50 protein-coding genes (1 of these 50 running past the window's edge) are annotated in these 57,671 nt (G+C 49.4%); 36 read left to right on the top strand and 14 right to left on the bottom strand.

All coding sequences use genetic code 11. From position 1 onward, the window contains the following. From aroC to DX130_RS15310, 7 genes are all read left to right on the top strand, one after another. Positions 1–820, top strand: the 3' portion of a protein-coding gene (gene aroC, locus DX130_RS15340) for a chorismate synthase (protein ID WP_116046798.1). The gene continues 236 nt to the left of window position 1, outside the view; only the last 820 of its 1,056 coding nucleotides appear in the window; the start codon falls outside the window, past its left edge; its stop codon occupies positions 818–820. Between the two features lie 215 nt (positions 821–1,035). Next, entirely contained in the window at positions 1,036–1,692 is a 657-nt protein-coding gene (locus DX130_RS15335) for a response regulator transcription factor (RefSeq protein ID WP_116046796.1), read from the top strand. A 3-nt stretch (positions 1,693–1,695) separates the two neighbouring features. Further along, on the top strand, positions 1,696–3,135 hold the full coding sequence (locus DX130_RS15330) for a sensor histidine kinase (RefSeq protein ID WP_116046794.1): 1,440 nt from the start codon (positions 1,696–1,698) through the stop codon (positions 3,133–3,135). Continuing rightward, the gene (locus tag DX130_RS15325) at positions 3,132–3,914 is read left to right on the top strand and encodes a hypothetical protein (protein ID WP_116046793.1); all 783 of its coding nucleotides are present in this window, start codon (positions 3,132–3,134) and stop codon (positions 3,912–3,914) included. Before DX130_RS15330 ends, DX130_RS15325 begins: the two co-directional genes overlap by 4 nt. A gap of 97 nt (positions 3,915–4,011) precedes the next feature. Further along, positions 4,012–4,773 (top strand): M15 family metallopeptidase, encoded by a 762-nt coding sequence (locus tag DX130_RS15320; RefSeq protein ID WP_116046791.1) that lies wholly within the window; start codon positions 4,012–4,014, stop codon positions 4,771–4,773. Further along, the gene (locus DX130_RS15315) at positions 4,770–5,999 is read left to right on the top strand and encodes a CapA family protein (RefSeq protein WP_116046790.1); all 1,230 of its coding nucleotides are present in this window, start codon (positions 4,770–4,772) and stop codon (positions 5,997–5,999) included. The genes DX130_RS15320 and DX130_RS15315 overlap by 4 nt, the downstream gene beginning before the upstream one ends. Further along, the gene (locus DX130_RS15310; protein ID WP_116046788.1) at positions 5,992–6,732 is read left to right on the top strand and encodes an N-acetylmuramoyl-L-alanine amidase family protein; all 741 of its coding nucleotides are present in this window, start codon (positions 5,992–5,994) and stop codon (positions 6,730–6,732) included. Before DX130_RS15315 ends, DX130_RS15310 begins: the two co-directional genes overlap by 8 nt. Positions 6,733–6,902: 170 nt before the next feature. Here the strand turns inward: DX130_RS15310 and DX130_RS15305 are convergent, their stop codons facing one another. Further along, on the bottom strand, positions 6,903–7,688 hold the full coding sequence (locus tag DX130_RS15305; RefSeq protein WP_116046787.1) for a carbohydrate-binding protein: 786 nt from the start codon (positions 7,686–7,688) through the stop codon (positions 6,903–6,905). 299 nt (positions 7,689–7,987) lie between these two features. On the opposite strand from DX130_RS15305, the gene DX130_RS15300 reads away from it, so the two are divergent. From DX130_RS15300 to DX130_RS15280, 5 genes are all read left to right on the top strand, one after another. Beyond that, positions 7,988–9,379, top strand: a complete 1,392-nt coding sequence (locus tag DX130_RS15300; RefSeq protein ID WP_116046785.1) for an asparaginase — start codon at positions 7,988–7,990, stop codon at positions 9,377–9,379. A 21-nt stretch (positions 9,380–9,400) separates the two neighbouring features. Then, positions 9,401–11,506, top strand: a complete 2,106-nt coding sequence (locus DX130_RS15295) for an asparaginase domain-containing protein (protein WP_116046783.1) — start codon at positions 9,401–9,403, stop codon at positions 11,504–11,506. Positions 11,507–11,748: 242 nt separating this feature from the next. Then, a complete protein-coding gene (locus DX130_RS15290) occupies positions 11,749–12,087 on the top strand; it encodes a VOC family protein (protein WP_116046781.1) in 339 nt (112 codons plus the stop codon). A gap of 88 nt (positions 12,088–12,175) precedes the next feature. After that, positions 12,176–12,715, top strand: coding sequence for a DUF6199 family natural product biosynthesis protein (locus tag DX130_RS15285; RefSeq protein ID WP_116046780.1), 540 nt, complete (start codon positions 12,176–12,178; stop codon positions 12,713–12,715). A gap of 171 nt (positions 12,716–12,886) precedes the next feature. Further along, a complete protein-coding gene (locus DX130_RS15280) occupies positions 12,887–13,738 on the top strand; it encodes an AraC family transcriptional regulator (RefSeq protein WP_116046779.1) in 852 nt (283 codons plus the stop codon). Between the two features lie 65 nt (positions 13,739–13,803). On the opposite strand, the gene DX130_RS15275 is transcribed toward DX130_RS15280, so the two are convergent. Then, complete coding sequence (locus DX130_RS15275) at positions 13,804–14,583, bottom strand: CPBP family intramembrane glutamic endopeptidase (protein WP_116046778.1); 780 nt, start codon at positions 14,581–14,583, stop codon at positions 13,804–13,806. 371 nt (positions 14,584–14,954) lie between these two features. Between DX130_RS15275 and DX130_RS15270 the strand changes: the two genes are divergently transcribed. Then, positions 14,955–15,923, top strand: a complete 969-nt coding sequence (locus tag DX130_RS15270) for a sensor histidine kinase (protein ID WP_165861302.1) — start codon at positions 14,955–14,957, stop codon at positions 15,921–15,923. A gap of 18 nt (positions 15,924–15,941) precedes the next feature. Continuing rightward, entirely contained in the window at positions 15,942–16,595 is a 654-nt protein-coding gene (locus tag DX130_RS15265) for a response regulator (protein ID WP_116046774.1), read from the top strand. Between the two features lie 34 nt (positions 16,596–16,629). Here DX130_RS15265 and DX130_RS15260 read toward each other — a convergent pair whose 3' ends face one another. Continuing rightward, positions 16,630–17,130: a DUF2062 domain-containing protein gene (locus DX130_RS15260; protein ID WP_116046772.1), complete on the bottom strand. Its 501-nt coding sequence runs from the start codon at positions 17,128–17,130 to the stop codon at positions 16,630–16,632. Between the two features lie 197 nt (positions 17,131–17,327). Between DX130_RS15260 and DX130_RS15255 the strand changes: the two genes are divergently transcribed. From DX130_RS15255 to DX130_RS15245, 3 genes are all read left to right on the top strand, one after another. After that, positions 17,328–20,789 carry a choice-of-anchor I family protein gene (locus tag DX130_RS15255; protein ID WP_116046771.1) on the top strand — a complete coding sequence of 1,154 codons (3,462 nt, stop codon included), beginning with the start codon at positions 17,328–17,330 and terminating at the stop codon, positions 20,787–20,789. 122 nt (positions 20,790–20,911) lie between these two features. Continuing rightward, positions 20,912–21,499 (top strand): GNAT family N-acetyltransferase, encoded by a 588-nt coding sequence (locus tag DX130_RS15250; protein WP_116046769.1) that lies wholly within the window; start codon positions 20,912–20,914, stop codon positions 21,497–21,499. A gap of 37 nt (positions 21,500–21,536) precedes the next feature. Next, entirely contained in the window at positions 21,537–22,271 is a 735-nt protein-coding gene (locus DX130_RS15245) for a class I SAM-dependent methyltransferase (RefSeq protein ID WP_116046767.1), read from the top strand. A 40-nt stretch (positions 22,272–22,311) separates the two neighbouring features. Here the strand turns inward: DX130_RS15245 and DX130_RS26955 are convergent, their stop codons facing one another. Then, entirely contained in the window at positions 22,312–22,470 is a 159-nt protein-coding gene (locus tag DX130_RS26955) for a TetR family transcriptional regulator (RefSeq protein ID WP_276310897.1), read from the bottom strand. Between the two features lie 267 nt (positions 22,471–22,737). Between DX130_RS26955 and DX130_RS15235 the strand changes: the two genes are divergently transcribed. From DX130_RS15235 to DX130_RS15225, 3 genes are all read left to right on the top strand, one after another. Further along, a complete protein-coding gene (locus tag DX130_RS15235) occupies positions 22,738–23,712 on the top strand; it encodes a phosphotransferase enzyme family protein (RefSeq protein ID WP_116046765.1) in 975 nt (324 codons plus the stop codon). 39 nt (positions 23,713–23,751) lie between these two features. After that, positions 23,752–24,150, top strand: a complete 399-nt coding sequence (locus DX130_RS15230; protein ID WP_116046763.1) for a ribosomal maturation YjgA family protein — start codon at positions 23,752–23,754, stop codon at positions 24,148–24,150. Positions 24,151–24,220: 70 nt separating this feature from the next. Then, positions 24,221–25,330 carry a threonine aldolase family protein gene (locus tag DX130_RS15225; protein ID WP_116046761.1) on the top strand — a complete coding sequence of 370 codons (1,110 nt, stop codon included), beginning with the start codon at positions 24,221–24,223 and terminating at the stop codon, positions 25,328–25,330. A 118-nt stretch (positions 25,331–25,448) separates the two neighbouring features. On the opposite strand, the gene DX130_RS15220 is transcribed toward DX130_RS15225, so the two are convergent. Continuing rightward, a complete protein-coding gene (locus DX130_RS15220; RefSeq protein ID WP_165861301.1) occupies positions 25,449–27,032 on the bottom strand; it encodes a class I adenylate-forming enzyme family protein in 1,584 nt (527 codons plus the stop codon). A gap of 305 nt (positions 27,033–27,337) precedes the next feature. Between DX130_RS15220 and DX130_RS15215 the strand changes: the two genes are divergently transcribed. Then, the gene (locus DX130_RS15215; RefSeq protein ID WP_206098826.1) at positions 27,338–27,787 is read left to right on the top strand and encodes a hypothetical protein; all 450 of its coding nucleotides are present in this window, start codon (positions 27,338–27,340) and stop codon (positions 27,785–27,787) included. 35 nt (positions 27,788–27,822) lie between these two features. On the opposite strand, the gene DX130_RS15210 is transcribed toward DX130_RS15215, so the two are convergent. The 5 genes from DX130_RS15210 to DX130_RS15190 all read right to left on the bottom strand — a co-directional run bounded on the left by DX130_RS15210 (position 27,823) and on the right by DX130_RS15190 (position 34,104). Then, positions 27,823–28,377, bottom strand: a complete 555-nt coding sequence (locus DX130_RS15210) for a hypothetical protein (RefSeq protein ID WP_133297934.1) — start codon at positions 28,375–28,377, stop codon at positions 27,823–27,825. Between the two features lie 247 nt (positions 28,378–28,624). Then, on the bottom strand, positions 28,625–29,077 hold the full coding sequence (locus DX130_RS15205) for a hypothetical protein (protein ID WP_116046756.1): 453 nt from the start codon (positions 29,075–29,077) through the stop codon (positions 28,625–28,627). A gap of 100 nt (positions 29,078–29,177) precedes the next feature. Next, complete coding sequence (locus tag DX130_RS15200; RefSeq protein WP_116046754.1) at positions 29,178–31,007, bottom strand: ABC transporter substrate-binding protein; 1,830 nt, start codon at positions 31,005–31,007, stop codon at positions 29,178–29,180. Between the two features lie 131 nt (positions 31,008–31,138). Further along, the gene (locus DX130_RS15195; protein ID WP_116046752.1) at positions 31,139–32,647 is read right to left on the bottom strand and encodes an ABC transporter permease; all 1,509 of its coding nucleotides are present in this window, start codon (positions 32,645–32,647) and stop codon (positions 31,139–31,141) included. Positions 32,648–32,661: 14 nt separating this feature from the next. Beyond that, positions 32,662–34,104, bottom strand: coding sequence for an ABC transporter permease (locus DX130_RS15190; protein WP_420818523.1), 1,443 nt, complete (start codon positions 34,102–34,104; stop codon positions 32,662–32,664). A gap of 211 nt (positions 34,105–34,315) precedes the next feature. Between DX130_RS15190 and DX130_RS15185 the strand changes: the two genes are divergently transcribed. The 4 genes from DX130_RS15185 to DX130_RS15170 all read left to right on the top strand — a co-directional run bounded on the left by DX130_RS15185 (position 34,316) and on the right by DX130_RS15170 (position 42,668). After that, positions 34,316–36,052 (top strand): ABC transporter ATP-binding protein, encoded by a 1,737-nt coding sequence (locus tag DX130_RS15185; RefSeq protein WP_240644524.1) that lies wholly within the window; start codon positions 34,316–34,318, stop codon positions 36,050–36,052. Positions 36,053–37,910: 1,858 nt separating this feature from the next. Further along, entirely contained in the window at positions 37,911–40,565 is a 2,655-nt protein-coding gene (locus DX130_RS15180) for a putative bifunctional diguanylate cyclase/phosphodiesterase (RefSeq protein ID WP_116046749.1), read from the top strand. Continuing rightward, on the top strand, positions 40,562–41,896 hold the full coding sequence (locus DX130_RS15175) for an ABC transporter substrate-binding protein (RefSeq protein WP_116046747.1): 1,335 nt from the start codon (positions 40,562–40,564) through the stop codon (positions 41,894–41,896). The genes DX130_RS15180 and DX130_RS15175 overlap by 4 nt, the downstream gene beginning before the upstream one ends. 88 nt (positions 41,897–41,984) lie before the next feature. Further along, entirely contained in the window at positions 41,985–42,668 is a 684-nt protein-coding gene (locus tag DX130_RS15170; RefSeq protein WP_116047232.1) for a PspA/IM30 family protein, read from the top strand. 79 nt (positions 42,669–42,747) lie between these two features. Here DX130_RS15170 and DX130_RS15165 read toward each other — a convergent pair whose 3' ends face one another. Then, positions 42,748–43,593, bottom strand: coding sequence for an ROK family protein (locus DX130_RS15165; RefSeq protein ID WP_116046746.1), 846 nt, complete (start codon positions 43,591–43,593; stop codon positions 42,748–42,750). A 112-nt stretch (positions 43,594–43,705) separates the two neighbouring features. On the opposite strand from DX130_RS15165, the gene wsfD reads away from it, so the two are divergent. The 6 genes from wsfD to DX130_RS15135 all read left to right on the top strand — a co-directional run bounded on the left by wsfD (position 43,706) and on the right by DX130_RS15135 (position 50,890). Further along, entirely contained in the window at positions 43,706–45,124 is a 1,419-nt protein-coding gene (gene wsfD / locus DX130_RS15160) for a glycan biosynthesis hexose transferase WsfD (RefSeq protein WP_116046744.1), read from the top strand. Positions 45,125–45,224: 100 nt separating this feature from the next. Further along, entirely contained in the window at positions 45,225–46,184 is a 960-nt protein-coding gene (locus DX130_RS15155; protein WP_116046742.1) for an alpha/beta fold hydrolase, read from the top strand. Positions 46,185–46,325: 141 nt separating this feature from the next. After that, entirely contained in the window at positions 46,326–46,949 is a 624-nt protein-coding gene (locus tag DX130_RS15150) for a hypothetical protein (protein ID WP_116046741.1), read from the top strand. A 208-nt stretch (positions 46,950–47,157) separates the two neighbouring features. Beyond that, the gene (locus DX130_RS15145; RefSeq protein WP_240644523.1) at positions 47,158–48,279 is read left to right on the top strand and encodes a GerAB/ArcD/ProY family transporter; all 1,122 of its coding nucleotides are present in this window, start codon (positions 47,158–47,160) and stop codon (positions 48,277–48,279) included. After that, the gene (locus DX130_RS15140; protein WP_116046737.1) at positions 48,276–49,748 is read left to right on the top strand and encodes a spore germination protein; all 1,473 of its coding nucleotides are present in this window, start codon (positions 48,276–48,278) and stop codon (positions 49,746–49,748) included. Before DX130_RS15145 ends, DX130_RS15140 begins: the two co-directional genes overlap by 4 nt. After that, positions 49,745–50,890: a Ger(x)C family spore germination protein gene (locus DX130_RS15135; RefSeq protein WP_116046735.1), complete on the top strand. Its 1,146-nt coding sequence runs from the start codon at positions 49,745–49,747 to the stop codon at positions 50,888–50,890. Before DX130_RS15140 ends, DX130_RS15135 begins: the two co-directional genes overlap by 4 nt. A 184-nt stretch (positions 50,891–51,074) precedes the next feature. On the opposite strand, the gene DX130_RS15130 is transcribed toward DX130_RS15135, so the two are convergent. From DX130_RS15130 to DX130_RS15120, 3 genes are all read right to left on the bottom strand, one after another. Next, a complete protein-coding gene (locus DX130_RS15130) occupies positions 51,075–52,289 on the bottom strand; it encodes an Acg family FMN-binding oxidoreductase (RefSeq protein WP_165861300.1) in 1,215 nt (404 codons plus the stop codon). Then, a complete protein-coding gene (locus DX130_RS15125; RefSeq protein WP_116046732.1) occupies positions 52,279–52,887 on the bottom strand; it encodes a TetR/AcrR family transcriptional regulator in 609 nt (202 codons plus the stop codon). Before DX130_RS15125 ends, DX130_RS15130 begins: the two co-directional genes overlap by 11 nt. Before the next feature lie 159 nt (positions 52,888–53,046). Then, entirely contained in the window at positions 53,047–53,481 is a 435-nt protein-coding gene (locus tag DX130_RS15120) for a methylglyoxal synthase (protein ID WP_116046730.1), read from the bottom strand. Positions 53,482–53,824: 343 nt separating this feature from the next. Between DX130_RS15120 and DX130_RS15115 the strand changes: the two genes are divergently transcribed. From DX130_RS15115 to DX130_RS26490, 5 genes are all read left to right on the top strand, one after another. Further along, positions 53,825–54,454: a helix-turn-helix domain-containing protein gene (locus DX130_RS15115; protein ID WP_116046729.1), complete on the top strand. Its 630-nt coding sequence runs from the start codon at positions 53,825–53,827 to the stop codon at positions 54,452–54,454. Positions 54,455–54,651: 197 nt separating this feature from the next. After that, positions 54,652–55,947, top strand: coding sequence for an MFS transporter (locus DX130_RS15110; RefSeq protein WP_116046727.1), 1,296 nt, complete (start codon positions 54,652–54,654; stop codon positions 55,945–55,947). Then, positions 55,928–56,596, top strand: coding sequence for an HD domain-containing protein (locus tag DX130_RS15105; protein WP_116046725.1), 669 nt, complete (start codon positions 55,928–55,930; stop codon positions 56,594–56,596). Before DX130_RS15110 ends, DX130_RS15105 begins: the two co-directional genes overlap by 20 nt. A gap of 73 nt (positions 56,597–56,669) precedes the next feature. Further along, complete coding sequence (locus DX130_RS15100; protein ID WP_116046723.1) at positions 56,670–57,014, top strand: hypothetical protein; 345 nt, start codon at positions 56,670–56,672, stop codon at positions 57,012–57,014. A gap of 277 nt (positions 57,015–57,291) precedes the next feature. Further along, on the top strand, positions 57,292–57,450 hold the full coding sequence (locus DX130_RS26490) for a hypothetical protein (RefSeq protein WP_165861299.1): 159 nt from the start codon (positions 57,292–57,294) through the stop codon (positions 57,448–57,450). Positions 57,451–57,671 lie beyond the last annotated feature (221 nt).

Genomic DNA, 57,671 nt, shown 5'->3' with positions numbered 1-57,671 from the left:
TCCGCTCAGCATTCAATTGCAGAACACGGATATGAGACCCGAAGCTTATAGTGATATCAAGCTGCTGTATCGGCCGGGACATGCCGACTTTACGTACGATCAGAAGTACGGACACCGGGATTACCGGGGCAGCGGAAGAGCGTCGGGCAGAGAGACAGCTGGAAGGGTAGCCGGAGGAGCTGTAGCCCGCAAGTCGCTGGAGGGCAGAGGCGTATCGATCGTCGCCTACACGACACAGGTTGGAGACATCAAGTGCCAGACCTTTGACGAGAGTATTATTGAGCAAAATCCCGTTCGGGCATGCGACCCGGAAGTCGCTGTGAAAATGGTGCAGAAGATTGAATCACTGGCGGCGATCGGAGATAGCTGCGGCGGTATCGTAGAATGCCGAATCAGAGGCGTAGCGCCTGGTATTGGCGAGCCTACCTTCGATAAGCTGGATGCCGAGCTGGCGAAGGCGATGCTCTCCATCGGAGCGGTAAAGGGCATTGAATTTGGCGAAGGCTTTGCTGCGGCCTCCATGCAGGGCAGCGAGCATAACGACGCGATGGACAAGAACGGATTTTTGACCAACCACGCAGGGGGCATCGTCGGCGGCATCAGCACAGGCGAGGAGATCATCTTCCGGGTAGCGGTCAAACCGACTTCGTCGATTTCGTCTCCGCAACGGACGATTAACAAAGAGGGCGAGGAGCGGGAGATCCGCACCGAAGGAAGACATGATCCTTGTATTTGTCCGAGAATTGTCCCTGTTGTGGAAGCGATGGCCAGCCTCGTTCTGGAGGATCATTACAAGAGACAGGCTGCATTGCACGGGTAAGGCATCATAGCTGAACCAAAAGAGTCCGACAGCGCTTCTAGACGAAGCCGCTGCCGGGCTTTTTGCTGTGCATGCAATCACAGCGGGCTTTCCTCCTCTTGTCCATCTATGCTATGTTGAAGAAGAGTGGAAGAAATTGCAGCTCCAGCCGGCATGGCGGCTCGTATACAATAAGATGTAGCCAGCTCGGATGATTGGGGCAGGGAGGAACGAAGATGAAGAAACGCATTCTAATCGTCGAGGACGACATTCATATATCCAATATTATTAAGATGAACCTGACACTTGTAGGTTATGAGACGGAGCAAGTGTATGACGGCATGGAGGCGCTGGATCGAATCAAGGGCGGAAAGTTTGATCTGATTTTGCTGGATGTCATGATTCCGCGCATGGATGGTTTCGAGCTGATGGAGAAGATACGTCCCATGCAAATTCCGGTTATTTTCCTAACTGCCAAAAACGCCGTCTTCGACAAAGTAATCGGTTTGAAGCTGGGGGCGGATGATTATATGGTCAAGCCGTTCGAAGCGATTGAGCTGCTGGCTCGCATGGAGACTGTGCTTCGGCGATATGGAAAAGAAGAAACGATTATGTCGTTTCAAGATATCAACGTGTATATAGACAAGCGGGAGGTGACTGTCCGCGAGGAGGTCGTCGAGCTAACGCCCAAGGAATACGAGCTGCTTCTTGTTTTGCTCAAAAATAAAAATATCGCTCTATCTCGGGAACAATTCATCGAGAAGGTATGGGGCGGAGATTTCTACGGGGAGACCCGTACAGTGGACATGCATATCAAGTCTCTCAGGAAGAAGCTGAACCTGCAGGATCATATTAAGACGATTTATAAAATCGGATACAGGCTGGAGGATTAGCCGATGAAATTTTGGCAAAAAATATGCCTGTTCTCCATTCTGACCTTCATCATTATTTTTAATGCGGCTTCCATCATGGTCATTGAGCGCAATCACAGCAAGATGCTTCAGCAGGAGATTACGAATACGCTAAGCGCGAATATGAGCATCAATTCCAGTGTCAATGCGGTTGTACCGATCTTGCGCATTTATGATTCCATCGACTATGAGAAGACCGTACTGACGAATATTGCCAATCAGTTCGTAAGGCGTAACAGCGACCAGGGCAGCTATCTGGAGATTGCCGACGACAAGGACAAGACGGTATTCAGCAATCTGGACTTTGCCATGCCCTCCGAGCGCGAGGAGCGCAATAAACTGGCGCCGGGGGAAATCAAATATATATTGCGGGACATTGGCGAGCGAACCCTGCTGTTCACGGCGAACGTGACAGACATTAATCACAAGAGCTATGTGTTCAGTTATATCAAAGATGTAACCCCGCTCTATGCGGAGCGGATGGATCAGTATACGTTTTTTGTGCAGATGGATGTTGTCGCGTGTCTGATCTACATTATTGTCATGTTTTTCATCAGTAAAGGGTTGACCAAGCCGATTGAGACGATGGTTCGCAGCGCCAAGGAGATTGCGCAAGGCGACTTCTCGGAGCGGGTACATCTCAAATCCAGGGATGAGATTGGCGTGTTGGCAACGAATTTCAATGAGATGGCTGCGGTCGTCGAAGACAAAATCATTGAGTTGGAACGCAATAATGGCGAGAAGCAGCGATTTATTAACAATATTACGCATGAATTGAAAACCCCGTTAACCTCCATTATTGGATATGCCAATTATATGAGGTCGACCAAATATGATGAAGCAACCTTTCTGGAGGGCTTGAACGTCATTTATAGCGAAGGAAAGCGGCTGGAGTCGCTGGCCACTAAATTAATGGACTTGATCTTGCTGAAGGACCATCAATTCCAGATGAAGAAGGGTAATCTGAAGGATGTCGTAACGGAGCTGGAGCCTTCGCTCAAGCAAATTGTGGCGTCCAAGGGGATTCAGCTTGAGATGGATTGTCAGGATTGCCGGCTTCCACTGGAGAAGGATTTGATCAAAATCGTTATTTTTAATCTCATCGACAATGCCGTGAAGGCTTCCAGCGAGGAAGGCAAAGTGATGATTCGCACGTTGGATCAGAGGGGCAGTTGTATACTGGAGGTCGCGGATGAAGGCAGCGGGATATCGCAAGAGCATATTGACAAGATCTTCGAGCCATTCTATATGGCAGACAAGGCTAGAACGCGCAATAACAATGGAGCGGGGCTGGGGTTGTCCATATGCCGAAGCATAGCCGACATCCATCATGCCGAGATTGAAGTCGACAGCGAGGTTGGAGTTGGTACGACGATTAGGATCGTCTTTCCGCCGTGTCGTGAAGGAAGTGAGGATGCTCCATGAAAGGTGTAAAGTTTACGGCTATAGCCATTATTATTTCGTTGATGAGCATGACCTTGAGCGGCTGTGCCGACTTTTTTTCGGGTATACCGAAGGACACGGTTATGGTCAAAGAAATTCCACAGGAGAAGCCGGGCGATGTTGTGGAGTACAATGGCGTATTATCCGAAGAGACGGTTAAGACGCTTAGCATGAACGCGGTAAACAAATATTTTGAGAACAATCTGTCGCTTGACGATATTCAGTTCGAAATGTATTTCATGGACCAGCAAGGAATCAAGTCGCTTCTAGCCGATGCTACCCAGAATGTCGATAGGGAAAGGGGCTTTCTGGTTGAATACAAGGAGCCTTTGAAGAAAGTGGCTAGTGGCATTTATATGGCTACCGTCTTGAACATCTATGATCCTTCGGATGTATACGGCGTCGTTATTAACGCGAAGGATGGGGAAGTGCTTGGATTATCGAAGGTGAACGATCTAGGCAAGACGATGTCGAAGAATGAGCTTTCGCATAATCAGCTTGTAGGCTATGCCGATGAGTTCGTGAAGGATATCGGGGACTATAAGCTCAGTGATCTCCAACTTGGCGACAATTTTTATTATCGCGGGAGTGTTGAGTTTTATTATACGAAGAAGGGCACTGACGAGGTCGTTTTAAGTGTGATGCTGAACGCTCCGACAGGTCAGACCGTTGGTTTCTATAAGGATATGATGACCGTTTTGCAGTTTTTGTTGAATAAGGTGAAGATGACTTATATGTACGAGAAAAATAATAAGCAATAGATTTTACAACTCCATTACAACTTCATCTAACTTCTCATATTTGGCTCTGTTACATTTACAGCATGTCAACCACGATAGACGAAAAGGAGTACCTGATATGAGGAAAAAAAGATGGACCTATCTGACTGTATGCACGGCTGTTCTAGCTCTTTCCATTATGATGGCCGCATGCTCGGATGGGACGATGAAGGGTGGAGAGAGCGGGACGAAAGCGGGAGGCTCTTCCCAGATTGATCCGGTAACAAGTAACAACCCTTCCGGCTCGCAAGGCGAGGAGGAGCTAGCTGATCCTGCGCTTGCCGCGCTTGTAAATAAGACTCATCCCCTGCAAAATTCTTATGCGCCCGATGATCTGGTAGCGGTAGATGTACCGACAGTGTTCAAGAATCCAGAAGTGAACCAATTGAGGGAAGATGCTGCTAAGGCGCTTAAACAGTTGTTCGATGGGGCGGAGAAAAAGGGGTACAAGCTTTATGCACGCTCAGGTTATCGTTCCTATGAGACGCAGCAGGCCTTGTTCGCTGATTATGTGAGCAGGGAAGGAGAGGCGGCAGCTAACCGCTATAGCGCTAAGGCCGGACAGAGTGAGCACCAGACAGGGCTGGCGATGGATGTGACAAGCGACAGCGTGTCCAAGGGATTGCAGGAGGCATTCGGAGAGACGGACGAAGGCCGCTGGCTGGCGGATAACGCCCATCTGTATGGCTTCATTATCCGATATCCCAAAGGCCAAGAGGGCATAACGGGTTATATCTATGAGCCATGGCATATCCGTTACCTGGGCATCGAGCTGGCGACGAAAGTGTTCGAGAGCGGGCAGACGTATGAAGAATATACAAGCGGGAAGCAAGCGAAATGAGGAGCAGGAGCAGAAGGGGCAACGGGAAGCGAAAATGGCTCGTCGGAGGCATTGCAACTATTGCCGTAATTGGTCTTGCAATCGGAGCGGTTAGCTGGCTCCAGCATGTAAGAACGCAGGGAACGGACGGAACGGGCGCTTCCGAGTCGCCTGCACCGATTGCGAACGGGGAGGCTACGTACGAGACCATTCATATGGTGGCTGTAGGCGATGTGATGTTTCATAATGCCCAGCTGGAGAGCGCAAGATTGACATCGGGCGGGTATGATTTCAAGCCGGTCTTTGAACAAGTGAAGCCCATAATCGCCGGGGCAGATATCGCTATCGCCAACTTCGAGACGACGACGGCAGGCACCGATCCTTATAGGCATCAAGGATATCCAAGATTCAACTCGCCGGATGAAGCGGTGGATGCGCTGAAGGATGCAGGGTTCGATATTTTGACGACAGCCAATAACCACAGCCTGGATACAGGGAGACAGGGTGTCATACGGACATTGGATACGATTAAGAGCCGTGGATTGGACACAGTCGGCACTTATGCAAGCCGTCCTGGTACAAGAGTGCTGATGAAAGAAGTGAAGGGAATCAAGCTCGCCTTTATGTCCTACACAGAAAGCTTGAATGGCTTGGAGAGCCTGCTGACCCCGGAGGAGCTGGATGCGATGATGAACAAAGTGGATGAGGCGAAGATGAAGGAAGATATCGACTACGCCAAGGAACAAGGAGCTGATCTCATCGTTGCTTCGCTTCATTGGGGCAGTGAATATGAACGTGAGCCTTCAAGCGGACAGATCAATCTCGCGCAACGATTATCGAGTTTCGGCGTAGATATTATACTGGGCAGTCATCCTCATGTCATCCAGAAGTCCGATTGGCTGGAGAGTGGAGATCATAAGACGTTCGTCGTCTACTCCATGGGCAATTTCATCTCCAATCAGCGACAGGAGACGCTGGATAATGTCTTCACGGAGGACGGCGTTATTGTTCAATTCGAGATTCGCAAGGACAAGCAGTCAGGCGCAACAAGCATTCACAAGGTCGATTATGTACCGACATGGGTGTACCGGGATGTAGAGCAGGGGCAGACGGCCTTCACCTACCGGATTCTTCCCGCCGAAGATTATAGCAGCAACCTTGATCTGCCGCCTGCCTTCAAGGCAAGGATGGAACGATCCTATCAGGATACGATGTCACAGATGGGTGTGAGCGCACAAGATGATTGATCCGAATATAAGACAAAGGCCGGCCTATCGCAAAGGACTATGGTTTCGCAACATGGTCATTCTACTCGGAGTTGTCGCGTTGATTGCGATCTTCTTGAATCAATTTGATTTGAATTCCACAGGAAGGCTGGTTGTGGACCCTGTCTTATCGGCACCAATAGGCGAACGTGATGTGACCGTTGCCAGCCATAAGAGTGGACATACGATCGTCATCGATGCAGGACATGGCGGCAAGGACCCTGGTGCCAACGGAGCAAGCGGAGCAGAGGAGAAGGACTATACGTTGGCGCTGGCCAAGAAAGTGTATGCTCTGCTTCAGCAAGATCCCAAGTTTGATCCCTATATGACCCGGAATGATGATACGTTTCTGGATCTGGATGAGCGCTCTGCTTATTCGAATCAATTGGAGGCTGATGCGTTCCTCTCTATTCATGGCAATACGTATACGAATCCGAACATTTCCGGGACGGAGACCTACTACGATTCCTTAATCAGCATACCGCTTGCCGAGACGATTCACAGCAAGCTGATCGAGGCAACAGGCTTTCCGGATCGGGGAGTGAAACAAGAGCAGTGGCGCGTTCTGGTAGGTAGTGAACGGCCATCGATTCTACTGGAAGTCGGGTTTATGACGAATCCGCAGGAAGAGGCGAAGATGCTCGATAATGCGAGGCAAGACCGCGTTGCCCAGGCGATTGTAGATGGGTTAAAGCAATATTTTGAAGGCAAATAAGACTGGGACAAAAGCTATTATTCCATTTATCGTATAGTGTACGGCATGAATAGATGATCCTCATTACTAGTTGCAATTTTGCAGCCTTCCATAAAAGAGACAGGCCGTTTGAATTCGGTCCTGTCTCTTTTTTGCTATACAATTGGTTATTTCTCTGACCGCGGTCTTATTTAGAATACAAGTGAAGCTTTCTTCCATAAGCTTGCGGTTTGAGGGCCTGGATACCAGTTCGGGGCGTATGCGACATGAGATTGTACGCAGCTGTAGAACAGGCCTTCATGGAATATAATTTGCCCAGCAGTGTACGTGCCTCCGAGTGCCCATGTATCTATAATAGTCAGATCGACCTCAGCCGATGCCGTGTAAGAGTAGGATTCAATGCTCGTTGGTTGCCATAACGCCGGTGTCTGAGAGGGCGTCCAGTTCGTAGCGTAAGCAGTATGGGCTTGAATCGCTTTGTAATAGACGCCGTTATACTCCACAATGTCATTCGCCTTGTATGTGCCCAGCCACCGCCAAGGAGCCGCAATCACTTCCGGACGCAGTGTAAGGTTCTGGAATGAAGCTGACGCTGCTCCGTTCAGCTTGGTTGTGATTCGCAGGTCCAGCGTTTCCCCGTATGAAAGATCCGTGTCGGTATCCCCCTTCAACGTATAGCGATTTCCTTCCTTGGCCGTTATGATTGCGCCTGTGACCGATTCAATATCACCGCCAAAATCGAATTGAAGCACCCATGGGGAAATCGTATGGTTTCTGGCGGGGTCTACATAGAAATTCGTAATACGCAAATCTATGACAGCCGTTTCATAGCTGGTGCCAATTCCCCAAGCGATTCCTTGTGCAGACACTTGAAGCGGGGCGCTGGATTGTGCACCGGCAATTGGAGTGAAGAGCGACACCATAAGAAAAGCAAGTGTAAGCCATAAAGCGGTCACCTTTGTCATCCTTTTACGCATACATAATTCCCCCTGAAAATGGATTTTTTGGTATAGCGCTATAACTATATGCCCTCTGATCAGTGCTTAGTATAGGGAGTTCATTAACCTGATGAAGTAAAATTTTCATGACACGTTACATGACATTGATTCAGCTATACATAACATTGATATAACATATAAATATTTTATTTTACGATAAACCTCGCAAAACACTAGAAATAACCACATTATCCATGTAATTTCATTGTTAGATTACATAACACGTGCTATGATCATAATCAAATTTGATAGAAAAATAGGTTGAGGAGCTGATGATTATGACACAACGAGTTAGTAGTATGTTACAAAAGAAAGTACTTATCCCATTGCTGATCCTTGCACTGCTTGCAACGATGACAGGGACACTGTTAACCAGAAGCCTGGTTAGCGCTGCTGAGCCTGTCCAATTGCCGACTTTTGATATCCCGGCTATTTCAGAAGCTCACAAAGCATCTTCTTTGCCTAATGTCATTGTTGTTGCAACAGGCGGTACCCTTGCTGGCGCTGCTCGGAATGGCGATAAGACGAATTTTCAAAGCTACGCGGCAGGCACATATCCGATGGCGGATCTGGTAGCGCAGCTGCCGGTTCATAAGACAGCGGACGTGTCGACCTTCCAATTCGGTAATAAGGGATCAGGCGGATACTCGATTAAGGAGCTGTATGATCTTTCTCTGGCTGTAGACGCCGCTCTTGAAATCTACGATAGCGCGGTCGTGACGACTGGCACAGATACGATGGAGGAGATCGCTTACTTCCTGGACCTCACGGTTCGCAGCGAGAAGCCGGTCGTTGTGACGGGGGCGATGAGACCTTGGGATGTCATCGGAACAGACGGGCCGGCGAATCTCTATCAGGCTATTAAAGTAGCAAGCAGCAATAAAACGAAATGGTTTGGCACGGTCGTTATGCTGAACGACGTCATCTTCGCAGCTCGTGAGGTGACGAAGTCGAACTCTCACCGGATGGACACATTCGATACCCCCATGTTCGGTGCGCTTGGTTACGTGGACGATCCAGCCGTCAGAATCTATCGCGCCCCGGCAAGAGCGATGAAAGCGGGCACGGAAGCATGGAAATCGCCGTTCGACCTGACGAAGATTGCGAAGGACAATCTGCCTGTTGTCGAAATTGCCTATAACTATCAGGAGGCGGGCGGCGGCGCCATTCGCGGTTTTGTAGAAGACGGTGCAAAAGGGATTGTGACAGCGGGCACAGGTGCCGGAGGCATCTCCTCGAAAATGAGCGCAGCGCGTTCGTCAGCGATCAGAGATCACGGTGTTGTGTTTGTCTCCACGACGAGAACCGGTTCCGGCTCGATCTATGACAGCGGCAGCGGCAATACGATTGGCGGCGACAATCTGAATGCGGCGCATGCCCGCATGCTGTTGCTTCTGTCCTTGGCCTTTACAAATGATGTTCCGACGATTCGGGGCTGGTTCACCACATTCGGCACGCAAGATGTGGAAATCTCGGTAGATGCCGACACAGTCGTAACGACCTCTGTTGAGGAAGAAGAGCCTGTTGTGACGGGTCCAGAGACAGGCAGTGAGACAACAGCGCCGGAAGAAAGCGGAGGAGAGACTGAGAGTGGAACAGAGTCGCCTGGGGCAGAGACGCCGGTAATCGAGCCGACGGAGACGCCAGAGCTGATAGAAGTAACGCCATAATAACGAAGGAGGATGGCCGACATGACGATCTCGAACAGCAGGACAATGAAGCGGCTTTTGGCAATGCTGCTGACCCTTGTCCTCCTCGTTACTTTGCTGCCTCTTTATGGGGACAGAGCGTTCGGCGAGGAGCAGACTCCCGTATTGCCGACCTTTCCGATTCCGGCTTTGTCGGAGGAGCATCAAAACTCACCGCTACCTAACGTTATCGTAGTAGCTACAGGCGGCACGTTGGCAGGGGCGGCTAGAAACGGAGACAAGACGAATTTCCAAAGCTATGCCGCAGGCACTTATCCGATGGCGGAATTAGTAGCGCAATTGCCCAAACATAAGACCGCCGATGTCGCAACCTATCAATTCGGCAACAAAGGCTCGGGCGGTTATTCTATGAAGGAACTATACGATTTGTCGTTGGCGGTGGATGCGGCGCTAGAAATCTACGATAGCGCCGTTGTTACGACGGGTACCGACACGATGGAGGAAATTGCATATTTTCTTGATCTTACCGTTCGCAGCGAGAAGCCTGTAGTTGTAACAGGGGCTATGCGTCCATGGGATGTCATTGGTACGGATGGTCCCGCCAACCTGTATCAGGCGATCAAAGTCGCAAGCAGCGGCAAGACCAAGTGGTACGGCACGGTCATCATGTTAAATGATGTCATTCATGCAGCGCGTGAGGTGACGAAATCCAATTCGCACCGGATGGATACGTTCGAGACGCCTATGCTTGGAGCGTTGGGATACGTGGACGATGCGGCAGTTCGGATCTATCGTCTGAACGCGCGAGCGTTGAAAGCGGGTCAAGCGAATTGGGCTACACCGTTCGATCTGAGAACGATCTCAAAGGATGAACTGCCGCTTGTAGAGATCGTCTATAACTATCAGGAAGCTGGTGGAGGAGCGATCCGGGCATTGGTCGAGGATGGCGCGAAAGGTATCGTAACAGCTGGCACAGGTGCTGGCGGTATCTCCTCGAAGATGAGCGCTGCCCGTTCGGAAGCGATCAAGAAAGGCGTTACGTTCGTCTCGACGACACGTACGGGATCAGGCTCCATCTATAGCGGAGGCAACGGTATTATTGCTGGAGACAACCTGAATCCGCAGCATGCTCGAATTATGCTGATGCTGTCGCTGGCCTTCACAGATAACTTCACTACAATGAAGGGCTGGTTCGAGACAGTAGGTACGCAGGATGTTGATGTAACCGCACTGGACAACAGCGCTCCGGCCTGGCCGGTCGACAGCGTGCTAAGCGCTACAGCCCGTTCAGGCTCCAGCATTACGCTAAGCTGGCCACAGGCACTGGACGATGGGGGTGTAGCTGGTTACGAAGTCTATCAATCGAGCGGAACAAGTCCAATCGCACAGTTGACTGCCGATCATACCACCTTCCGTGTAACAGGTTTAAACTCCGGCACGGCTTATGGTTTCTATGTAATTGCCGTAGATAATCGGGGGATGAAGAGCGTGAAATTAAGCGGCAGTTTCTCTACCCTATCGGTAACCCCTGGCAGTCCTTCCGATCCTGGAGAGACAGGCGGAGAAGAACAGGGTGGCGGCGAGTCAGGTGAACATGGAGGCGGGCATGAAGAGCCTATATCGTTCACAGACGTAGCCGGTCATTGGTCGGAAGCCCTAGTGAAGGAAGCGATCGCGCTTGGCATTACATCGGGTTATCCTGATGGCAGCTTTAAGCCGGACAAAACGGTTAGCCGTGCCGAATTCACTGTACTGCTGATGAAAGCGATGAAGCAAGGAGGAGACGGAGAAACGCCGGCTTTCTCAGATGCAAACTCTATTGGAGTATGGGCGAAGAATGCTATTGCGCAAGCAGTGAAGCTAGGCATTATTAGCGGCTATCCGGATGGGACGTTCCGGCCGGACGGCAACATTTCGCGGACAGAGATGGTGGTCATGATTGGAAGAGCTATGGGGCTGAACGCCGCGACGGGCGCAGCTACCGAATTTGCTGACGATGCGTCGATCCCTGTTTGGGCTAAAGGCGCAGTCAATGAGTTGATTGCAAAAGGAATTGTGCAAGGGCGTTCGAACAATCGTTTTGCTCCGCAGGGAACAGCTACAAGAGCTGAAGCGATAACGGTCATGATTCGTATGTTGAAGTCTTAGAGGATGGTTCATAGTTTTATAGGGGGAAGAGAGAGTCGTGCGATGTACGGCTCTCTCTTTGTCATGCGAGAACGCTTCTTTACCAGTGAAGCAACAGGTGCGAGAGGGAATGTAGAAGGATATTGTAATATGACGGCTCCCTCCCCGTATCATATATCATATTGACTGAAAGCTTATCATTTGCATGAATGTAAGATAATGAAGATGAACGTAAATGAAGGGCTGATTAAGGAGTGGATAGAATGAAGCTGAATCACATTAATCTTACCGTAACGGATGTATCGGCAGCTAGAGATTTTTTGATGCAATATTTTGGGCTTAAGCTGGGTGGAGAGCGGGGGCGTTCCTTCGCGGCTTTGTTTGACGACAATGGAATGATGTTAACTTTAATGAAAGCAAAAGATGTGAAGTATCCGGCGACGTTCCATATTGGTTTCAGTCAGGAGAGTGAGGAGAAAGTAAACGAGATATACAGTCGGCTGGTAGATGACGGCTTCCTCATTGACCCGCCGCAAAGAGCACATGCGTGGACGTTTTATGTGGAGGCACCGGGAGGTTTTACCGTAGAGGTGATGGCATAATAACCTTTGCATTAATAATGAAAACATGGAACATTTCCCTATCTCTGTACGTAAGAAGAGCAATAGATGAGACAAAGGGGATTTTCACATGAATGGATTAATGGGATTTATTTTACTTCTATTCAGCGCTGTTGCTGCCTTATCTCCGCAATCGGCCTGGTATATGTCGATCGGTTGGAAGATCAAGGATGCGGAGCCGAGCGATGCGGCACTGACCATGCACCGGATAACGGGCATTATAGGCGTAATTGTTGGCTTCATCCTTATCGTGTCGAGTTGTTCGTCTGGAATTGTGAACACCAAGTGGGAAAAGCAATTCCAACAGAAAATAGAAGCAGGAGAAGTGAATAAGATCTCTTTTAATCGCCAGAGCATAACAGTCGAAGAGCAGGATTTAATCGTAGAGATGATAAAAGGAGCGCCGCTCATACGCTCTAATCGCAGTATGTCGTATGGTTCTTCCGGCTCCGGCAACATTACCTTCCAGGATGGCGAGAATGTTGATCTCATTCTGTTTGGGCCAACCGGCGGCATTGAGCTTCATCCTAACGGAGAGGATCATGTGTATCGAATCGAGAGCAGGGAACTGGAGACGTGGATTAGCTCAAATATTATAGAAAAGGAGTAGTCTAAAACCTCTGAGCCTCCAAGAGCAGGCAGGCTCGGAGGTTTTATTTATAGGTTATCGAGATTACGTCCAAGAAAAAAATGGAACTCCAAGCCATGCAGTTTGGTGCAAGAAATGCACGGCTCTGTCTACGAAAAACCTTTATATTGAGTTTGGGGAGGATGAACGTATATGGATTGGGTTGAGCGAATGAATCAGGCAATTGCGTATATAGAGGATCATATTATGGATGAGATTGATTATGGAGAGGCAGCCAAGGTGGCGAACTGCTCGACCTATCATTTCCAGCGTATGTTTCCATATATGACGGATGTGTCGTTATCGGAATACATTCGGAGGCGGAGATTGACGCTTGCGGCGTTCGATCTGCAGAACGGCAATGAGAAAGTGATCGATATTGCCTTGAAGTACGGTTATGAATCACCGGAAGCCTTCGCCCGGGCATTCCAGCAACTGCACGGCACAACGCCTACGAAAGCGCGCAATGTCGGAATCAAGCTTAAAGCCTATCCGCTAATCTCCTTCCAAATGACGATAAAGGGAGTGCAGGAGATGGATTACAGAGTCGAGGAGTTAGGACGGTTTTCTATTGTAGGCAAGCAGACCATGGTGAGTACGGAGCAGGCTTACAACACGATACCAGGTTTATGGGCTGTTGCGCGGGAAGAAGGCTTATTCGACGATCTATGGCAGATCAGGGATAGCGAGCATCCAATAGGAGGCATTTTGGGTGTCTGTGCGGACGGCGCCTGGGGCCAGAACGATGAGTTTCTATACATCTTATCGATTGCCTCGCAGCATGAACCGCCGGCTGGTATGGTCAAGAGGGATTTTGCCGCATCCACGTGGGTGGTCTTCGAAGCAGAAGGTCCCCCCGATCATCTTCCTGACTTATGGCGGAGGCTATATACGGAGTGGTTGCCCGTCGCAGCGTTTGAGCTTGGGAACTTGCCTGCAATCGAAGTGTATTTGCCGCCAGAAGCGAATAAAAATGAGCTGTGGGTGCCGGTCTCCAGAAAATAAGATCAGCCGTTGACTAGCCGGGGATACGCTATCCCCGGCTTTTTCAATTGGGTACAATCCAATCCTTACGAAGGCGTATCGTTCGTGAAGGAACGTCTCTTGTTTCGTCCATATCTTTGCATAATCATTAGAAGTAAAAGCAGATCCACAGCTATATAAATCCAGCTCAGGGGGTTTCCCCATGAGCTCATGGTTTTATGGTCCAGAATGAGTACTCGGTCCTCGGTGAATCCTCCCATATTCCAGCCCCAATGAATCCCGATTCCCAACCAGATGGATCCTGTGCATAGATAGGCATAGGTGAAGACCAGACCCATCGTGACAATGTGGACGGCATATGGAGAATGGAGCAAATGATGCCCCTGCGGAAGATGTCCCAGTAAAAAGATCCCGATTGATAGTAGAATAGCATGTGATAATGTCATGGCCTCACGCATAGCAGACAACAGATATCCTCTGTATATGAATTCTTCGGTAATGGCGATATAGAGCGTATAGATCAAAGTCATGAGCAAGGTTGGAATCAATTGCATTAGCGGCAGCGTATTCTCGACTATAAAACCGCCTAGCAGCCATCTTAATCCAAAATACAGGATGAATCCTGATAAGCCAATGATAAAGCCAGGACCAATATGATGCTTCCAAGGCCGATCTCGCATGGAGAGTTGATGGGATGGGATCATCTTGGATTTGCGAATAAGAAGAAGCAACAGAGGGAGAGAGAAGACAGCGCCAAGCAGCCACGCGATTTCTTTGACTACTGGATTTTTAGCGATATACACAGGTATCCAGGGCAGCATGCTTAAAGCATACAAAAAAATAAAAAATACTATTTTCTTAATCATAGGATCATAGCTCCTTTATCCGGAATTCGTTTGCAATCATCATACCGGAGAAAAGATGAAAGCCACATCTGGCATTCGATATAGATTAAAAGATCCAAACTATTACTTAAGTGATATGTATAGAAAGATCAGACACGCTATAATAAGAGGACAGCATAAGGAGGGGAAATGTGAGGACTCATTCTGCGGATTTTTCAATCTACGAACGCACTCTCTATTATCTTCGACTAGGATTCATACTAACGATTTGTTTGATCTACTTCTTTTATTTTGTTCATCGATGGGATCATTGGACCATAATTTTCGTAGCCTCTACCATGATTTTATTTACGATAAATCATTTTTTATACATGCGAGTGGCATCCTCAACGATGGTTACTCTTATTGCTTTATTAGATTTTGCGGCTGCCAGCAGCTATAGTTTTGTTTTTATACATACGAACATGCCTTCACAGGCACTAATCGCTGCTGTTGGCATTTCTATGTTTTATAAAATTCGATCGCGCCGGGCTATGATTAGTTTTTTTATTTTGCTGCTTATGTATTGGATTATTTTTGCTTCTTTCGGATTGTACAAAGGCGTACCGGTATATGTTGTCGATATCATTATTTTCACCGTGTTTATTTTATACACATCCATCATGGGAGCCCTCTTGCGGCATTATCAGCAATCTCGCAATGAAACGATTCGATTGAACGAGCAATTGCTGCATTATTCGAAGGAGATTGAGGCTCTTGCTACAACGAATGAGCGAAACCGAATCGCTCGAGACATTCATGACAATGTGGGCCATAGTCTAACTTCATTACTGATTCAACTTCAAGCAGCGCGCAAATTAAGAGAAGTCGAGCCTGAGAGAAGCGATAGTGTTCTCATGAAGTGCGAGCTGTTGGCACGTTCTACTTTGCAGGATTTGAGGCTGTCCGTCAGAGCGATGAATGACGAGGCTTGGATATCCGCCTCCATGGAACAAAATATACAAGCCTTTATTCAAGATTTCTCGGACATATCGGGAATGAACATTCAGATGAAGGTAGAAGGCAGCCTGGATTCTATCCAGCCAACCATTATGTTAGCTTGCTTCCGAATCATTCAGGAGGCGATGACCAATGCCAGAAAACACGGTCATGCACATCGGCTTGATCTTACTCTATGCAATTCGGATGGGATTCTTCGTATAACGCTGCGAGATGATGGGGTAGGCACGGATCGTGTGGAAGAGGGCTTCGGTCTGCGGAGCATGAGAGAACGAGTGGAAGGACAATTGGGATCTATCGATATAACCAGTGAGAGAGGGCAAGGGTTTACGGTTGCCATACAAATTCCTATTGCACAATGAGATGGGGAGGTGAAGGTAATGATCAAAGTATTGGTTGTAGACGATCAGCATCTGATGCGCGAAGGGCTCGCGACCATTTTGCAGCTAGAGACAAACATTGAAGTAGTCGGGACTGCAGGCAATGGTCGAGAGGCTTATGAGATGGTTAAAAATTGCCTGCCAGATGTTGTACTTATGGACATACGGATGCCCATAGTCGACGGTGTGGAAGGGACAAGACTGATTAAAGAAGAGTTTTGGAACACGCAGGTGTTGATCCTGACTACATTTAATGACATGGATTATATGACAAAGGCGCTTGAACATGGGGCTAGCGGTTACTTGTTGAAAGAGACCCCTTCGGAGATGATCGTAAGCGCAATTGCTACCGTGCAAGCGGGAGGTGTGGTCCTTCAACCAACAATTACGGCTCAGCTAATGTCAGAGCTGAAGAAAAATGAACGAGCTAATTCGGACGAGCTTTCACAAGCAGCATTGAGAACTTTAACGGAAAGAGAGCTGGAAGTACTCAAGCTGGTTAGTGAAGGCTGCAGCAACAAGGAGATTGCGGAGCATCTGTATATTTCGGAAGGTACAGTGAAAATTCATATCTCCAATATGATGTCCAAAATGCAATTCCGGGATCGAACTCAGGCGGCTATCTTTGCTGTTAAGACAAAACTGAGCATTTGAATCGGATTATACACGATAGCTGCGCGGATGCCGCTTATTTGCGTCTAAGCAGCTTGAGCAACGGAACACGATAGCGTCTGACAAGAATCCGGCAGACTGCATATAGAATGAACGTAGACAGGATGCTGTTTATGATCGATCCGATTAGAAAATCCAGACCGATATCGCTAATATCTTTGAAATGACCGACTGTCTCTACATAATCAGGCTCCGGCATCTGTTCATTGATCACATCCTCCAGATCGAAAGATGACGAGGTGAACAATTCGGTAATGAGATGGCCTGTCCAATAGTTCAAATAAAATAATAACGGCCACAGAACGGAACCGAGCGTTGAAGCTAATATCGCTGAAGGCATATTGCCCCGAACCAGACGTGCCATTCCAATCGAAAGCGGCAGACCGATGCCGAAGGTTGGAAACCAGCAATGGAAAAAACCGATTGCAAAGCCTAAGGCGATCCGATGATCGCCTTTTTTGATGCGCAGCATTCGTATGCCGTAATAGGTCAAGTAATTTTTCAGCTTATGCAGCACATAGGTTTCTCCTTGAAGACAAGATGTGGAATATTAGTAGTAGTGTAGCAGAAGTGACGGGCTGGCGTATACGGTTTTTCATTTTTGATTAACGTTTTGTTAACGGATTTACAATAGTTTAACCCAATCGATAACAATGGACAAATAGTTGCTCCTTAGACTAAAGAATAATAACGATAGCTAGGAGTGATTGCAGAGTGAACAGAACGACGAAAAAAGTGTTGACCTTTGCGCTTGCCGCGCAGATGACCGTCGGTTCTATTATGGCAGGAGTCGTGGCAGCGGAACCGGGAGAGAATCCTATTCCCGGTACGCCATATGGAATAGGCAGCCTCTATAATTCAGAAGTGCCGCATGTCATCATCAATCAGGTGTACGGTGCAGGCCTCACGGAGGACTCAGGGGTACTCGTGTCGCATGGTTTTATTGAGCTGTTCAACCCTACAGAGCAAGATGTCGATCTCTCCGGCTGGTCGCTTCATTATGCGGATCGCGGAAGCAATGCACAGACAGGGCCGACGCTGGGATGGCAGCAGCTTGATCTGACGGGCGTAATTAAAGCGAAGTCGTCTTATTTGGTTAAAGGCAAGGCAACCGGCTCTGCAAACCCCAAGCTTGATCTCGCGGACAAAGGCGACTTGGAATGGGATCGCTACATTAACAATAAAGGGTTGAAGGTTGTACTAATGAGCAACCAGCAGCCGCTGGATGATGTGCTTGACATCAATCCGTTCCAGTCGAAGCCGGAAGGTTACGTCGACATGCTGGGTACGGCGAGCAATGATAAGGGAAGCACAATTGACGGATTCGAGACCGAGTATCCGACAGGCTCCGCGGAAGGAACCTCCAAGAAAAAAGCGGTGCGCCGCGTCGATTTCAAGGATTCGGACAATAACAAAGCAGATTTCAAACAGGTTGACTATGAGACAGCTGTCGGAGTGGAGTTGGCAGCTATTAGTCCTCGCGACGGCTCTGATGGCGACTGGGCGAATATGCCTGATCCGCTTGCATTGGAGACGACTTCTCTTCCTACGGCCTATGCCGGACAACCTTATTCCGTCACGGTGACGGCTGCGGGCGGCGTAGCTCCATACGGGTTTGAAGCTGCAGGACTGCCTGCAGGATTGACGATAACTGCGGAGGGTGCGATTAGCGGTACTACTGCAGCAACTGGCAGTTTTGCAGTTGCTGTTACGGTAAGAGACGGCAATACGCCGGCATCTGTTCTGACTAAGGAAATAACTTTGAACGTACAGCCCTATCGTGCTGTTGTGGAAGATCAATTCGAAATCACTAAAATCGGTGAATATTCCGTGGGACAATTCAGCGCTGATGGCGGCGTAGCCGAGATTGTTAAGTTCAACAGCGACAATGGCCGATTTTATTTGGTGAACGGCGCGGCGAATCCGCCAAGTCTGGATATTGTCAACTTGGGCAATGCAACTGGCAAGCTTCAGAAGGAAAAAAGCGTTCTGGTGCAGGTGCTGGCTGAGAAGAATGGTTTTACATTCGGAGATTTGACAAGCGTCGATATTAATACGACGACCAAGCGTATCTATGTCGCGGTCCAAGAGGCGAACCCCCTTAAAGCTGGGAAAATTCTTGCACTGGATTATAACGGCAATCTGATGGCGGAATATGCGGCCGGTATTCAGCCGGATATGATCAAGTCAACGCCGGATGGTCGTTATGTGATGACTGCCGATGAAGCGGAGCCTCGTCTTGGCACGCAGGACCCGCCGGGCAGCGTTACGATTGTCGATACGAAATCGGGACAGTCGACTCAAGTATACTTTGACGATCCGACTGTGATCGACGATCTGGTCCATATTCGCGGAGCGGCAGATCCTGCCGACGGCCGCATTAAGAGCAAAGGCACAAAGGAAGATGCGTATTACGATCTGGAGCCGGAGTATATCGCATTATCCAAAGACTACAAAAAAGCGTATGTAGCTCTTCAAGAGAATAACGCCATTGCTGTAATCGATATTGAGAGCAAAAAAGTAGAGGCGGTAAAAGGTCTTGGCCTTAAAGATTTCAGTCTTGCAGCCAATGCTCTCGATGTACAGCGCGACGGAGCGATCTTGCTGGAGAACGTGCCGTTCCACGGCATCTACATGCCTGACGGCATGGCTTCACATACGATTAACGGTCAGACGTATTTGTTCACGGCGAACGAGGGCGATGCGACGGAATGGCCGGGACGTACGAATGCCAGCACGATTGGAGCAATGAAGGGTCTATTGAATCCGGATTCCGAAGCTTACAAATTTCTGAATGGCACTAGCAAGTATGACAGTGTAGAAGTGGTATCGGATATGGGGCATGACGGTCTCTATATGTATGGCGGGCGTTCCTTCTCCATATGGAACGCGGATACGATGGAACTGGTCTATGACAGCGGCAGTGATTTCGAAACGATTACGGGCCAGAGACTGCCGGATTATTTTAATGTCAGCAACAGCAAGATTACAATGGATGACCGCAGCACGAAAAAGGGACCTGAGCCGGAGGATATTAAGACAGGCATCGTTGGCAACCGGGTTATGGCCTTTGTCGGTCTGGAACGCGTCGGCGGCTTTATGACGTACGATGTGACGAATCCACAAGCGCCATCATTCGTGAATTATACGAATTCACGCGTGTTCCTGAATGAGAGCGGTAAGGTGAATCTGGATACGGATACCGGACCAGAGGGACTGGAGTTTATTCCGGCATCGCTCAGTCCAACTGGTTTGCCGCTCCTGCTTGTCGCCTTTGAAGTAGGCGGCAAGGTAGGCATCTTCCAATTGGAGGTTACCAAGGTAAGTCTTGACCGCAAGACAGTATCCTTAACGGCAGGAGGCGCGGCGGTTAAGTTGACTGCTAAGGTAGAGCCGATGGCTGACGGTGAAGCGACCGCCACATGGTCCAGCTCCGATGAAACGGTTGCGAAGGTGGATGCAAACGGTACAATCCGTCCGCTCCGAGCAGGCAAAGCGGTCATTACGGCAATCAGCGCTGATGGATATGGCAGCGCGGAAGCAACGGTGACGGTATCCGCAAGCAGCGGGGGAGGCAGCACGCCAAGTCCGGAGCCAACACCGGAACCAACGCCTGAGCCGACTCCAGAGCCAACACCGGAGACGCCGGTCTTTACAGATGTGAGTGGACATTGGGCGAAGGATGCTATCGGCAAGCTGGCTAAGGCAGGCATCTTGCTGGGCAAGCCGGATGGCAGCTTCCAGCCGGATCAGAAGATGACCAGAGCGGAATATGCGGCCGTTCTGAACAGACTGCTTGGCCTCAAGCCGCAGCAGGCGGAAGCGATATTCCAGGACGTACCGAACCAAGCCTGGTATAGCGCTGATGTTCGCAGCTTGAGCGCAGCGGGCATTATATCCGGCTTCCCGGATGGAAGCTTCCGCCCAGGAAGCGAAATTACGCGTGAACAAGCATTCGTTCTGCTGTACCGTGCGCTGAAGGATAAGCTGGATGTTAAGGCCGGGCCAAGTGCGGAATATACCGATGAAGCGGATGTGTCGGCTTGGGCGGTTGAAGCCGTTAAGGCGCTGACGCAAGGGGGCGTGCTGGAAGGCAATGCGAGCGGCAAGCTGAATCCGAAGCAGTCCATTTCTAGAGCGGAAATTGCGAAGATCGTATCCTTCTTCGTGAAATAAGAGGCATGAGAAGAACCGGAAGCGAATAGGCTTCCGGTTTTTTGCGTTGTGACAAATTGTTCTTGAAAGCCGCAAGCACGTGCGCTATAGTAATTGGAATTCTTTTAATAGGGAGGAGTTCCATGGATACCCATTCGACTAATCCTATTCTTCTGGCCATTCCTGAACGTATCGAAAGCAAACGACTCATCATACGGGCCCCGCTGCTGAATGACGGCCCAATGGTTAACGCGGCTGTGCAAGGGAGCATCGACGAGCTGCGTCCATGGATGCCATGGGCGCGCCATGTGCCAACGGAGGAGCAATCGGAAGTGATTTCACGGGAAGGGCGAATCCACTACTTGGAGCGTTCCGACCTCAGGATGTATCTGATTCATAAGGAAACGGGGCAATTCATCGGGAGCAGCGGTCTTCTCCGCATCGATTGGCAGGCTCGTAAGTTTGAAATTGGCTACTGGCTGAATACGCCGCATAGTGGACAAGGCTATATGACGGAAGCGGTAGAACGTATAGCGGAGTTTGCTATTCAAGAGCTGCAAGCCAACCGAATTGAGATTCGTATCGATTCACGCAATGAGAGAAGCATCCATGTCGCAGAACGGCTCGGCTATACGCTGGAGGGCACATTACGCAATGAGAAGTGCGATGTCTATGGGATGTTAAGCCATACACGAATCTATGCCAAGGTACGCGGCGTGGAATTCCAATAACGCAAGAGTGACTCACAAGCGGAAAGGAACGACGCTGATGAAACAAAACAAATACGACGATCAAGGTTTTTTTGATCAATATAGTGGAATGGCGCGATCGGTGGGCGGACTGGATGCAGCGGGGGAGTGGCCTGTACTGCGAGGGATGCTGCCTGATCTTCAGGGCCAACGAGTGCTGGATCTCGGCTGCGGTTATGGCTGGCATTGCCGCTATGCGATGGAGATGGGAGCAAAGAGTGTAGTTGGCGTTGATCTGTCTGACAATATGCTGAAGCGCGCCAGAGAGATGACCGACGACCCGCATATCGAGTACCGCCGATTGGCCATCGAGGATTTCGACTCTGAAGAAGGGCAATTTGACGTTATTCTGAGCTCGCTTGCGCTTCATTATGTCGAATCGTTCGAGCTGACTTGCCGGAAGGTCTATCATAGTCTGGCGCATGGCGGAGCATTCATCTTCTCCGTGGAACATCCCGTCTTTACGGCTCGCGCGGAACAGGATTGGCATTACGGACCGGAGGGGGAACGGCTCCACTGGCCGGTTGACGGCTATCAGGAAGAGGGAATGAGAGTGGCTAGGTTTTTGGGCCATGATGTCGTAAAGTACCACAGGACCGTTGCGACGATTATGAATCATATAATCGATGCCGGATTTGTCATTACGAGGGTTGCGGAGCCGCAGCCGACCGAAGAAGTGCTGCTGCAGTATCCGGAGATGAAGGATGAGGCCCGGCGGCCGATTTTTCTGCTTATTGCAGCAGTTAAGGCGTGAAACAGATAAAGCAAAGGCCGCATATTGCGGCCTTTTTCAATTACAAGGGGCAGTCATCCGAAGTAAGCATAGCTTGATCATGCTCGCTGCCGAAGGCATTGTATAGGCTGTCTTGGGCCAAGTCCCGTTTCTTGCAAAGAGCCTCCGTGGAGCAGGCTTCGTAGCCATTGGACCAGAGTGCCTCTATTGCCGTATCGATGATAGCTACGTCCTTAAATTCCCGAGGTCGCCCGCTTTACTTATCAAAATTTCTCTTCCCTATCTTTGCATTCTGCGTACATACTGCCAGCATATCTATTTTGTACTGATCTGTTAAGCATATAGATTCTACTCCTATTTCTCTGACAATAAGCGTCGAAAATACAATGAGTTGTGAAACTTCTTATATAGGTATTTTCTACCAAAAAATGATGTAGCGCTCTGCTATGATGAAGAAAATGAAACGAAAAGAATGGGGAGTTTATTGATGGATTGGTCTGGAATCGCGAATAGAGCGTTATCCCATTACGGAGTAGATGTCGAGTCATTAGAAGCTATCGCGCAAAGCGCCAGCATGATTTATAAAGTGACCGATAAAAGTGGAGCGGTATACAGCTTAAGGCTTCATCAGTCTAAAAGCGATACGCTGGAAAGTTATTGGTCCGATCCTGATGTTATTCGTTCGGAGATGTTGTGGCTTCAAGCATTGGCTGAAGGAACGGATCTGGTGCTTCCAGTTCCCAATAAGAATTCTAGGGGTGAGTACATTACGGATGTTGACGGCATGCCGTGCTCCTTGCTATGTTGGGTCGAGGGAGAGCAAAAGCCGTTTGTTCCTTCTGCCGACGATGCAAGATTAGTTGGCATCATGATGGGGAAGCTGCATAAGCAGGCCTCCGTCTGGCAGCCGCCTGCAGCCTTTGTTCGTCCAGAATCAGATAGCCAAGCGATGATGGAAGCGCTGGGGAAAGTGGAGCCATGGGTAGAAACGGGGTTATTAAGTGAGGACATCTTCAATCTGCTCGTTCGAGCGAGTGAAAGGGCACAGGACATCCTGCATCATGTGGAGCGGACGGCAGAGCATTGGGGAATGATTCACGGCGATCTTATACCAAGCAATTTCTTGTTTCATGGTCAGGAATGTCGTCCGATTGATTTTGGCGCATGCGGGCCGGGTTATTTTCTATACGATTTGGCATGGTCGTTTTCTTTCATACATCCTATGCATCGAGGTTCGCTGGTGGATGCCTATTCGGAGCAATTCTCTCTTCCGCCAAATTATGAACGACTCCTTGAGGCTTGTTTTGTGATGGCACAGCTTAGTACGTTGAATTTCTGGCTCGGCCTGCCGGACGCAACGTCTTGGGTGCCAGAACATCTCTCCAAGCTTGCGTCCAGAGAGTGCACCCGATATATTCAAGATGAGCCGTTCCTGTACTCAGGGATACCATTTTGGGAATAAAGGGAATCTGCGTCCCAATCATTGGAAGGGGTTACGCATATGAGTTCTATTAAAAACAGGTTGGTCTACGCTGGGGTGACCGTCCTTATACTTGCTGCCGGACTTGCTACAAGGGAGTGGGCGGGCTATCTGCCGGAATTTGTGGCGCTGCATGCCGGTGATGCGCTGTGGGCAGCTATGATCTATGGTGGGTTTCGTGTATTAGGCACACATAGAAGGCTGGAATGGGCAGTAGCATGCAGCATTGGCTTTTGCTTCGCTATTGAGTTAAGCCAGTTGTATCAGGCCGACTGGATTCAAGCAGTTAGAGAGACAAGACTAGGCGGACTTATATTAGGCAGAGGGTTCCTGTTCGTGGATTTGATCAGATACGTTGTCGGCATATGGGTTGTGTATGCTGCTGATCGATGGGCTCACTCCAGTAGGGGAAGGTCGTAAGGAAGAAGTTTGCACATGTAGGGCTGCGTTGCTATCATACATACATATCATGCGAAAGAAGGACAACATCATGGAGAAGACGTTGACGTTATTCACGGCATATAATCAATCGAACTATCCGCTCATTGGACACGGGAAACGGAATGCGCAAGTGTTGAAAGAGGCGTTCGCGAACATAGACGACTCCTTGGACGGCGATACGTACGGTTCGGGCAAGGTGATTGAGCAATTCCAGGATCGGATGGCGAAGCTTCTGGGCAAGGAAGCGGCGGTGTTTTTCCCAAGCGGCACGATGGCGCAGCAGATTGCTCTGCGGATATGGAGCGATGAGAAGGGCTCAAGGAAGATTGGCTATCATCCGCTAAGTCATCTCGAAATCCATGAGGAAGACGGGCCGAAGGAGCTTCATCATCTGGAGCCGTTGCTATTGGCGGACGAGAACCGTCCTGTCTTGCTTCGTGATCTTCATGGATTGCCTGAAGATATCTCCGCCGTGCTGCTGGAGCTGCCGCAGCGGGAGATCGGCGGCCAATTGCCGGAATACGAGGAGCTTGAAGCGATGTCGGCTTACTGCAGGGAACGAGGCATCAAGCTTCATCTGGACGGTGCCAGACTGCTCGAAGTGCTGCCCTATTACGGCAAGTCTGCCGCGGAAGTATGTGCATTGTTCGACAGCGTCTATATCTCGGTCTACAAAGGAATCGGAGGAATCGCGGGCGCCGTGCTCGCGGGAGACAAAAGCTTCATAAAGCAGTCGAAAATATGGAAGAGAAGGCATGGCGGCGATTTGATCAGCTTATATCCGTATATTGTTGTTGCTGATTATTATTTAAAGCAGCGATTGCCGCGTATGGAGCGATATTACCGGGATGCTGTCGAGCTTGCGGGATTGTATCGAACAAGCGACGCTCTTCGTGTGAGGCCGGAAGTGCCAGTATCGAACATGTTCCATGTTCATTCCGACTTGAAGAAGGAACAACTGGAAGCAGCCTTTATCCAGGTATCGCAGGAGACTGGAGTTGGCTTGGTTAGCACGATACGCGAACATAAGGCAGGCGGTGTTTATTTCGAAGTAAGTATTGGGGATCGTTATGCTGATGCTCCGAAGGCCAAGCTGGAGGAAGCATTCCGGCTTTTGAATGAATGGCTTAAAGGCGAAGCAAGCGAAGATCCAAAATAAGGCCGATGTGAAGGCTTAAATACAAGCTTTAGCCCCTTTAAGGCAGCGCCCCGACATTTGGTTGGGGCGCTGTCTTTTTGGCATGGGATGGAGGAAGGGGATCGCGTTGCATTGATGATTATTGAATCATACGTGTTCTCCCTTGCCAGTAGGGTCTGCGAATGGCGGCTTTGTCGATCTTGCCTACCGGAGTACGGGGGAACTGCTCCACGATAACTAGGCGAGTAGGCAGCTTGTACTCGGCCAATCTTCCTGAGCCATAGCATCGCAGCTCCTCCAACTCGATAGAGGTCGACGGGTCACGCATGACGATAACGGCCGTAACCTCCTCGCCTTCTTCATGCAGAGGTGTTCCAATGACAGCGAGCTCACTAATATTAGGGTGCGATCCGAGAGCACTCTCAACCTCTGAACCGTATACATTGGAGGCGTTAAGGATAATGATGTCTTTTTTTCGATCCGTCAAATAGAGAAAGCCATCCTCGTCGAAGTAGCCAACGTCTCCGGTATACAGCCATCCATTCCTGATTGCTTTGTCCGTCTCCTCCCGATTGTTCCAATAGCCAAGCATCATGCCTTCACCCTTGCATACGATTTCCCCTGCTTCGCCTTGCGGCAGCTCTTTTCCGAACTCATTCACAATTCGAACCTGGAAAGGCGTCTGGCCCCAGTACGCCAGATCAGACGGTCTTCCAACGGATTGCAGCCGATGCGGCTTCTCTTCTTCGAAGCATTGATCCACGGACAGGAAGCTGATAAATTGGCCGCTTTCAGTCTGCGAGTAGACTTCGGTCAGCTGAGTGTTGGGGAACACTTCCTTTGCTTTGCGGAATGTGGCTTCGTTGATGGGAGCTCCGCCGCAGGAGATTCTTTGGAGGGAGTGAAGGTTGCGGGCCATCATGCCGTCGAGATAGATCAGATCACGGAATAGAAGGCCTACCGTGCCAAGAAATTGGATGTGCTCTTGTTCGATCAGATCGGCAACCTCTTCTGCACGAAGCGGGAAACGTTCGGGATAAAGCAGACAGCCACCATCGTAAAGAGTGGTCCATAGAACGAACTGGCCGGTCAGATGTGCCTGATTGTAGACGATGGATACTTTGGTCGGATAGTGCCCACCCCCTAGCTCAGGGCGTAGAAAAGACCATCGGCTGATCGATCGATGCGAATGCATCACCCCTTTGGAGCGTCCCGTCGTTCCACCTGTATAGATGATGATGGCGACGTCGTCCGGCAACGCCTCATGAACATCCTCGAGTGGAGGCTGGCTCTCGATAAAGCCCTCTATGGAGTAAGGAGCCTTGCCCGATCGGCAGCTAATGGAGAGGATATCGCGATCCGCGTCACCAATGTCAGCGAAAATTGGATGAATGTCGACGTGGCTCTCATCATGAATAACGGCACGAGGCTTCGCATCCTGAAGCATCTGAATAAGCTCCGATGGCGCTAGGCCGGGGAAGAGAGTGACAGGAATGGCGCCAATCGTGACGACTGCAAGCTCTGCGACGGCAAGCAGAGGCGAGGGATGGCCGATTAAGGCGACGCGGTCTCCGGGACCGATGCCGAGCTCGCGCAGGGCGTGGGCTGCACAGCGGGTATGAAGCCATATCTGCCCATAGGTAAGCGTCTCATCACCGCGTTTCATCGCAATACGATCTGGCTGCAGTCCGGCGCTGACTGGCAGGATGCGGGATAACAACATAGGGAACCCCTCCAAATTATTCATATTATTTGCATAGTTATACTAGGCAATTTGAACGTATCACGCATCATGTGAGGAAGCTAATCACTTTTGCTTATCTAAAGCGGAACATTTCTTTATAAATGGTTAAAAACAGAGTGGAGGGCGGGTCCGCTTACTGCACATCTGGAGTAGTAAAAGGGGTAAAGATGGAATTTTCGGCAACCATTTCACATCGTCCTACGTTGTATAAACATTACCTCCAAAACTTTGTAGAACTAGACGACTATAGGAGATTGCTGCTGAGCAGAAGAAGGGAGAAGCAAATGAAGTATTTCTGGAAGTTGAATCTGGTAAGCGCTATATTCGGCTTGTTGTTATTTCTATGCGCGGAGCTGATGGTGAACGTTTATCGAATAAGCAGAGTATGGGAGTGGGAGCTTGGCACGGTTGTCAGCAGCGTGGATCGGATCAATATCGGGGTAGCTGCAATAGTGCCAATCTTAGGGGCCTTTATCGTATGGAAATGGCTAGACGGCAGAGTTGCGTGTTATTGGTCGCTGCTCTTATGGATTCCTTATTTTGTGCTGTTCGTCTCCCTGTTCGCGCAACTATTTCCTATGACGTATCAGGGAGATCATCCTGCTCCTGTTACGGGACTGATCATTATCGCCATGACGATTGCTTATCCGTTCTATCTTGCATTGCCTGTATCATTGGGGTTTTGGTTGAACCGGAGACAGAAGCAAGGCAGGCCTGCATTTCCTATAGAATAGCAACAACCGCCTGGAGTCAGGCGGTTGTTGGTGTTCTAAGAGCCGGTAAGTGCTTCCGGCAGATCGCGTTCATAAGTCTTGTAAGAGACATAGCGCTGTAGACCGCGGCAAGCTAGCCAAGCTTGACGGGCATATGCAATGGCCTCATGCCGATTACCCTTGCTAAGCTCGATTTCCGAGAGTACAATGTCTCTCATCCAAGGCTTGGATAGAGTTGCAGTCAAGCGGCTCGCTTCCTCTAGATTGCCTTCCCAGACGCACACGACCGCTTCGTAATAGGATCGGAATTGACCCGCGGGAAGATCGGTCAGAACGTTTCGGATAGCTGCCGTATTTTTTTGATGCACAGCGTACATGGCGGTATAGAGTGCCTTCCGAGTCGGGTTTTTATGTTTGGCAAGCAGCTTCTCCAGCAGAGCTTCTGCCTCAGTCGTTCGATTGTTGGCCATCAAATAACAGAGATAAAGATTCGGATTTTTTTGTTGCTTGATTAAAAACTGCTCTAGCCGATTAATGCGGGTCTCTCGCAAGAGCGAATAAAAGTAAGGAGCAAAGGAGGAGAAGACAAGCACGAATACAATTATGAACACGTAGAACTTAGGCATACCTAGCGAGATTAAAAAAAAGCAAACGAAAAAAACAAGGACATACATTATTATTTTGCTTAAAAAGGACAGGTTGGTAATGGTACTACACTCCTTTTGATAGACTTTATACCTATTATGTAACGTTTAGTATAACATAGCTTCAAATTTAATTGTCGCTAGAGTAGACAGAACTGGACAGCTGCTACAGGGCAGCTGTCCAGTTCTGTCTTAAATCTATACTTAAGAGTCGTTAGCTTTGAGCCGGAACTACCTTGTAGGTGTGTTTGCCGTTGGCTGCAGATTCTTCTTGCAGGTTCAGCGTCCAGCCAAAGGAGAGAACCGATTCCAGGCGATGTGCTTCTTCCGTCGATAAGGAGGAGATGACCGCTTCGGCGCCAGACTCCAGTACCAGCTCAGCTTCTTGGCCGAATACGATCAAGATCCAGCTATGAATGCCGCGAATAGTATTGTATTTGATCTGGTAGCCTTCACGAACCGCTTGAGCGAAGAAGTCAGCCTGTTCAGCCGCCAAAGCAATCAATCCAGCGTAATCGAATTTGAATTTGCTTTCATCCTTCGGCAGATGGCCCCCATGAACGCGGCTAATCAAATCTTCGTCAGACCAGCCTTGCGCTTTCAGCGATTCAAGCGAAAGGGCGTCCCATTGAGACAATTTCACTTCCGATTCCGTTCCAATTCCCATTACTCTATCGCTCCTTTATTTCATTTGTCAGGCTATAGGAGAAAGAGACCTCCCCGCCATCAGCGATGTCGGCCTCAGTCTCTTTCAGTTCGCTTGCCTTTTATTTGCTTGTTTTGTATGCGTTCAGATGTTCCTTCACTTTAGCCGAATCAGCTTTCAATTCAAGTCCCGTGTTAACGAGCGTGCTAAGCGTGGATACAGCTTTGAACTTGTTGCCGCCGTAGTACGCCAGGAACTCGTCTTGGTTGATGGAGTAGAGAACAGCTTTTCTCAAGTCGACACTGTCTGCTACTGGACGGTTCTTCGTGTTGAACAGCAGGTACGACACTGCGTTGCTTGGCAATGTTTGAAGCGCCAGCTTGCTGTCGCCTTTCACAACGTCGAATTTCGTCTCGCTAATGCCGTAGTACAGATGAATCTCTCCGCTGCGGAGAGCAGCTAGAGAGCTGTCTGCGTCTTTGATGAACCGGACTTTAATGTTGCTGATATTCGGCTCATGGTCGGTGCCAGGCATGTAAGCCGGGTTTTTCAGGAAGATCGCTTCGTAATCGTTTTTGTGCGACAGAATGTAAGGGCCGCTTGTGTACAGCGTATTGTTGTACTGGCTGCCTTCGGTTACCGTGTTTTGGTCGCCGTAAGGAATGTCCTTGTTCACGTCGAACTTTTCAACGTCATAGGTATTGATGCTTTCTACTTGCTTTTTGGATACGATACCAGCAGATTGGTGAGCCAGATAGTTCAGAACCTGAGGGAACGGAACAGTCGTCGTCAGTTTCACAACCTGATATTTGCCGTCTTTGGTGTTTGCTTGATTTTTGTCGCCTACGAGCTGGGAGATCTTCGTTGGAAGACCCTTCTCCAGAGCGGCTTTTACGTTGTCGCTGCCGCCGGATACGTTCACGCCTTCAAGAGCTGCGATATCCGTTACAACTTCAACGTTTTTGATGTGCTCATGCAACGTGTACGTACGGTGATCCGGTACGGAGTTTTTGTCCTTCGCACGGTTCAGAGCGAAGATCACGTCGTCCGAGCCTACGCGCTCGCCTGTATCGACAGCTTTTTTGTCTTTAATCTGAGCGAAGTTAATATCGTCGCGCAGAATGAAGTAGTAGTCGGAATTGCCGTCGGCAATGGCATGGTTGTAAGACAGGGAGCCTTCCGACGTGATTTTGTCGTCATCCGTCAAGTTAAGCAGACGAACATACATGTTCGTGTTGATGATGTTGATGGAGCCGTCGTTGCCTTTGATCGGGTCAAGCGACGTTAGTGTTGGCGTTATCGATTGCAGCACCAGAGATTCGGTTGTACGCTTCGAAGTGTCTTTGAAGTCTACAGCTTCCCAAGGAAGCGAACGCGATTTCGAGATGCGCACGGAATCCAGATTCAGTACATCTTGGTTCAAAGCTTGTGCTTTAAGCGAGCTGTAAAGCGGAGCGATATAAGCTTTGTCGAATACCAGCTTCTGATCGAACTCCTTGTAGGTCGCTTGGAACTCCTCAGGTGTCTGGGTCGAAGCTTTTTCGATCAGCGCGTCGATCTCGGAATCCGCTAAAATGCTGTAGTCGCCGCCTGTTTTGAACAGGGAGCGAACTGCGTAGTCAGGGTTGCCGGTAACGGTTGTCCAACCGGACAGGGCAACGTCGTAATTGCCTGCGTCTTGTTGAGCTTTGAAGCTGCCATAATCAGCTTGCATGTTCAGCTTGACGTTAAAGCCGTTTTTCGTCAGTTGGTCGCGGACGATGTTCAGATCCGCTTCATTCGCGCTCATACCGAGCAGTTCGATCGTGACCGGCGTGCCGTCTACTACAGGCGCTCCGTCAGTGGGACTTGGAGACTCTTTCCCGTCGTTCTTGGTGGACAAGGTGCAACCGCTAAGTACAATCATAAGGCTAAGCAGCAGCAACAAGGCAAATTTGCCTTTTTTCTTCATGGTATTCCCCTCCTGCAATATATAAAAATGGTGTATGTTAACTCACATTCATTCATCGTCCGGTCCTGGTATCGAAACGTAGAAGTCGATGGAATATGAATGAGGTTACGAAAAGTTAAGGCATCCCCGCTCTAATCGAGCTTAGGGTCCAGCGCGTCGCGCAAGCCGTCTCCAAGGAAGTTGAACGAAAGCACAAGCGCAATAATAGCAAGCCCCGGATAAATGGCGGTAAAAGCATGCGTCTCCAGATAAGCGCTGCCCAGCTTCAAGATGTTGCCCCATTCCGGAATATGCGGCTCTACGCCGAGACCGAGGTAGCTAAGGCTGCTAGTCGAGATGACTGCCGTACCGATCGTAAGCGTGGATTTGACGATCATAGGAGCGATCGAATTTGGCACGATGTGTTTGAACAGAATGATACGGTCACTGGAACCGAAGGCGCGTGCTGCCTGCACATATTCCAATGTGGATACGAGCATGACATTCGCTCTCATCGTCCGAGCATAGGTCGGTATTGCGCCTACACTAAGCGCAATGATCAGATTAACAGTGCTGGCGCCAAAAGCTGCGATAATAGCGATAGCCAGTAGAAAGCCAGGAATCGCATAAAGGATATCAAGCGCGCGCATGATCACGTTGTCCGTCTGTTTGCCGTAGTATCCGGATATTGCACCCAGCCCTCCGCCAATAATGACGGGAATGAGTGTGGACAGCAAGCCGACGATCAACGATATCCGTGCGCCAAAGACGATACGCGAGAACAGGTCTCTTCCGAAATTATCTGTACCCAGCGGCTGTGCCAAGTTTGGCGACTGAAGGATACTGCTGTAATTGTTCTCAACCGCCATGTTGTAATCAAACGTTAGATAACTGGTAATGGATATCGTAAGCAAGAACAGGATGAACATAAGTCCAAGCATGGAAGTCGAGCTTCTGGACAGCTTCTCGATTACATCTCCCAGCTTGGAGCCGGATGTATAGTCCTTGTCCCGGAGCTTGGAGAAGATCAGAAGACCTAGGCCAAGTGCGAACAGATTGCCTGATACGGATGTCAGAACTAATAAAAATGCGATAAGTCCGAGCCACCCGGGAAGTACTTTACGATCATCATACTTCGCAACGAGCAGCAAGCCGATCAATTGGATGACCGCTGATAGAATTAACAAGAACATGCCCAGCAGGAAGTTATCCGCTACATAAGGCTTGAATACATTTAGCGCAGATACCGCGAATACGAGCAGTGTGGTAATGAGCATATAGACTGCAAGCGTATAAGAGGCGCTCTTCTTCCGTTTGACTAGTTGGAAGGCGGTAGTCGCTACGAATACATTCGCAGACAGAAGGCTGAGCATCAGTACATAGCCAAGAGCTCTTGTAGAGCGCTTGATCTCGCCAGTCTCCATCAAGTTTTTGCGGATCAGATACCAGGCCGCGAACTGAAGCAGCGTAAAGAAGAAATAGACGATGCTTACCGTAAGTACAGCTGGCTTGAAGCTGCCTTCGGCAGGCGAATAGCTGTTCAGCAGAAATACGATAGCTAGGAACAGGGACACAATGCCAGCGAAGCTGGACTGGCCGTATTCCGAGCTGGACTTCAGCCTGAAGCGTATTTCTTGCTTGGTGATCGATGAATTTGTCACGGGTAGCACCTGCTTTAGTATTGTTTCATCTTGGACCGTATTCTAGGATCGAAGAAGGCGTACAGAAGATCGACAATGACATTGACGATCGATATCGTGATCGCAGTGTAGACGACGCCGCCCATAATGGCCGGAATGTCGGGAATAAATTGTTTGTCTACAATATAGCTTCCGATACCGCTAATGTTGAACACTTTCTCCGTAACCGCAGCGCCGCCGAGCATGGCGCCGAATTGCAGGCCAATGACTGTAATAATCGGTATCAAGGCATTGCCGACTGCGTGCTTCCACAGCACATGCCTGCGAGCAAGGCCTTTCGCTTTCGCCGTTGTAATGTAGTCTTCGTGGATGACCTCCAGCGTAGAGGATCTGGTCATCCGTGCAACAGCGGCGGTGAGTCCTGTACCAAGCACGACAATCGGCATAATGGCTGACATCCAGTTAGCGGGATTGTAGGTTGCAGGGAACCAAGGAAGCTTGATTGAGAAATTCAAAATGAAGATTAGACCTTGCCAAAAGTTCGGAATAGACAAACCGAGCAAGGCAATGAACATAAACGTATAATCGAAAAACGAATTGGGCCGCGTAGCCGATATGATGCCGATAGGCAATGCAATCAGCACTGCAATCAAGGTCGATATGACGGTCAGCGTCAGTGTCACCGGGAATTTGTTCGAGATGGCATTAGATACAAGCTCATTGCCTGCGAACGACTTGCCCAGATCGAACGTTAGTATGCCCTTAATCGTATTCCATAATTGGTTGAGATAGGGCTGATCGAGTCCGTACAAATGATTGAAAGCCGCGATCTGCTCAGCGGTCGCCGTCTCACCCAGTATGTTGGTGGCCGGATTCATCGGCGAAATGTACAAGATGGTGAAGACGACAAAGGCGACGCCGAAAATAACAAAGATCGCCATGACCAAGCGTTCCGCAATGTATTTCATATAAGGGTTGGCGTATACCGCCATAATCAGATACATCGGGAAACCGATGATCAGCGACAAAGCGAAGAAGAGAGGCTGCTGAGCCAGTCGCTGATACGTATCGCCGAAGGAATATTGCATCCCTTTCTCGCCGCTTAATCGTTCTTCCAGACGTTCCTTCAAGCGAATATCGAATTTTAGGTCGGCTATTTTTGCTGCCTCTGCTTCCTGATGCTTCTCGCTGACTGAGTTGCCGAAGAAGCGATGTTTCCTTCGGAGCTGGTCCCTCGCCTCCGACAGAAGCCGGTCTCGGAATCCTGATTGCAGCAGCTCACTTCTTTCATGATCCATCACGCCGCGGTATCCTTGGGCGGATCTGCGATATTGATAGAAGATGTATACGATGGCGGTCACGGGCGCTCCAGCAAGCAATAAGAGCAGCCTATAGGTTGGATGTAATAACATTTTGCGATATACGGAGGCTATTCGTTCAGCCATGCCGTTATCCGTTGTAGTAGCGTGCCCTATCAAGCAAGTCCGCCCCTTTTCATTCCAGCATTTTTTAATTGCATTATTCCGATCAATATAGTAGATTTTATTTTAAGGAATTCAAAAAGTCAACATCCTTATTATTGGTAAATACACAATCTATATTATACATTATATAATAAGCAATAGAGAAGAATAACGATGATCGAAACCATTTATTCGAATGGAAAATCATAACAATGCGGGTGACAACATGAATATATTATTAAAAGTGAATGATTTATCTGTTTCCTTTTATTCGCGAGATAAAGAGGTAGAGGCTGTCCGCAAGGTTAGCTTCGATGTAAAAGAGGGAGAAACGCTTGGTATCGTAGGCGAGTCCGGAAGCGGAAAAAGCGTGACCGCCCGTACCATTATGCGTCTGTTGCCGTCTCCTCCTTCTATTGTCAAGGGTGGAGAGGTCTACTTTAAGGGACAGAATCTGGCCGACAAAACCGATGCAGAGATGGAAGCCATCCGCGGCAGGGATATCGGCATGATCTTTCAGGACCCGATGTCCTCACTTAATCCGACCATGCGGATTGGCAATCAAATTGAGGAAAGCTTGATCAAACACCGCAAGCTGGGCAAGTCGGAAGCGCGCAAGGAAGCGATCGAGATGCTGAAGCTGGTGGGCATTACAAATCCTGAAGCTCGTTACTATCAATATCCGCATGAGTTTTCGGGCGGCATGCGCCAGCGGGTTATGATTGCCATCGCTTTGGCCTGCAGACCAGCCCTCTTGATTGCCGATGAGCCCACCACTTCGCTGGATGTGACGATACAAGCCCAAATTCTTCAACAAATGAAGGATATCCAGAAACAGCTTGGCACATCCATTATATTGATCACGCATGACCTCGGCGTAGTAGCGAGTATGTGCGACCGAGTCGTTGTCATGAAGGAAGGCGAAATTGTCGAGACGGGCACTACGGAGGAGATCTTCTCGAATCCGCAGCATCCTTATACGCTACGGTTGCTTAATGCTCTGCCGAGGCTGGATGAGAAGAAGAAGCTGAAGCCGGCGCCAAGCTTCATCCGCGAGGAGGACGACGTACCTCTGTTGCAGGTCCGGTCGCTGAAGCAGCATTTTGACCTGGGCAAAGGGCAGATCGTCAAGGCGGTCAACAATATCAGCTTTGATATTCAGGCAGGAGAGACGCTTGGCGTCGTAGGCGAATCCGGCAGCGGCAAGTCGACTACCGGCAGGACGATTCTGAGGCTCCATGAAGCGACAGGCGGAGAGGTGCTCTTCCGCGGTATTCCGCTTCAGCAATTGAACCGCAGCGAGATGAAGAAGATGAGGCGTCATATGGGCATCATCTTCCAGGACCCATATGCCTCGCTTAATCCAAGGCTTCGCATTATCGACATTATTGGAGAAGCGCTGGACGTGCATGGGATGTCCATGGGCAAGGCGCAGAGACAGAAGCGGGTGGAAGAGCTGCTCGAGATGGTCGGTCTGAACGCCTCCCATGCGCTACGATATCCGCATGAATTCTCCGGCGGCCAGCGCCAGCGGATCGGCATTGCGAGGACACTGGCTGTCGAGCCTGAATTCATTATTTGCGACGAACCGCTGTCGGCACTGGACGTGTCAATTCAGGCCCAGATTGTGAAGCTTCTGGAGGAGCTTCAGCAGCGCCTGGGACTAACGTATTTGTTCATTGCGCATGACCTGTCGATGGTAAAGCATATCAGCGATCGGGTTGCGGTGATGTATCGGGGCAAAATCGTGGAGCTGGCCGAGAGCGAAGAGCTGTATGCTAATCCGATGCATGAGTACACCAAATCGCTGCTTTCCGCGATTCCTGTACCGGACCCGAAAGTGGAGTCGAAGAAAAAGCTGATCCTGAATGCCGAAGCGTCCAAGGCCGATCCATACGGGCTGGAGCGTTCCGAATTCGTGGAAGTGAAAAAGGGACATTGGGTAGCTGTCGCCAACGGCTAACATTCAGAGGACAGTCTTAAAAGGTGATATTAGAGTGCGACCCACCATCTAGAGGACAGTCTTAAAAGGTGATATTAGAGTGCGACCCACCATCTAGAGGACAATCTTAAAAGGTGATATTAGAGTGCGACCCACCATCTAGAGGACAGTCTCAAAGGTGATATTAGAGTGCCACGCACAACTAATTGCGTCAAAAGGGTGGAAACGCGAAAATAGTCCAGAGGGACAGAAATCCGAAATTAGAGTTGCTGAGAAACGCTAAATGCTCGGAATCGCTCCAATAGGCAAATTAGCTTCGCCACACAACACTAATCGCGCCAAAAGGTGGAAAATGCTAATTTAGTGTTGCTGAGAAACGTTAAATGCTCGGACTCGCTCCAAAAGGCGAATTAGCTTGGCCACACAACACTAATCGCGCCAAAAGGTGGAAAATGCTAATTTAGTGTTGCTGAGAAACGTTAAATGCTCGGAATCGCTCCAAAAGGCGCATTAGCTTCGCCACACAACACTAATCGCGCCAGGGGGCAGAAATTCCAAAATAGAGTTAGTGAGAAACGCTAACTTCACTATCAGCCTTGCACGCCAAAACAATGAACGGTTTTAAGAGCGCGGTCGATTTATAACTCAGCGTGTTGTAAAAGTCCCAACACGCAACAACCTGAGGGGGAGCTGAAACTGCCTCTCTTTGGGCTGAAAGTTGTCTGGAGATTGCTACTGCCACTGACGCCGATATGGCTGTCGTGTATTCATGAGCCTGTTTGCAGACTTTTTAGTCGGTTTCAACGTCTTACTCTCATGGTAGTACGCTCGGAGTGCGCTCTAAGTCGGTTTCAACGCCTTAATGCCCTTGAAGGACGCTCCGAGTGCGATTTAGGTCGGTTTCAACGTCTTACTCTCATGGTAGTACGCTCGGAGTGCGCTCTAAGTCGGTTTCAACGCCTTAATGCTCTTGAAGGACGCTCCGAGTGCGATTTAGGTCGGTTTCAACGTCTTACTCTCATGGTAGGACGTTCCAAGTGCGCTCTAAGTCGATTTCAACGCCTTTATGCCCTTGAAGGACGCTCCGAGTGCGATTTAGGTCGTTTTCAACGTCTTACTCTCATGGTAGTACGCTCGGAGTGTGCTCTAAGTCGGTTTCAGCGCCTTAATGCCCTTGAAGGACGCTCCGAGTGCGATTTAGGTCGGTTTCAACGTCTTAATCTCATGGTAGGACGTTCCAAGTGCGCTCTAAGTCGGTTTCAACGCCTTAATGCCCTTGAAGGACGCTCCGAGTGCGATTTAGGTCGGTTTCAACGCCTTAATGTCTATGTATGTCTCTCCTCGCACACTCCAAGTCGCACAGAACGACTTAACTCCCATCAACGTCTTACTCCCATGGTAGGACGCTCCAAGTATGCTCCGAGTACGCATTGAGCACGCTCAACGACTTCAGCATGATGAGGAACTCATTCTTTTTTAAATCAAATGACAAAAAACCAGACCCATAACTTTAGCTCCCAGACCAGCTTAATTCTGAGACGCATCAAACCAATCAAACCAATTTCCCTGATGGCTGCCTAAATCCAATTCATCACATAAACATAAAGTGCGAGGAGTCCAATCGCACTTTAACACACTCTAAGTTCCAGCTAACCGACGAGCTGGGACTGTTCTATATAATGACCGCCGACTGCGCAAGTCTAGCAAGTCGTAAGTCATTATTCGCGAGAAACCCCAAAACATGAAATAATAGAAAAATATCCCTATTGATGATGAACATAACCCGTGTCTAGTCTAGCGACTTATGGTATGATTTGGGAGAGAAGTCTCAAATGCTATTAGGCTAGTGCAGGATTCGGTTTGAAAGGGTCGTGTTCACATGTTGAGACATATAGACAGCTCCCGTACCAGACGCAGCACGCTGTTTATTGCATGTATTGTCATAATGGCACTGATCAGCGCCTCGGAGCAGCTTCAACTGATCTATGGAATCACGTTTACATTTACGAATATTATGCTTCTCCTGCTCATTCGGCTCTTCGGTCTTCGTATTGGCCTGACCGCGGGAGTCGTCACGTACAGCGCTGCTGTGCTTTTGTTCAATTCTCCTCTATATATGGTTATCTTCCTGCTCGAAGCTTGCTGGATCGGGATCTGGCAGCGCAGGAAGCAGGTTCCCGTCCTGGTGCCTGGCATAGCCTTCTGGATCATCATGGGCACGCCGCTTACCTTGCTGGGCTGCTACCTGTCCGGCCCGTTCTCTACGACCGAATTTATTCTCCTATTGGCCGTTACGGCCGCCAACGGCATGTTCAATGCGTTAATATCAGAAATTCTGGTCGATTATCTTCCGCTGCGCAGATGGCTTAATCTGGATGTGGACAAGCATAAGCCGATCCCCTTTAGTCGTGCGCTGTTTCACTTGTCCATTACCATCGTTGCTTTGCCATTTCTGGTCATTATGATCATTAGCGGCTGGAATTCATACCACTCCTCTACGAACTCTACACTCCAGACTGTCAGCAATACCGCATCCAGCATATCCGACGAGCTCATCCAATGGAGTGACGAGGATATACTCGGAGTCCGTCTTCATAACGTAATTCAGATTGGATATTTAAATGAAATCATTAATCGGCATACGTCTCAAAAGCTGTTCGATATTACGATGAAGGGCGAAAGCGAGAATCTGATGGCGACGACATCGCTGAAGAGGGAGGCTGATCGTCAGAAAGTCGTTGCCCTTCAACCGATCGCCGAGAACTTCGGGATCGAGATGCCGCAGCAGCAGAGTATTATGCTTATGCCTACCGAGCAATGGCGAGACGCGAATTACGTCTATCGACTCCAGATGGAGAACATGCCGATCTTGATTGCCGTAAGCGTACCGGTAGAGACGTTCAAGGAACAGATTTTTTTGGAATACATCTATCATCTGCTCTATACGCTAGGGAGCGTTCTTGTGGCGGGGATATTGGCATACGGAATTAATCGCTGGCTTAGCCGCGGCCTGCGGCAGCTAGCCGGCTCTACGACAAATCTGCCTATCAAGCTGACGACGGGCGTACCGCTGGAGTGGCCTAATAGCGGAATATTGGAGATCGACTCGCTAGTCCACAATTTCAAGGATATGTCCCTCAACCTATCGCTAATGCTGCAGGACGCAGAGCGAATGAATCAGCAATTGCGCAACTCAGAAGAGCAGCTCCATGTGATGGCCTACTTTGATAATTTGACCGGTTTGCCGAACCGTCATCACTTCCAGCAGACGCTGGAGGCTATGTTGGCCGATTCCGGACACAGCGACCAGAAATTCGCTGTCATGTTCGTCGACTTGAATCGATTCAAGCAGATTAACGATTCGCTCGGGCATGCGACTGGCGATGTTCTTCTACAAGCGGTGGCGATGCGGTTCACCGATATCGCGGAGGAGAATTGTCATGTGTTCAGACTGGGCGGAGATGAATTTGTATTCGTGCTTCATTATCTGAATTCTGCGTCGCCTGTTGAGTTTGCTGAACGCATTTGCGCTTGTTTTAACCTGCCATTTGAGTTGAATGAATCGGTCATCTATACGACGACCAGCGTCGGTATTAGCCTGTATCCGGAGAACGGCTCTACCATCGATGATATTGTGAAGAAGGCGGATATGGCGATGTACAAAGCCAAAGAGCAGGGCAGGAGCAGCTATCACTTCTTCGACCATGAGATGGAGCAATCGATGAATGACAAGATGCATCTGGAGAACGGGATGCGCCGAGCGCTTGAGAATAAACAATTTTTCCTGATGTATCAACCTAAGGTCTGTCCGGGTACGGGGGCAACGATTGGATTCGAGGCGCTTGTGCGCTGGGAGCATCATGAGCTTGGACTTATCCCTCCATACAGATTTATTCCGCTGGCTGAAGCCTCGGGACTGATTCTGGATATTGACATGTGGGTGTTCAGGGAAGCCTGCAGGCAAGCGAAGAAATGGCAGGAGCGCGGATTTCCGTTGCTTCCGGTGTCCATTAACTTGTCGGCAAAGCACTTTGACCAACGGAATCTGGTAGAGGGAATTGTCGAGATATTGAAAGATACGCGAATCGATCCTCATATGGTCGTGATCGAGATTACGGAGAGCGTCTTTATCCGTCAGATGGAGAGTGTTATTGATATGCTGACCGAGCTGCAGCAGCTCGGCATTCAAATCTCTATCGACGATTTCGGAACAGGATATTCGTCGCTCAGTCAGCTTCAGCGCCTTCCGGTCTCCATCGTAAAGCTGGATCGGACCTTTATTAAGGACGCTGAGCATGATGTGCGCAAGTCCTCTGTCGTACGAGCGGTGATCGAGCTGGCACACAGCATGGGGCTGAGAGTAGTTGCAGAGGGGATTGAGACAGAGGAGGAAAGAGTTTTCTTCGCAGGACTGCATTGCGATGAATTGCAGGGCTATTATTTCAGCAAGCCGCTTCGCAGCGAGCAATTCGAGCGTTACATCCGAAACGAAATGCGCAGCTTACCTTTTCAAAGACGAGGGGCGGAAGCATGAGAAACGTACGAATGATTATTCTTGCTATATTAATTGCGCTAACAGCTTGTGATCAGGCCGCAATCGCTCCGAGTCATGAGGAGGATAACCTGAGAGCGACGCCTGTTCAAATGTCGAAGGACCCGGTAGAGCTTGAGTTCTGGTCCTACTATGGAGGTTGGGAGCCTATAGTCGAGGCCTTCCAGATCAAGCATCCCAATGTGACGGTGCATGTGGAGACCTTTTCGAACGATGCTTATGTAAACGCTTATCAGCAAGCGATGGCGGAAGGGAAATCACCGGACGTTATGATAGCCGACAGCGAGCACTTCGGACAGTTCAGCGCGATCGCGGGTTTGGAAAATTTGCTTGATTACGGTGCAGGCCAATACCAGGACGATTTCAGCGAGAGTCTATGGAGCAGCAATCTATCGTTTGACCGGAGCGCTTTGATCGGACTTCCATCCGGCAGTTCGCCAATGGTTACTTATTATCGCGCCGACATCTTGGAGGAGCACGGCTTCCCATCAGAGCCGGAGGAGCTTGGCGTGTTTATGGAGGATCCGAAGAATTGGCTCAATATAGCGCGGGCTCTGAAGGAAAGCAACAGTTATATTACAACCTGGCCGATGGATGTTATTCAATTATTCGACAGCACTCAACCGATGTTCGTCGATAATATGGAGCTCGGAAGAAATACGGATGCGTCGAGGACGGCAATTGATATTGCCAAGACCGTGTATGATGAAGGGCTTCTTTCATCCTCGGACATATGGACGCAGTTCGGTTCGCAAGCGATCAGAAAAGGAAAGGTCGCAATGTTATACATGGGGACATGGGGAGCAGGCCAAATCGAGCTATGGGCCCCGGAGACTGCCGGGCTGTGGAGGCAGACGCGTCTGCCATTTGATCTGTACGGCTGGGTCAACAGCTCAAGCTTCATGCTTCCTACTGCTGCGAAGAACAAGCGGTGGGCCTATACCTTTATCGAGTTTTGTGTAACGGAGTGGAGCATGAGGGCGATCAAGAGCAACAGTGTACCGTCCTATTATCCGGCGAGAGGAAAGGCGGAACGCTTGGAGCGCAAAAACGACTTTTTTGGCGGACAAAATTTGTATAGCTTGAATGAAACGCTTGCCAAGCAGATGGAGGAGATGATGCCGACTCCTATCGATGTGCAAGCCAAAGCGATATGGTCCAAGGTGATCAATCAAGGTATTGAACGCGAGCGAACGGCAGACGCTATCATTAAAGATGCGGAGAAAGAGATTAGAGGAGCGCTTGGAAAAGAAATCAACATTTTAAAAGCATATTTGGCAGAACAAAAAAAGAAAGAGGTTGAGCTTCGTTGACACAGGTAATATAATGGCGAATGAAACCAAATTGCTGGCAGAAGCGTATAACTATGTATACATTGTATCGAATGGGGAGGCCAGAGACATGAGTATTTTTCAACGTCTGTTCAGAGTAGGCAAGGCGAATGTCAATGCGGCAATCGACAAGATGGAAGATCCGGTGAAAATGATTGATCAGGTGCTGCGTGAGCTGGATGAAGATATTGAGAAGGTAACGGCTGCCGTCACTTCGCAGATTGCTGTGGAGAAGCGTTTCGAGCGTGAGCTTCAGGAAGCGACCGAGATTGTAGGCAAGCGTGATCAGCAGGCTCGTCAAGCACTTGCAAGCAGCAACGAGTCGCTCGCACGCGAAGCGCTGGCAGACAAGAAGCGCCATGCGGACAAGCGCGACACGCTTCAAGCGAACTATGACCGTGCGAAAGCGACGGCGGATAAGCTTCGTGCGCAGCTGAAGGAAATGAAGACGAAGGTTCAGGAGATGAAGACGCAGCGCAGCTCACTCATTGCCCAAGCCGAAGCGGCTAAAGCGCAAGAGCGCATCAACAAGACGATGAGCGGCGTCGGCGTAGACAACCTGGGTGCGACGTTCACTCGCATGGAAGAGAAGATCAAGCAAATGCATGATCAGGCAGACGCAGCTTACGAGCTTGCCAATGAAGGCAAATCCATTGACGATAAGTTCGATCAGCTCGAGAAGGATGCCAAGCATACCGAAATCGACGACGAGCTTGCGGCGCTTAAAGCGGAGCTTGAGGGACAGAAGTCCTAGTCACACATGCGTAGATTGAAATAGTAAAGCCCGGCGTATGCCGGGCTTTTTGGTTATTCAAAGAATGAGGTATAAGTTCTTATGTAGCGGATTCGAGTTTCTGTATCCATTCCCTTGCGCCGTAAGCCATGGAATGGCTCTTTACTCTTGGTGCTTCAATGGAGCAGCACTTCAGCAGTTCGGGAAGCGCCTGGGCTTCTAGTGCAGACTGGGCAGCTTCCATGTACCCCCTGTACGCAGGCGTGCTTCCGCCGATAACGAGCACGTCCGGGTTATACAGATGAATCAGGTTTGTCAGCGCATAGCCTAGATAGGTTCCAGCTTTCCGCACCGTTTCCAAGGCATTGGCATCATTTTGTTTCAGCAATTGACGGATGGTTGCGCTGTCCACACCGGTCTGGCTCGTAATGGCATAGCCGCTTGCGAGCAGATCCAGTAATTTCGGCTCACCGTCAACCGACATCACCATGTAGCCGAATTCGCCGCTCCAGCCCTTGGCCCCCCGCAATAGATTACCTTGTACGACGACCCCTGATGCCATAAACGTGTCAATCATAACGACGATGACGGTATCGCGGTCCGCGTGATGGGCCGCCTCTGCCAAAGTAGCCGCTTTCACATCATTGATGAAGGCGACCGGCAGGTTCGCTGCGGTAGAGAATTGTCCGGCAGTGACGCCGTTCAGTGCAGGTACGACATGGCTCAGCTCTACCTTGTCATGACCAGCTACAAGCCCGGGCATACCCATGCCGATTCCCTTCGGCGTATAGGGCAAACGCTGGACAAAAAGCTCAACTTCCCGCTGCAAATGTGCAAGCTCGCAGTCTTTTCCTGTTGGGACTGAATGTTTCAGTAAGCCTTCCGGCGTGTCTGCAAGCAGGACCATATGGTCCCCGTCAATCTCGATGCCTACATAAGGATTCATTCTTATAACTCCTCCTAAACGTACGTAGCTAGAAATCGTTCGAATAACATGCTACCATATATAAGTTATAATTGGCAATTTGTTCTACATACTTGTAATAGGATTGGTGATTATGTTTAAAAAATGGCTATCCATCGAGCGAGTTTTTCTGCTCGCCGCTATCGTAGCGGTTATCGTACTTTTGTTCGCGAGGACATTTGTTGGTGTCGCAGACAATGGTGACTTTCTTCGCATTATGGGATCTATCGGATTAAATTATTATGATGCCAGCGAAACGTATGAGGATCGTTTTTTCCGCTTTGCTCATGCAAATTTCGCTTATGATGAATTTTTTCGCGGATTTTATTTGACGTCACAGCTGATATTGGTCGCCTTGGCTAGAGGAATAGCCAAGCTGTTCAATGGAGAAGCGTTTGATGTTCGGGTGCTGGGCGCCATATATGCCTTCTTGCTCATCACAGCAAGTTATTTGCTGATCAAATTTAATAAAACCAAGTCCGCTCTTACAGGAATTGTGCTGGCTGCGCTCATTTTGTTTGTCTTTTTCGATATCGCCTATCTGGCTTATTTCAACTCGCTGTACGGCGAGCCGACATCGCTTGTATTCCTGCTGCTGACGATGGCATTCGGATTGATGCTGACGCGGCAATCGGAACCTTCGCGAGCTGTGCTGGTATTGTTTTTTGTATCGGCCCTGCTGCTGGTATGCTCCAAGACGCAGAACGCACCAGTCGGTGTCGGCTTTGCGCTGCTTGGTCTGCGATACGCTACGCTCAAGCGAGAGAAGTCGTGGCGCAATCTGGGCCTCTCCTTGTCCGTGCTTACGCTTATTCTCTCGGGAGCAATGTACATTGCTGCTCCCAAGGACTTCAAAAATATTAATATGTATCAAACCGTATTTTTCGGCGTGTTGAAGGATTCTCCCGACATTGAGGGAGATTTAAAGGAGCTGGGGCTGCCGGCTCATTTGTCCGTGCTGGCGGGCACGAATTATTTTCAATCGGATACGGCTATCAAGCAGAACGATCCCTCTTTGAAGGCGGACTTCTATGATCGTATTTCGCATGCCGATGTTTTGTGGTTCTATCTCAAGCATCCCGGCAGGCTGATCGAGAACATGGAATATGCTGCCCAGAACGGTCTGATGATTCGCCCTTACTATTTGGGCAATTTCGAGAAGAGCGAAGGAAAGCCGGCAGGTGCGCTGTCGTTCCAATACAGCGGCTGGAGCGAGTTCAAGAAAGGGGCTCTACCTAATCAGCTTTGGTTCATTGCTGTTGTCTGTCTAGCTTATTTCGCGGCGGCGGCATGGGAATGGACCAGGAGTGCGGACAGAACGCGGCGTGCGGCAGTCGAATTGTTTATGTTGCTGGGGCTGACGGGCGTTTTCAGTTTCCTGATCCCGATTGTCGGAGACGGACAAGCCGATATGGGCAAGCATCTATTCCTGTTCAATGCGATCTTCGACATGATGATCGTGACCGGAGTGGTCTGGGTTGTCTACCAAATTAGCTCGCTGAGGAAAATATGAAACTTTGCGAAACCAATTAACACTTTTTTGAAAATGGTTTTTCCCCTACGATGAAGAAGATCATACGATCATTCTACTGGGATAGGGGTGTTGATAGAAGATGACTCTTATTGCTCACAAAGATAGATGGATACGCTCTGTTCTTGCTACGATTCTGCTCCCGCTAACGCTGTTCCAAGCGGCGGCATCCTGGCGCTCTCTCCGCACTAACAAGCCGACAGGCAAATTAGTGGACATTGGCTCGCGACAGCTTCATGCCCATGTTACAGGCGAGGGAGGGCCTACCGTTATTCTGGAGGCCGGCATGGGCGGCTGCTCGATCGGCTGGTCACTGGTTCAACAAGAGCTGTCTCGACATTCCACGGTGCTGTCTTATGATCGGGCAGGCTTTGGCTGGAGCATGCAGCCGCTGGGGAAGCCGACATGCGATGCCTACGTCGATGACTTGAAGCGTCTTCTCGAAGCGCTCCAATTGAAGCCGCCATACTTGCTGGTCGGTCATTCGTTCGGAGGAATGATTATGCGTATGTTCGCGTCACGCTATCCGGCTGATGTGCTCGGCATCGTCCTAGTCGACGCCGCGCATGAGTGTCGCTTTCTCTCGGCGGACCAATCAGAGTCCAGGGCAGTAGTGAGAAAGTCGAGGGAACGCATGTACAAATGGGGATATCGGCTATCTCCGCTTGGCATTCCGCGCCTGCTGAGGAAGCATGTTGGCCATAATGGGCTTCCGGCTCATCTGCAAGCGATGGTTGTATCGGCAGGGTTGCGGAATCACGCGTATCAAGCGGCTTATGAGGAGTTTCTGCATATGGAGCAAAGCGCCATGGAACTTGAGCGGGCGGAGCCGATCCATTCCGGTACCCCTGTCCTGGTATTGACTGCCGGCAAACAAAGCGAGGAATGGAAGCAGGATCAACAGCCGCTTCTATTCTTATCGAACAGGGTAAAGCACACGATCGTAGAGGACAGCTGGCACTCCATACAAATCTATCGACCGCAAGCTGTAACGGAAGCGGTATTAGAGCTGCTGTATATAAAAGAAGGCTGGCCAGAATAGCTTTCTGGGATCCGATTACAGAATAATCAAACTTGTTGATAAGGAATGTTGTCAGAAATTGTGAAAATATTGAAAATTTTAATATACGAATGGGAGAGCGATGCGATACAATAGTGCCAAATCACGACTAGGAGGATGGACATGGAACCGAAAAGCAATCACGCCTTTAACGAAGTGACAGACTCTCTCAAAAATGTGGAACGCAACAAGCTGTTAACGCTGCTCAAAAACCCGCTTGAGAGTCTGCAACTGACAACGAAAGAATGGATATACGGAGCATTGGGACTAGCGGCATCATTTGTCGGATATCTGGTTTGGGTTATGATTCTGGGAAGTAAAATTACAGGACTGTTCTACAACGCAATGCCTTTCGGCAAGTTATTTGCACCGAGTTCCCTTTCCTTTGCGATTTTCAGCCGTATGTTCCTGCTTGGCTTATTGTCGCTCGTTGCGTTGCTCGCAGCTCTATGGCTGGCTGGATGGTGGAGAAGCGGCGTACAGCCGGCTTGGAAACTGTTCGTGATTCGAATGGGCGGTATTCAGTACATAACTGGAGCGGGATTTCTGCTCGCCGGCATTTTGTCGTTCCACTTTACACTATCGATGATCGTGCTGGCGATTACGTTGTTGTCCACTCTTGCGCTTTCACTGCAGGGCGGGTTGGAAGTCAGCGGCATCAGCAAAGAGCGTACGGCTTCGTATTTGGTTGTTTCGATTACTCTGTATGTGATTTTGGCAGGCGTATTCGCTAATCTTGTAATGTAATTACATATGGACTTGAGCAGAAGAAAAGTAAACCCTTGGCGCATCATCGCATGCATCGAGGGTTCTTTTGCGTTGAGACTTGTAGGCTGACGCGGCTCCTCATACACCAGATCGTAAAGCTGCCTCGAGATGGGCAGCTTTCTTCATTATTTTGGCATAGAAAATTTTGGGCAGGGGCATAAATAAGGGGTGTCAAGGATGGAAGCGTATGAGGTTAAGAGGGGAGCGGGTCATGAAGAACGGCGGCGACAAAATCAATTTTTCGCAAGTTTTTATGATGTTTTCCTTAATGAACGGCCTTGCAAGCCATGTCATTGTGAATCCGATGATTCTGGATGCCTCCGGCAGAGATTCCTGGATAACGGCACTTGTATCGGGTGGCGTATTCCTGATCTGGATGCTGCTTCTATATGTCATTATGAAGCGCTCTGGACAGCAGCACTGGAAGTCGTGGCTGTCCAGTCGAGTGTCGCCGTTTGTGGCGTGGCTGCTCGTTATTCCAATCATCATTCAGATGTACTTGATTGGCGGGATGACCGTCATTCATACGGCAACATGGCATATTACCAATTATTTGCCCTATACGCCCAAGCTGTTGATGGTAAGCTGCCTCATTTTGTTTTGTTCCGCAATTGTGCTATGGGGCATCAGAGTTATTGCAATTGTCTCAGGAGTTCTTCTTCCGATTGTGGCTGGTCTTGGTATATTCGTGAGCGCCTTGAATGGACCCCATAAGGATTATGCTTTGCTGCGTCCTATTCTGGAGCACGGCATGCAGCCGGTTGTGGATGGGATGGTTTATGCGGGGGCCGGGTATGTGGAGCTGCTGGCGCTCATTGTGCTCCAACATCATTTGAAATCGAAAATCAAGCTATGGCAGCTGCTGCTGTACGGTATATTTTCAATCATGATTACGCTAGGACCTATTATTGGCGCCATAACGGAATTTGGCCCAGTGGAAGCATCGCATCAGATGACGTCGCCTTACGAACAGTGGCGGCTCGTTCAGGCCGGCCAATTTATCGAGCATCTGGACTTTCTGTCTATCTTCCAATGGCTGTCGGGAGCGAGTATACGCATTAGCCTCTCCGTCTTTCTGCTAGTGGAGCTTCTTCAGTTTAAACGGAAGAAAGGAAAGTACTGGGCGATTATTGTGATCATGTTGAGCTATACGATACTGACTCAAGTGAAGGTGAATGAGTATTCCTTTTACATATGGATGTACAAGTATTATATGCCCATATCGTTGACGGTACTGCTGGCGTTATCGTTCATCTGGATGATTGTAGCTTTAATTGCGGGAACGGCCAAAAGGGAGGAAGCGACATGAACCATAAGAATGGGGACGAAACGGCATGGACCGAAGAGAGCTTGAGGGTATTGTTCAAAGGTTCAGCCGATGTGATGTTCCAAGCTTGCAGTTATGGTGATGGGAGTTCACGTGTCGTTATGGCTTATGCAGAGGGATTGACCCGGTCAAGTGATATTGGGCAATTTGTTCTTCCGGAGCTTAACCGGCTCTATGCGAAGCAGGGTACGTTCGAGAATTCCGTCGAGCGCTTATCCAGTACGCTGCCTATCCAAGAGCTGCAGGACTATTCGGTTGATGCGCTGTCGGAGTCATTGTTCGAGGGAGACTTGCTTCTGTTGTTTGTGGAAACCGGAATAATAGGCAGCTTGAGCATAGCCGATAAGCCGACAAGGCAACCGTACGAATCCAGTACAGAGATATCGGTGAAGGGACCGAGAGACGGCTTTGTAGAAGATATAACGGTAAATATTGCGCTAATCCGGAAGCGGCTTAGGTCCCAGTCGCTGCAAGTAGAGGAGCTGGTGCTGGGCAGAAGATCGCGTACACGGATTGGGCTGCTTTATTTCATAGATATCATTAATCCGTCTATTGTGCAAGAAATGCGGAAGCAACTGAACAGCATTGATGTCGATAGCATCATGAGCATAAGCCAGCTTGAAGAGCTGATGACGGATTCAAGCTTTAAGCTCCTTCCGACGATGGATTTTACAGGTCGTCCGGATTTTGCAGTCAATAGTCTGCTGTCCGGCAGGGCGGTCTTGATTGTGGATGGGCTGCCTATGGTATTGATGGCGCCTGCTGGCTTATCGCTTATCTTGAAATCACCGGAAGATGCTCACTTCAATTACACGTATGTGTCATTTGCTAGAATCATCCGCGGAATCAGTCTGTTTCTCTCTATCTTTCTTCCTGCGATATGGGTAGCGCTGATGTCCTTCCATCAGGATCAAATCCCGTTCCGTATGATGGCCACGATCTCGGTATCACGGCTCGGATTGCCGTTGTCATCGCATATGGAGATGTTTCTGCTATTAACGCTGCTGGAGATATTCCGTGAGGCTGGCGTTAGGCTGCCCAGCTCCATCGGCCAGACCTTGACGTCGATCGGAGGTTTGATTATCGGCGATGCTGCCATTCGGGCGGGGATGGTATCGCCTTCTGTCGTAGTGGTTGGCGCCATTACCGCTGTCTCTGGCGTAACGCTGGTCAATCAGACGCTGAGCACGCAAGTCAGCATTATGAGATTTTTCTTCTTCCTTTTGTCAGCGCTGCTCGGCATGTACGGGGTAATACTAGGCATGGTACTGCTCATCAGCTATATGGCAAGCTTACGCTCCTTCGGCATGCCGTATCTGTCGCCGCTCTCTCCTCTGAATGTGAAGGAATTGGCAGCCTCCTTCCTTCGTCTGCCTTATCGTCTGATGAAGAAACGGCCGAGTGCCCTGCATACCATTGATTCTGACAAGCAAAAAGGAGGAGGGGGATGATGCGGATCAGGCAGATGGGCATTCTTATTCTTGTCTGCTTGCTTGTCGGAGGATGCGGCCGAATGCCGGAAATTCAAAACATGGCTTATGCAACGGCGATCGGCGTTGACTATAAGGATGGCAAGTGGATTGCTTATGCACAGATTCTCAACTTTGCCACCGTTGCGAGAACGGAAGAGATTGCGCTGGGCAAAAGCTTCCCGGTATGGGTAGGCGAGGGCAAGGGAGATACATTGTCCCTTGCCCTGACAGATGTCGGAAGAACAGCCCAGCTGCGGATGTTCTGGGGACATGTGAAAGTAGTCGTCATGTCGGAAAATGCGCTTAAAATGGGCGTTAATAACATATACGGAACCATTAACCGTTACAGAGAAGTCCGTTACAATGTGCTCGTCTATGGCACCAGACGGTCGATCAAAGATATTTTTACGCAAAAATCCATTCTGAATATGTCACCCTTGGACACCGCGATGTTCACCGCATCGCAGATGAGCTCCGTGCAATCCATCGTACTTCCGGTAACCGGCAATCAGATTATTGCTTATTTGAATGAAGAGGGAGAACCGGGGTACATGCCTTCTATTGACTTCGACACAGTGGATTGGACGGAAGATAAGAAAGCCAAGCCGATGTTCATGATCTCCGGCGCTTATTTCTTCCGTGACATGAAGATGTTCGGCTGGTTGTCTACTGAACAACTGACCGGCATTAGATGGGCCGATCCCCGATTAGAGCGAACACCAATAGAGGTAGACAGGGAGGGAAAGGCTGTTGCAACGATCATGCTAGAGCATCCCAAGATGCGTATTCGTCCCTCCTTGGAGAACGGGCAGGCCCGATTCGATATCCGGGTAGATACAGACGGATATGTGATGGAAATGGTGCAAGATACCGATCTGTTGACGTTGACTGAGTATGCCAAAGAAGACATTCGCGAGGAGATCGAATTGACCTATCGGAATGGTCTTCACATTAGAAGCGATCCTTTTCAGCTGGGTCAGATACTGTATCGATCCAAACCAAAAGTGTTTCGCCAAATCAGCACGGGTACGCCTTACTTTTTGGACAAGCATTCCATTAAAAACATCGATGTTCATGTACACCTGCAAACGACTGGAAAGTACAAAGGGACCAAGCCGTAACGGCGGCAATGAGAATTGCGTCTAGGGCGTGTCTGAAAACCCGTTCAGTGGCACCTTTCACCGCCTTTCCGCCCCCTGCTTCGTTCCGTTTGCTTGACGTACCCCCGGTACGCCTTCACAAACGCGCCTTGCATGGAACAGAAATTCGGCAAAATTTGCTGCCCTCAGCGTTCTCAGACACACCCTAGTTATGTGTAATGCTCTTCCAAAGTACTTCTTCGGCAGGGCGGCGAGGACTTGGCATCGCATGGTTCGCGGGATACCCGATACGGAATGTGAACACCTGATGCCAAGTCGGACGCTCTATGAGCTTCTCCATCGCTTCTCTGAAGTGTGGAGTGAGCTTCGAGGCTTGCTCTCGGTCCATCCGTTCATTGGGCTGATTCATCGGCTGAATCGCCCAGCCATTAGCCGCAGCCCACAGGTGCATGCGTTGAAAGACTTGACCAACCCTCATCAGACTCGCGCGATCGCGGCTTTGGACAAGTAGGCCCCCGAATGCGCCCGCTGTCGGCACTTGCGTATCTCGTGTCGATTTCAGCCAATATTGGTTGGAGGTCGCTTCGGAGACCGGGAACAGCTTGCCGATTGCCCGCGTAAGCACAGGACTGCCGGTTGCATCCAGTGTTGTGCCGTCCTTCATGGCATGAAGCACTTCACGGTCATGACGGTACCACCGATGACTGTCTCTGGATTGTTCGGCATCCGAGATGATGGCCTCAGTGGCACGGACGATCATCTCGCCCATAGCTGTTCTTAACGGCTCATCCTGCAGCCAGACAAACGCAACGTTGTCCCCCTCCTGAATTTGCTCTTGCAAGGAAGCGTAGAGGCTCGGCGGCAGTTCCTTCTTGCTATGGAAGGCGGAGCGATCTGTATGTCTGAACGGGATGGCCTGGTATAGCTCGGTTATTTGTTTCTCCCCGGGGGTTAAGACGATTCTGGCGACATGAATTTGCTCATGCTCCCCGGACATCAATATCACTTCAGGCTTGTAACCATTTGCTTGCGCGGCTAGAGTCAGATTTTCCACGGCGCAGCCCAAGCTAATATGCATCTCTCGAAGCAGAGGATCCATAGAGCCTAAATTTCTTGAGATATCTGCGTATAGATCAATTGTGTCATCGGTGACCCGGAATAGCCATGGCTGTGAATTATGCGCATTGGCTGCCAGAATGGCGGCTCTGATTAGCGGCATAGGATGAGGGGCGGCGTCCATGGCGGCATCCCAATCTCTCCATGCTTCATAGGCGGGACCTTTGCCGGCAGAGAAAACACCTTGATCAATAGCCTTCCATACGGTACCGCCGGAGACTAATACGGCTCCAGCAAGAGCGGCTTTAAGAAAGGTCCGTCTGGAAATAGGAGACTGAGTTTTAGCTTCTAAGTTATCCATCATTATGATCTCCTTTTTCGAGTGTGAAATGGGGTTCAAGCAATCTCTCAATAAGCGAGACGCCCTTGGCAAATTGCTGTTCTGTAACTTCCATACCGTTCATCTCCAAGAAAGACAGCCAATTCATGGCGATCATCCAGCAGACGGTTAACGTTTCTTCGATATGGGCATCATCGCGGAAAGAGTGAAGCACGCCAGAGGCGATGAATCGCTTGGCAAAAGCGCCTTGATCGAGGAACCGCTGCTTTGTCATGGCGATATGCCGATTTTTTAGTTCCTCATCTTGCTGGAATAAGGCGATCGCTTCACGGTAGAAGAAGCGATAGTGCCACAGCAGCTTGAAGTTGTCATGCAGTTTGATGTGCAGATCGGCTAAGCTTGCTTCCCGATCGGAAGGCAATTCCCAGACGGCATCCCAATCCGTATACATCGCCTCCATGATGGACCGGATAATGGCTGCTTTATTGGGATAGTGGTAATAGAGATTGCCAGGACTAATGCCTGCGGCATCTGCGATATGATTCGTCGATACGGGGCCAGTCCCGCTTGCATTGAATAGCTCAGTCGCTGTGTGCAAAATACGTTCTTTGGTCTGGCTCATGGTTCACCTCATGATTTAGAGTAATTACTCTAATTTTATAAGTAGTGTATCCCATTCCGGCTGCTCATGCAAGTCGAAACAGAGATAAGGGCCGCCTATCGGATTCGAAAGTCGATCCGAGAGGAGGCCCTTATGAGGGGATATGGTATTTGATCCGGCTTAACCTTCTGTTCCGGTTGGGGCTACGTATTTGTATTTCTCTTTCACAATGTCTCTCCATGCAAAATCCGCTCGTTCCATCGATTTGATTAGAAGCTCTGCGGTGGCGATATTGGTGGCAAGCGGGATGCACTGTACGTCGCATAGCCGAAGAAGGGCGGTAATATCAGGTTCATGCGGCTGGGCAACCAATGGATCACGAAGGAAGATAACGAGGTCGATTTCGTTGGAAGCGACCATGGAGCCGATCTGTTGATCCCCTCCGAGAGGGCCGGACTTCAGTCGGTTTACGGTAACCTTGCTCTCCATCATGATCCGGGAGCCTGTTGTGCCAGTGGCGTAGATGTCATGCTTTTCGAAAATATGCTTGTAGGCGATAACAAAGTTGACCATCTCGTTTTTCTTGGAATCATGCGCGATTAATGCAATCTTCATGATGAACCACTCCCTTTCGGCCTGGAGTCAAGTCAATCGACCGCTCCGATCCGTAATCTATATGTCATATAATATAACATAATAGCAGTTAAATGAAGGGTTGAGTTATATTCATGTTAGGTTTTATTTCGTGAATCGCTGATTCTTTACATTGTGATGAGGAATGAATCATTATCGAGCCTGAAAATTGACGATAGATATCGACTTCCATATATTGAAAGCGGTTTAAAGATAGGCTAGACTAGGAAGGACGAGCATTTCTTGTATGGAATATACTGGAAAGTGCGATTGGTGAGATAAATAATCGGGGGGCACGCGTTCGTGAAGGTTGGGGAATGAAGGTATGAACATTTGGACGAGCACATTTTTGGAAGCCATTCAGGTTGCGAAGGAGCATATAACCGGCGCATACTTATTTTTATTAACGGATGATAAGGGCGAATTGCTTGTGATGGATACATGCGCGGAGATGAAAGAGCTGGTCGAACAGACTCCAATTAAGACGGGGCTTATATTCTCCAGAGAAAATTGCGGCGTCAATGCGATTTCTGAAGCGATGGAACGCGGCAGCTCTGTATACTTGAAACCGGAGGAGCACGAAAGTCCCCTTTTCCAAAAATGGCACTGCTACGCGATGCCGTTGAAGATGGGCGATACGCTGCTGGGCTATCTAGACGTCTCTACCATCGACGAGGAGCTGAAGAGCGAGCTTATTGCGATTGCCAAGCTAATCTCTATGCATATGCGCAGTATTCCGGATATCGAGAATGAAGTGAACAAGCCGGCACTGACAGATAGGCAAATGAATGTACTCAGGCTCATCTCCGAGGGGCAGACTGTAAAATCCATTGCGCACAAGCTGCAAATAAAGGAATCGACAGTCAATCATCATAAGAAGGTGATCTTCGAAAAGCTCGGAGCGCAGTCGAGCACCGAAGCCGTCAGTATTGCAGCCAGATATGCCTACTTCTGATGCAGGCACGTCGGATTAACCGCTTAATAGAAACGTCGATGAGGCCCTCTGATTGCGGAGGAGCCTTTTTAAGTTGTTTTGGGATACAGTCATGATTCAATGGTAATTTCCGTGTCGATTTTTTCATTGCCAGTATGTAGCAATACAAGTATGCTGGAGGAAGTAATGTCAATCTCTCATGGGACGGGTGAAGCGGTATGGGACGAGGAAAGGCGATTAATTCGCCGTGGATGTATGCGTTCGGCATGCTGGCGATGATGATTCCCAGTCAGGCGTTCAGCGCATTTTACAATTATTATTACTTGGAAAAGCTCGGCCTGGGAATTGCTCTGGTTACGCTTGCTAAAACGATCTTCATGATCTGGGATGCGGTGAACCAGCCGCTGGCCGGCTACTTCTCGGACCGGACGAACAGCAAGTACGGGCGCAGAAAGCCTTGGATCTATGCATCAATTCCATTGTTCATGATTTCCTTTATGCTTATATTCAGTGCTCCTGAGGGTATGAGTCAGATCGGGCTATTCACCTGGTTTCTCGTTGCTCTGTTGTTCTATGAAGCCATAGCGACGATCCTCTGGGTCAATTACGGTGCCCTATTCCCTGAATTGTTCCGCGGCGACTCCATTCGCAAGAAAGCATCCGCGATTCAGCAAGGTTATCAAATTGTGGCGATTCTAATTGCATCTGCCGCTGGGCCTATTTTGTACAATTCGTTTGGGTATAGCAGCATGTCCATTATTTTTGGCTTGATGTTTGTTGTATTTATGATTCTATGTATGCGCTTTACACAGGAAGATACGACTCGTCGTGACACACCGAAGATGGGGCTGAGGGAGTCGTTTGCGGCCACACTGACGAATAAGCCGTTTTGGATATTCAATATATCCAATTCATTCGCCCAGACGGTAAACGGTTTGCTGAGCGCGATGATTCCGTTCTATGCGAAGTATGTGCTTCATGTGGAAGAAGGTATGGTTACGTTCCTGCTGGCGTCTATCTTCGTGTCGGTTATCCCGCTTGTTGGCGTCTGGTTTTGGATTATTAAACGGATGGACCCTGTCAAAGCATGGCGCTTGTCTCTGCTTGCATATGCGGTGTCAGTCATTCCGCTCTGGTTCGGCAGCACGCTGCTGGGCGGCATTCTGGCCGGCATCATTGTGGGCTTCGGATTGGCAGGCTTCCTCGTCACGCCGCCTGTTGTCAATAGTCTAATTATTGATCGAGACTTCGCGGAGACAGGGCGCAGACGCGAGGGTGTCTACACGGCGGTCAGCGGTTTTATTATCCGTTCCAGCGGACTGATCTCTGCGCTCGCTTTTCTCATTGTAGGTATGATATTCGGCTATGAGAGCGGCGATAAGCCTGGGGATGATCCCGAGACGACTTTCCGTGTATTGATATCGGTTGTACCTTTGCTGTTGCTTTTGGTATCCTATATCTTATCTTATTTTGTTCGATTAAGAGGTGATGAGGATGGCAGCAAACACGGTTAAAGCACAGCAAGACGACACTATTGCGGCGGCTATTGCCTTTGCAAGAGCTTTCCATGAGAAGGATGATACAGGACATGACTGGTGGCATATTCATCGTGTGTCGAAGATGACGGAGCGGCTTGCAGAGGCGGAAGGTGCAGACCGGTTCGTCGCGCTGCTCGCTGCACTGCTGCATGATGTGGCTGACGAGAAGTTGAATGATTCCAAGGAAATCGGCTTGCAGCGGGTGCGGGACTGGCTGGTGAGCCAGCCTGTTGCCGTGGAGGATCGCGGGCATGTCATTGAGATAATCTCTACGATGTCCTACAATGCGGGGCTGAATCCGCCGATGCGCACCTTGGAAGGACAAGTGGTGCAGGATGCGGATCGGCTGGATGCCATCGGCTCAATTGCGATCGCGCGTTGTTTCTTGTACGCAGGCAAGATTGGCGACCCGATCTACGATCCGGCCATTAAGCCTCGCGATTCAATCACGAAGGAGCAGTATCGCAATGAAGGCAGTACGGCGATCAACCATTTCTACGAGAAGCTGTTGAAGCTGAAGGATCGGATTAATACGCCCTCAGCCAAAATAATTGCCGAAGAGAGACATCGTTTTATGGAACAGTATGTGCAGCAATTCCATGCGGAGTGGGATGGGCTTATCTAGCTTTGTTGCGCGCTCTTGTGCGGTTGTGATAGGGTAAACAAAAGCATGGATTATGGGAATAGGGGTATGCATCATGTATGAAATTACAATGGACCTGGTCAGCGATTGGATCAATACGGTCAAGGAAGTGCTGAGCAACTCTGGCTACACGCTGGAAGACGGATTGTCGCAAGAGGAAATTGCACTGCGCTACTTCCTTCATTCTCAGCCGGAGGATGTTGCCGAGACGCTTGCGGTGGACACCTTGAACAAGCTGCGGGAGATGGAAGAGATTGTTATCAGTCATATGAACTCTACGATCGTTCCTGATATTCGTACGCGGACCCGGTATGAAGGAGATACCTTCCATTTCAGCTGGGTTTACAATGAAGGCGAGCATATTATCGAGTTGAACTCGGAGTACCGAATTCCGCTATAAGCGGAGCTGTGAAGGACATATTCATATCGGGGCAATCATTGTCTATAAGAGAAAGAGACCGTTTGGCAACAATAGCCGGACGGTTTTTTTGTTATGAAGCCTGTTGTTCTTCTTACAGAAGCGTATAGGACATTGCCATGGGTATGAAATAAATGAGAATATATGCCGTTCACTGTTTCAAATGGGTAGAATCGGGTTAAGAAAAAACAAGCAAGTCGTTGCGGGGGTACCGGAACCGGCGACGGCTTGCAACCAAATGGAAAGAGGTGCATGTCCGATGAGTTCAACAGATACGGCTTACCGAACGGGTGAATATGTTCAGCAAGAAGGCGACTATATTTGCGAAGCAGGCCGCCGCACTTTGCTCAAGGAAGGTGATAAGTTTCCATACTGTCCCGTGACTGGCCTCGATACGAACTGGTATTACGCACAATAAACTTAACTATACGTTCTCCAAACCCCCTCTTATAACGAACGACCCTTAAGCCATTCGCCGCTTAAGGGTCGTTCGTTTTTTGTTCCGATGGCTGCGTCAGCCCGTTCGCCGATTTACGATATCTTAACGCCCCCATAATATGCCGTTTATATTTTACTCTCATAATTGAAATTAATTCTGCTAGACATTATGTATTCGATTTGGAGGAGATTGTTTTGAAG

The sequence above is a fragment of the Paenibacillus paeoniae genome, from assembly GCF_003388735.1.
Lineage (GTDB): Bacteria > Bacillota > Bacilli > Paenibacillales > Paenibacillaceae > Pristimantibacillus > Pristimantibacillus paeoniae.
The sequence above is the reverse complement of the archived record's forward strand: the minus strand, read 5'-3'. Positions and strand labels throughout refer to the sequence as shown.

Bases quoted from the DNA above. Each gene is read 5' to 3' on its own strand.
- DX130_RS15280 (WP_116046779.1), top strand. From the start codon at position 12,887: ATGGATTGGGTTGAGCGAATGAATCAGGCAATTGCGTATATAGAGGAT.
- DX130_RS15150 (WP_116046741.1), top strand. From the start codon at position 46,326: ATGGAACCGAAAAGCAATCACGCCTTTAACGAAGTGACAGACTCTCTC.
- DX130_RS15135 (WP_116046735.1), top strand. From the start codon at position 49,745: ATGATGCGGATCAGGCAGATGGGCATTCTTATTCTTGTCTGCTTGCTT.
- DX130_RS15290 (WP_116046781.1), top strand. From the start codon at position 11,749: ATGAAGCTGAATCACATTAATCTTACCGTAACGGATGTATCGGCAGCT.
- DX130_RS15325 (WP_116046793.1), top strand. From the start codon at position 3,132: ATGAAAGGTGTAAAGTTTACGGCTATAGCCATTATTATTTCGTTGATG.
- DX130_RS15220 (WP_165861301.1), bottom strand. From the start codon at position 27,032: ATGTTGTTATCCCGCATCCTGCCAGTCAGCGCCGGACTGCAGCCAGAT.
- DX130_RS15225 (WP_116046761.1), top strand. From the start codon at position 24,221: ATGGAGAAGACGTTGACGTTATTCACGGCATATAATCAATCGAACTAT.
- DX130_RS15130 (WP_165861300.1), bottom strand. From the start codon at position 52,289: ATGATGGATAACTTAGAAGCTAAAACTCAGTCTCCTATTTCCAGACGG.
- DX130_RS15270 (WP_165861302.1), top strand. From the start codon at position 14,955: ATGGTTACTCTTATTGCTTTATTAGATTTTGCGGCTGCCAGCAGCTAT.
- DX130_RS15285 (WP_116046780.1), top strand. From the start codon at position 12,176: ATGAATGGATTAATGGGATTTATTTTACTTCTATTCAGCGCTGTTGCT.
- wsfD (WP_116046744.1), top strand. From the start codon at position 43,706: ATGTTTAAAAAATGGCTATCCATCGAGCGAGTTTTTCTGCTCGCCGCT.
- DX130_RS15320 (WP_116046791.1), top strand. From the start codon at position 4,012: ATGAGGAAAAAAAGATGGACCTATCTGACTGTATGCACGGCTGTTCTA.
- DX130_RS15305 (WP_116046787.1), bottom strand. From the start codon at position 7,688: ATGCGTAAAAGGATGACAAAGGTGACCGCTTTATGGCTTACACTTGCT.
- DX130_RS15200 (WP_116046754.1), bottom strand. From the start codon at position 31,007: ATGAAGAAAAAAGGCAAATTTGCCTTGTTGCTGCTGCTTAGCCTTATG.
- DX130_RS15275 (WP_116046778.1), bottom strand. From the start codon at position 14,583: ATGATTAAGAAAATAGTATTTTTTATTTTTTTGTATGCTTTAAGCATG.
- DX130_RS15250 (WP_116046769.1), top strand. From the start codon at position 20,912: ATGGATACCCATTCGACTAATCCTATTCTTCTGGCCATTCCTGAACGT.
- DX130_RS15330 (WP_116046794.1), top strand. From the start codon at position 1,696: ATGAAATTTTGGCAAAAAATATGCCTGTTCTCCATTCTGACCTTCATC.
- DX130_RS15245 (WP_116046767.1), top strand. From the start codon at position 21,537: ATGAAACAAAACAAATACGACGATCAAGGTTTTTTTGATCAATATAGT.
- DX130_RS15115 (WP_116046729.1), top strand. From the start codon at position 53,825: ATGAACATTTGGACGAGCACATTTTTGGAAGCCATTCAGGTTGCGAAG.
- DX130_RS15215 (WP_206098826.1), top strand. From the start codon at position 27,338: ATGAAGTATTTCTGGAAGTTGAATCTGGTAAGCGCTATATTCGGCTTG.
- DX130_RS15105 (WP_116046725.1), top strand. From the start codon at position 55,928: ATGGCAGCAAACACGGTTAAAGCACAGCAAGACGACACTATTGCGGCG.
- DX130_RS15335 (WP_116046796.1), top strand. From the start codon at position 1,036: ATGAAGAAACGCATTCTAATCGTCGAGGACGACATTCATATATCCAAT.
- DX130_RS15175 (WP_116046747.1), top strand. From the start codon at position 40,562: ATGAGAAACGTACGAATGATTATTCTTGCTATATTAATTGCGCTAACA.
- DX130_RS15235 (WP_116046765.1), top strand. From the start codon at position 22,738: ATGGATTGGTCTGGAATCGCGAATAGAGCGTTATCCCATTACGGAGTA.
- DX130_RS15310 (WP_116046788.1), top strand. From the start codon at position 5,992: ATGATTGATCCGAATATAAGACAAAGGCCGGCCTATCGCAAAGGACTA.
- DX130_RS15180 (WP_116046749.1), top strand. From the start codon at position 37,911: ATGTTGAGACATATAGACAGCTCCCGTACCAGACGCAGCACGCTGTTT.
- DX130_RS15300 (WP_116046785.1), top strand. From the start codon at position 7,988: ATGACACAACGAGTTAGTAGTATGTTACAAAAGAAAGTACTTATCCCA.
- DX130_RS15140 (WP_116046737.1), top strand. From the start codon at position 48,276: ATGAACCATAAGAATGGGGACGAAACGGCATGGACCGAAGAGAGCTTG.
- DX130_RS15145 (WP_240644523.1), top strand. From the start codon at position 47,158: ATGAGGTTAAGAGGGGAGCGGGTCATGAAGAACGGCGGCGACAAAATC.
- DX130_RS15100 (WP_116046723.1), top strand. From the start codon at position 56,670: ATGTATGAAATTACAATGGACCTGGTCAGCGATTGGATCAATACGGTC.
- DX130_RS15165 (WP_116046746.1), bottom strand. From the start codon at position 43,593: ATGAATCCTTATGTAGGCATCGAGATTGACGGGGACCATATGGTCCTG.
- DX130_RS15205 (WP_116046756.1), bottom strand. From the start codon at position 29,077: ATGGGAATTGGAACGGAATCGGAAGTGAAATTGTCTCAATGGGACGCC.
- DX130_RS15185 (WP_240644524.1), top strand. From the start codon at position 34,316: ATGAATATATTATTAAAAGTGAATGATTTATCTGTTTCCTTTTATTCG.
- DX130_RS15155 (WP_116046742.1), top strand. From the start codon at position 45,225: ATGACTCTTATTGCTCACAAAGATAGATGGATACGCTCTGTTCTTGCT.
- DX130_RS15120 (WP_116046730.1), bottom strand. From the start codon at position 53,481: ATGAAGATTGCATTAATCGCGCATGATTCCAAGAAAAACGAGATGGTC.
- DX130_RS15315 (WP_116046790.1), top strand. From the start codon at position 4,770: ATGAGGAGCAGGAGCAGAAGGGGCAACGGGAAGCGAAAATGGCTCGTC.
- DX130_RS15230 (WP_116046763.1), top strand. From the start codon at position 23,752: ATGAGTTCTATTAAAAACAGGTTGGTCTACGCTGGGGTGACCGTCCTT.
- DX130_RS15110 (WP_116046727.1), top strand. From the start codon at position 54,652: ATGGGACGAGGAAAGGCGATTAATTCGCCGTGGATGTATGCGTTCGGC.
- DX130_RS15125 (WP_116046732.1), bottom strand. From the start codon at position 52,887: ATGAGCCAGACCAAAGAACGTATTTTGCACACAGCGACTGAGCTATTC.
- DX130_RS15170 (WP_116047232.1), top strand. From the start codon at position 41,985: ATGAGTATTTTTCAACGTCTGTTCAGAGTAGGCAAGGCGAATGTCAAT.
- DX130_RS15295 (WP_116046783.1), top strand. From the start codon at position 9,401: ATGACGATCTCGAACAGCAGGACAATGAAGCGGCTTTTGGCAATGCTG.
- DX130_RS26490 (WP_165861299.1), top strand. From the start codon at position 57,292: ATGAGTTCAACAGATACGGCTTACCGAACGGGTGAATATGTTCAGCAA.
- DX130_RS15265 (WP_116046774.1), top strand. From the start codon at position 15,942: ATGATCAAAGTATTGGTTGTAGACGATCAGCATCTGATGCGCGAAGGG.